We start from the raw sequence: 55,662 nt of genomic DNA on the forward strand, positions 1-55,662 counted from the left end.
ATGAATGCCCATTTAAAAGAAATATGGGAACAATGTTTAAACATAATAAAAGGTGAGACTACTGAAGTAAGCTTTAATACGTGGATCAAAAGTATTACTCCTATATCTATTGAAAATGATACATTTATGTTAACTGTACCAAATGACCTTACCAAAGGTATACTAAGTAACAAATATACTGACTTAATAATTAGGGCACTGCAAATGGTTACTTCAAAAAAATATAATGTTAAATTTTTAATTTCATCTGAATTAACAGAAGAATTTTTAACTTTAGATACAACAAATGAACAAAATATAAAAAGTTCAATAATAGTAACCGATGAGATGTCCACTATGTTAAACCCAAAATATACTTTTACCTCATTTGTTATAGGCAACAGTAATAGATTTGCCCATGCAGCTTCCCTTGCTGTAGCAGAATCACCTGCAAAAGCATATAATCCTTTATTTATATATGGAGGAGTAGGTTTAGGTAAAACCCACTTAATGCACGCTATAGGACATCATATATTGCATAATAATACCAACTGTAAAGTAGTGTATGTTTCTTCTGAAAAATTCACTAATGAATTAATAAATTCTATAAAGGATGACAAAAATGTTGAATTTAGAAACAAGTATAGAAACATAGATGTTTTACTTATAGATGATATTCAATTTATAGCTGGTAAAGAAAGAACCCAAGAAGAATTTTTTCATACTTTCAATGCACTATATGAAGCTAATAAACAAATAATTCTATCAAGCGATAGACCTCCAAAGGAAATACCTACACTGGAAGATAGACTTAGATCTAGATTCGAATGGGGGCTTATAGCTGATATCCAACCCCCTGACTTCGAAACAAGAATGGCTATATTAAAAAAGAAAGCTGACGTTGAAAAATTGAATATTCCAAACGAGGTAATGGCATACATAGCAACAAAAATCAAATCAAATATAAGGGAACTAGAAGGAGCTTTAATACGAATAGTTGCCTTTTCTTCACTTACAAACAAAGAAATAAGCATAGATTTGGCAACAGAAGCATTAAAAGATATAATATCAAGTGGTCAATCAAAACAAGTTACAATAGAATTAATACAGGATGTGGTGTCTAACTACTATAATTTAAAAGTATCTGATTTTAAATCATCAAGAAGAACTAGAAATGTGGCTTTTCCAAGACAAATAGCAATGTATTTATGTAGAAAACTCACAGATATGTCCTTACCTAAAATAGGAGAAGAATTTGGTGGGAGAGATCATACAACTGTAATACATGCTTATGAAAAGATATCCAATAATTTAAAAAAAGATGAAAGTCTTAAAAATGCTGTAAATGATTTAACAAAAAGATTAAATCAACAATAGTTATTAACAAACATTGTTGATAACTATGTTAATATTAAATTAAAAAGATACTACAATTATTATTTTTTTAAATAATGTGGATAATGTGGATAATGCAAATTTTATTCACATACTTATCCACACTTATTTTTTATTCTTTTTTCAATTATACCAACATTTTTAAGACTTATTAACATATCCACAGTCTCTACTACTACTACTACTAAATATAATTATCTATCTATATAGATAATCATAAAAAAGGAGGTACTTAGATGAAATTTCTATGTACAAAAAATAAATTACAAGAATCCATATTTACAGTTCAAAAAGCAATAACTGGTAAATCTAGTATGCCCGTGTTGAACGGTATACTTTTAGAAGCCTATGATAATACAGTGAAATTAACAGGTTCTGACATAGACTTAAGTATAATAACAACAATCCAAGCAGAAGTAGAAGAAGAAGGAGCTATAGTAATTGATTCAAGAATATTTGGAGATATTATACGAAAATTACCAAACGATAATATATATATATCTACAATTGAAAATAACTCTGTAGAAATATTGTGTCAAAAATCAAAATTTAATATTATTCACATGAATGCAGAAGATTTTCCTGAGATACCTAATATAAATGAAAATATATTTTTTTCTATACCCCAAAATACATTAAAAAATATGATAAAAGGTACCATATTTGCTACAGCACAAGATGAGGCAAGACCCATACTTACAGGTATTCTATTTGAAATTAAAAATAAAAAATTAAATTTAGTAGCTTTAGATGGATATAGGTTAGCTTTAAAATCCGAACTTCTAGATAATGAAAATGTAATAAATGCTGTTATTCCAGGAAAAACGTTAAATGAAGTTTCAAAAATTTTAGGAGATGATGATGAAAATGTAAATATAACTTTTACTCCAAATCATATATTATTTAATTTAATAAATACAAAGATTATATCCAGACTGTTACAAGGTGAATTTATAAAATATAATTCTATAATTCCAGAAGAGTATAGTCTTAGGGTAACAGCTAAAAAAAATGAATTATTAGATTGTATTGAAAGAGCTTCGTTAATGGCCAAAGATAGTAATACAAATTTAATAAAGCTAAAAATAGAACAAAATAACATGATTATAACTTCTAATTCTCAAATAGGAATGGTTAGGGAAGAGTTAAATATACTGCTAGAAGGAAATACACTCCAAATTGCATTTAATTCAAAGTACTTAATAGATGTACTTAGGATAATGGAAGATGAAGAAATTATAATGGAATTTTCAGGTAGTGTAAGCCCTTGTATCATAAAAAATAGCAAAAAAAATAATTGTATTTACCTAGTATTACCTGTAAGACTATTAAATAATTAAAAATAAATAAATTGGAGATAATGTAAGATGAATGAAATTAAAGTTAATACAGATATAATAAGGTTGGACTCTTTTTTAAAATGGTGTGGGGCAGTTTCACAAGGATGTGAAGCTAAAATATTCATAAAAGATGGTATGGTAAAAGTAAATGGAGAAGTAGAAACAAGGAGGGGAAGGAAGCTATTTAAAGGCTATATAGTTGAATTTGGAGGAAATACGTATAGAATTATATAAATTATTCTATATAAACATTAAGAATTTATTATTAATTGTCAATTATATATTTGTGATATAATTATAAATAGGTGTTTTTAATGTATATAAAGTATTTAAAATTAATTAATTTTAGAAATTACAGAAAATTAGATATAGAATTTAATAAAAATATAAATATATTCATAGGAGATAATGCACAGGGAAAGACAAATATATTAGAAAGTATATATTACTGCAGTATAGGTAAATCACCTAGAACAAATAGAGATAAAGAATTAATAAATTGGGATAATAAAGAGTCATATATAAAAGTCCATGTGTTAAAAAAGTCATTAGATAAAAAAATAGAAATAAAAATATTTAAAGAAGGAAAAAAAGGAATAAATATAAATTCTATAAAAATAAGTAAATTATCTGAGCTTATGGGAGTTCTTAATGTAGTTATGTTTTCACCAGAAGATTTAAAAATAATAAAAGAATCTCCTGTTTATAGAAGGAAATTTTTAGATATTGAACTTTGTAAATTCAGCAAAAAATATTATTATAGCTTGGTTCAGTATAATAAAGTATTAAGTCAGAGAAATATTATTCTTAAAAATTGGGATAAAAGTAATTATGTAGATATTCTTCAAGTATATGATAAACAATTATCAAAATATGGTGGAGTTATAATAAGACTTAGGAATAAGTATTTAAAAAAACTTAGTGAAAAAGGAAAAGTTATTCACAGTAACATAACTTCAGGAGTTGAAAATATAGAATTTAAATATATAACATGTTTAACAAGTTTTGATAAAATAGAAGATAACCTATTTGAAATTTTAGAATTTAATAGAAAAAAAGATATATATAAAGGTAGTACACTCTATGGACCCCATAGAGATGATTTTATTGTGAATATAAATGGAATTAACGCCAGAAATTTTGGTTCTCAAGGACAGCAAAGAACCTCAATTTTGACTATGAAATTTGCTTCCCTTGAAATAATAAAAGAAATTATAGGGGAATATCCTGTATTGCTTTTGGATGACGTTTTATCTGAATTGGATAAAAACAGGCAAAAATATATATTAAGTTCTATAAAGGAAATACAAACATTTATAACTTGTACTGGAATTGATGATATAAAAAAATATATAGTAGATGAAGCTCAACTATTTACTGTAAGAAAAGGTAAAGTTAGCAGAATTTAATTTTGAAAGGAGATTGTTTATGTTTCTACACTTAGGTGAAAATATAGTTGTTCCAATAAAAGATGTAATTGGTATATTTAATGTTGAAACTTCAACATATAGTTCTGATACAACTCAATTTTTAAGGATGGCTGAAGAAGATGGATTTATACAAAAAATTACAAAGGATAAACCTAAATCTTTTATTATTGCAGAAGTTAATAAAAAGAGTAAAATTTACTTGTCACCTATATCTTCATCCACATTAACTAAAAGATCGGAAATTCTATACTATGAACTTTAAGATAAGGTAAGGAGGATAGGTATGCCACAAGAAAAAAAACAGATTTATGATGAAAATCAAATACAAATATTAGAAGGATTGGAAGCAGTTAGAAAGAGACCAGGCATGTATATTGGAAGTACTAGTTTAAGAGGACTTCATCACTTGGTATATGAAATAGTAGATAATAGCATAGATGAAGCACTAGCAGGGTATTGCGATAAAATAGAGGTAGTTATACATAAGGATAACTCTATAACGGTTACAGATAATGGTAGAGGAATGCCGGTTGGTATACACCATAAAATAAAAAAACCTACAGTAGAAGTAATAATGACAATATTACATGCAGGAGGAAAGTTTGGCGGTGGTGGATATAAAGTTTCAGGCGGACTTCATGGGGTAGGAGCATCAGTAGTAAATGCTTTATCTGAAATTTGTGAAGTTGAAGTAAAAAGAGAAAAACACATATGGAAACAGGTATTTAAGAGAGGTAAGGTAGCTACAGGATTAGAAATAATAGGTGATAGTGAAGAACATGGAACAAAAATCTACTTTAAACCAGATAAGGAGATATTTGATGAAATAGATTTTGATTATGATGTGCTTTCTCAAAGACTTAGGGAATTGGCATTTTTAAATAAAGGTATAGCTATAACTTTAAAAGATGAAAGAAGTGATAAAGGAGAATTATTTCACTATGAAGGAGGAATAAAATCTTTTGTAACCTACCTCAATAGAAATAAACAAACAATTCATAGAGATCCGATATATGTAGAAGGTATTAAAGGTGATTACTCTGTAGAAATTGCTTTTCAATATAATAATGGATATTCTGAAAATATTTTTTCTTTTGCAAATAATATAGATACGGTAGAAGGAGGAACTCATCTAGCAGGTTTTAAATCTGCTTTAACAAGAGTTTTTAACGATTATGCAAAACAATTTAATATATTGAAAGAAAATGATAAAAATTTATCGGGAGAGGATATAAGAGAAGGTATCACTGCAGTTATATCTATAAAACTTGTAGATCCTCAATTTGAAGGTCAAACTAAGACAAAACTTGGAAATAGTGAAGTTAGGGGTATAGTTGATAATATAATGGCAGAATCTTTAAGTGATTTTTTACAAGAAAATCCTCAAGTTGCAAAAACTATAATTGATAAATCACTGGTTGCGTCACGTGCAAGAGAGGCAGCGAGAAAGGCAAGAGAGCTTACAAGACGTAAAACTGTACTTGAAAATACATCTCTTCCGGGAAAACTTGCAGATTGCTCGTCTAAAGATCCATCTGAATGTGAAATATATTTAGTTGAGGGAGATTCAGCAGGTGGATCAGCCAAACAGGGTAGGGATAGAAGATTTCAAGCTATACTTCCTCTGCGGGGCAAAATAATGAATGTAGAAAAGCAAAGACTTGATAAAATACTGGGATATGAAGAAATAAGAGCCATGATAACGGCATTTGGAGCAGGAATAGGAAAAGATTTTGATATTAGTAAGATAAGATACAATAAGATAATAATAATGACAGATGCAGATGTAGATGGTGCACACATAAGAACGTTACTTCTTACCTTTTTTTATAGGTATATGAAAGAGCTTGTTGAAAAATGTCATGTTTATATCGCTCAACCACCTCTATACAAAGTAGCTAAAAGTAAAAAAGACTATTATGCTTACTCCGATAAAGAATTGGAAATAGTACTTAATGAAATAGGAGGAAAAAATAGTAATGTAGATATACAGAGATATAAAGGACTTGGAGAAATGGATTCCGAACAGCTCTGGGATACTACTATGAATCCAGAAACAAGAACTTTAATACAAGTTAATGTGGAAGATACAATTGCTGCAGATGAAATTTTTACTATACTTATGGGTGACAAAGTAGAACCTCGTAAAGATTTTATAATAGAAAATGCTAAGAAAGTTGTTAACTTAGACATATAGTAGAGAGGTGTATTTGATGTTTGATGAAGGAAAAGTTTTACCAATAGATATAAGTCAGGAGATGAAAAAGAGTTATATAGATTATGCAATGAGCGTTATTGTCAGCCGTGCACTACCAGATGTACGTGATGGATTAAAACCAGTTCATAGAAGAATATTATATTCTATGTATGAACTTGGGCTTACTCCTGAAAAAGGCTATAGGAAATGTGCAAGAATTGTAGGAGATGTTTTAGGTAAATACCATCCACATGGAGATTCATCTGTTTACGATGCTCTTGTTAGAATGGCCCAGGACTTTTCTATTAGATATACTTTGGTTGATGGTCATGGAAATTTTGGTTCTGTAGATGGAGATAGTGCTGCAGCTATGAGGTATACAGAAGCCAAAATGAATAAAATAACTGTTGAGATGTTAAGGGGAATAAATAAAAATACAGTAGACTTTATTCCAAATTTTGATGGTGAAGAAAAGGAACCATCGGTTTTGCCTTCAAGATTTCCAAATTTACTTGTGAATGGTTCTGCGGGAATAGCAGTAGGTATGGCTACCAATATACCGCCACATAATCTTGTTGAAGTTATAAATGGAGTTATAATGATAATAGAGAATCCAGAAGTTACTATTCACGAACTTATGACATCTATAAAAGGGCCTGATTTTCCAACATCAGGAATAATAGTTGGTACATCTGGTATAAAAAGTGCTTATGAAACTGGAAGAGGAAAGATAATAGTAAGGGCTAAAACTGAAATTCAAGAAGAAAAAGGGAAAAATAGAATAGTAATAACTGAAATTCCATATCAGGTGAACAAATCCAAACTTATAGAAAATATGGCGGATTTGGTTAAAAATAAAAGAGTAGACGGTATATCGGATATTAGAGATGAGTCAGATAGAGATGGAATGAGAATTGTTGTAGAATTGAAAAGAGATGCCAATGCTAATATAACTTTAAATCAGTTGTATAAACATACAAGGATGCAGGATACTTTTGGAGTTATAATGCTCACACTTGTAGATAATGAGCCTAAAGTTTTAAATTTAAAACAGATGCTTGTGCATTATTTAAAATTTCAAGAAGAGATTTTAACCAGAAGGACTAAATTTGAATTGGATAAAGCAGAAGCGAGAGCTCATATTCTAGAAGGATTAAAAATAGCATTGGATTATATCGATGAAGTAATAAGTTTGATAAGATCGTCTAAAACTACAGAAATTGCACGAAATGGTTTAATAGATAAGTTTAATCTTTCTGAAAAACAGGCTCAGGCTATTTTGGAGATGAAACTTCAAAGACTTACAGGGCTTGAAAGAGAAAAAATTGAAAATGAGTATAATGAATTAATGAATATAATAAAACATCTTAAAGAAATATTAGAGAATAAATCAGTTCTATTAAATATGATTAAGGATGAACTGATTGAAATAAGAGATAAATATGGTGATGAAAGAAGAACTGAAATACAAATAAGTAATGATGATATAAATATTGAGGATCTTATTGAAGAGGAAGAAGTAGTTATAACTCTAACTCATGCAGGATATATAAAAAGAATTTCTGCAGATACTTATTCTTCACAGAGAAGAGGAGGAAAGGGCATACAAGCTATGACTACAAAGGAAGATGATTTTGTAGAGCATATATTTATTACTTCCACTCATAGTCATATTTTATTTTTCACCAATAAAGGCAAAGTATATAAATTAAAAGGTTACGAAATTCCTGATGCAGGTAGAACAGCTAAAGGTACTAATCTGGTTAACTTGTTGCCTTTAGATGGAGATGAGCAGATTCAAGCAGTTATATCTTTTAAAGAGATTGACGATGATAATTATTTTATAATGGCTACTAAGCAGGGATTAGTTAAAAAGACTGAAATAAAGCAATATGCATCTATAAGGAAAAGTGGATTAAATGCTATAAATTTAAGAGATGGAGATGAACTTATAGGTGTTAAAATGACTACAGGTGGTAGTGAAGTGATAATTTTTACGAAAAATGGATACGCTATAAGATTTAGTGAAAAAGATGTAAGACCTACTGGAAGGAATACCACAGGAGTTAAAGCTATAACTTTAAGGAAAAAAGATATTGCTGTTGCTATGGATATTGCAAGCAATGATGGAGATATTTTAGTAGTTAGTGAAAATGGGTTTGGAAAAAGAACTCCAGTAACTGAATATACTATCCATAGAAGAGGAGGAAAAGGAATTATAACTTATAGGTCTACAGAAAAGACAGGTTTAATAGTAGGTGCTAGAGTTGTAAAAGATGAGGATGAAATGATGCTTATAAATAGTAGCAATGTAGCTATAAGACTTAATGTATCTGATATTTCTACTACTAGTAGAAATGCTATGGGAGTTACTCTTATGCGTACAGAAGAGGAACAGAGAGTTGTGGCTATAGCTAAAATAAATTGTACTGAATAAGTAATAGATTTAATTGCTGAAAATTGTTTATCCCAATTCTGGAATTAACTAAGGTTCCCATCTTATTCAGAGTGGTGTATAAACACTGCTACGTATCTTTTAAGTTCTTCTGTTTAGATGGAGATATAGGCAAATTCCACCTGAACATAAGAATTACTTGATTTTAAATAAATCAAGGATGTCTTTTATTGTCTAAACTTCCCAGATATCCTTGATTTTAGATATTTCATTAAAAGAATTGAAAAATAAAAAAATTATTTGTCTATATATATATAAATATTTAAAAATGTATTGACGACATTAAATTTAAATGATAGAATGTAAAAGTCGTAAGGGATTGTAACAGTTTTTTCATTAAAGTTTGGGTGTATTTAGTAGTGTTTTAATAATGTTACAATGTTTGCGAAATAAAATGATCCTTGAAAATTAAACAGAATGAAGAACATAGGTAAACTTATTTATTAAGAATAAACCAGCAATTCTTTTGAGCTGCGAGAGCAGTAGAGGAAGTAATTTCGTAATTAAGTATATTTACTTAGTATTTTGCTGAAAGAGATATACTAAAATTACTAGTAGCGAGTACAGCGAGGAAAAGGCTGAATGAGGAGCGGAACTTACTTGTGTAATTGAGCACCGGAATGAGGCATTTGACGAAGCTGGGCGAAGCTAATAGTAATTTTCAACAGAGTCAAATAAAACTTTTAAAATAAGAGTTTGATCCTGGCTCAGGACGAACGCTGGCGGCGTGCCTAACACATGCAAGTCGAGCGAGGAAGCCCTTTCGGGGGTGGAATAGCGGCGGACGGGTGAGTAACACGTGGGTAACCTGCCTCAAAGAGGGGGATAGCCTCCCGAAAGGGAGATTAATACCGCATAGAAGGTAAAAACCGCATGGAGGATACCTTAAAGGAGAAATCCGCTTTGAGATGGGCCCGCGTCGCATTAGCTAGTTGGAGGGATAAAAGCCCCCCAAGGCGACGATGCGTAGCCGACCTGAGAGGGTGAACGGCCACATTGGAACTGAGAAACGGTCCAGACTCCTACGGGAGGCAGCAGTGGGGAATATTGCACAATGGGCGAAAGCCTGATGCAGCAACGCCGCGTGAGTGAAGAAGGTTTTCGGATCGTAAAGCTCTGTCATCCGGGACGATAATGACGGTACCGGAAGAGGAAGCCACGGCTAACTACGTGCCAGCAGCCGCGGTAATACGTAGGTGGCGAGCGTTGTCCGGAATTACTGGGCGTAAAGGGTGTGCAGGCGGATATTTAAGTGAGATGTGAAAGACCCGGGCTTAACCCGGGCAGTGCATTTCAAACTGGATATCTAGAGTGCAGGAGAGGAGAACGGAATTCCTAGTGTAGCGGTGAAATGCGTAGAGATTAGGAAGAACACCAGTGGCGAAGGCGGTTCTCTGGACTGTAACTGACGCTGAGGCACGAAAGCGTGGGTAGCAAACAGGATTAGATACCCTGGTAGTCCACGCCGTAAACGATGAGTACTAGGTGTAGGGGGTATCGACCCCTCCTGTGCCGCAGTAAACACAATAAGTACTCCGCCTGGGAAGTACGATCGCAAGATTAAAACTCAAAGGAATTGACGGGGACCCGCACAAGCAGCGGAGCATGTGGTTTAATTCGAAGCAACGCGAAGAACCTTACCTGGACTTGACATCCCCTGAATAACTTGTAATGGAGGAAGCCCTTTGGGGCAGGGAGACAGGTGGTGCATGGTTGTCGTCAGCTCGTGTCGTGAGATGTTAGGTTAAGTCCTGCAACGAGCGCAACCCCTGTTGTTAGTTGCCATCACAGAAAGGTGGGCACTCTAACAAGACTGCCGCGGTTAACGTGGAGGAAGGTGGGGATGACGTCAAATCATCATGCCCCTGATGTCCAGGGCGACACACGTGCTACAATGGGCAGAACAGAGAGAAGCAATACCGCGAGGAGGAGCAAATCTCAAAAACTGCTCCCAGTTCGGATTGCAGGCTGAAACCCGCCTGCATGAAGTTGGAGTTGCTAGTAATCGCGAATCAGCATGTCGCGGTGAATACGTTCCCGGGTCTTGTACACACCGCCCGTCACACCATGAGAGCTGGCAACACCCGAAGTCCGTAGTCTAACCAAGGAGGACGCGGCCGAAGGTGGGGTTAGTGATTGGGGTGAAGTCGTAACAAGGTAGCCGTAGGAGAACCTGCGGCTGGATCACCTCCTTTCTAAGGAGTCGAAAGGCAGGGAAGCTTGCCTTAAAAGCTGGGGAATATAGATAAGTAAGTTACCATTTATTCTGTTTAATTTTGAGGGATCATAGTCAGTTGACAATTAAGAGTTGACAATTGACAGTTAGATTCTCATTCCAATTGTACGGTGTAAGCAGTAATAGTAAATTGTGCACTGTGAATTGAAAGAATTTTGTCCTTTGAAAATTGCACAGTAAATAAAAGAAGTAAAGCTAAGGTTAGAAATAACCTTTGTAGTAGTAAGTATAATTAAAGTTATGCTTGCATTGTAATAAATAACTAAGGATAAAAAATTGGTAATAACGAGTACAGCAAGGAAAAGGCCGAATTAGGAGCAGAGTTTACTTATGTAAATGAGCACCGCAGTGAGGCATTTGATGCAGCTGTGCGAAGTTAATAGCAATTTTTTAATGAAACTCACTCAGCTAAGGCTGAGGAGTGCAATTTAGGAACCAAATCAAAGATTTGGACTAAATTATCAGGTCAAGCTACAAAGGGCGCATGGAGGATGCCTTGGCACCAGGAGCCGAAGAAGGACGTGATAAGCTGCGAAAAGCTCTGGGTAGGCGCAAATAGCCAGAGAACCAGAGATATCCGAATGGGGAAACCCACCTAAAAAACAATAGGTACTGCAGGGTGAATATATAGGTCTGCAGAGGGAAACCCGGGGAACTGAAACATCTAAGTACCCGGAGGAAGAGAAAGAAAAATCGATTTTCTAAGTAGCGGCGAGCGAAAGGGAAAGAGCCCAAACCGGAAACTTGTTTCCGGGGTAGAGGTCAGGTAAAAAAAATTGTGGAAGCTTAACTGAATACAACTGGAAAGATGAGCCGCAGAAGGTAAAAGCCCTGTAAGTGAAAAGCAGAAACGAAATAACCTGTACCGGAGTACCACGAGACACGAGAAACCTTGTGGGAAGCAGGGAGGACCACCTCCCAAGGCTAAATACTACCTGGTGACCGATAGAGGAGGAGTACCGTGAGGGAAAGGTGAAAAGAACCCCGGGAGGGGAGTGAAAGAGAACCTGAAACCGTGTGTCCACAAACAGTCGAAGTACGTTAAAGTACGACGGCGTGCTTTTTGTAGAACGAGCCAGCGAGTTACGGCATGCAGCAAGGTTAAATACTTAAGGTATGGAGCCGAAGGGAAACCGAGTCTGAAAAGGGCGGGGAGTTGTATGCTGTAGACCCGAAACCGGGTGACCTATCCATGGCCAGGTTGAAGCGGAAGTAAAATTCCGTGGAGGACCGAACCACGTTGGTGTTGAAAAACCATGGGATGAGCTGTGGATAGCGGAGAAATTCCAATCGAACTCGGAGATAGCTGGTTCTCCCCGAAATAGCTTTAGGGCTAGCGTCGGGAGTGAGTAATGGAGGTAGAGCACTGAATGGGGTAGGGGCTGACAACAGTTACCGAACCTTATCAAACTCCGAATGCCATATACTTGAATCCCGGCAGTCAGACTGCGAATGATAAGATCCGTAGTCAAAAGGGAAAAAGCCCAGACCACCAGCTAAGGTCCCGAAGTGTAAGTTAAGTGGAAAAGGATGTGTGATATCGAAGACAACTAGGATGTTGGCTTAGAAGCAGCCATACATTTAAAGAGTGCGTAATAGCTCACTAGTCAAGAGGTCATGCGCCGAAGATGTCCGGGGCTAAAACTTACCACCGAAGCTATGGGCCTGAAAGGGCGGTAGGGGAGCATGCTGCACAGGCAGAAGCCATACCGGAAGGAGTGGTGGACGGTGCAGGAGAGAGAATGCTGGCATAAGTAGCGAGAAATAAGTGAGAATCTTATTGGTCGAAAACCTAAGGGTTCCCGGGGAAGGTTCGTCCGCCCGGGGTAAGTCGGGACCTAAGCCGAGGCCGAGAGGCGTAGGCGATGGACAACCGGTTGAAATTCCGGTACCACATTTTTGCGAAAAAGAACAGAAGGGATGACGCAGAAGGATAGGATGTGCACACGAATGGATGTGTGTCCAAGGAGTGAGGGAGGAGATAGAGGAAAAACCATATGTCCGGTAATCCTGAGCTTTGAAGGGGAGTCCGCAAGGGCGAGTATCTGATTTCACACTGCCAAGAAAAGTCTCTATGGAGCAGGAATGTGCCCGTACCGCAAACCGACACAGGTAGGTGAGGAGAGAATCCTAAGACCATCGGAAGAATTGTTGTTAAGGAACTCGGCAAATTGACTCCGTAACTTAGGGAAAAGGAGTGCCACGGAAGTGGCCGCAGAGAAAAGGCCCAAGCAACTGTTTATCAAAAACACAGGTCTCTGCTAAAGCGAAAGCTGAAGTATAGGGGCTGACGCCTGCCCGGTGCTGGAAGGTTAAGGGGACTGCTCAGCGAAAGCGAAGGCAAGAACTTAAGCCCCAGTAAACGGCGGCCGTAACTATAACGGTCCTAAGGTAGCGAAATTCCTTGTCGGGTAAGTTCCGACCCGCACGAATGGCGTAATGATTTGGGCACTGTCTCAACAACAAATCCGGCGAAATTGAAGTGCAAGTGAAGATGCTTGCTACCCGCGATTGGACGGAAAGACCCCGTAGAGCTTTACTGCAGTTTATCACTGAATTTTGGTATTGCCTGTACAGGATAGGTGGGAGGCAGGGAAAGAAGTGCGCCAGCATTTGTGGAGCCAACGTTGGGATACCACCCTGGCAGTACTGAAATTCTAACCGGAGTGCATGAAACTGGACACGGGACAATGATAGGCGGGCAGTTTGACTGGGGCGGTCGCCTCCAAAAGAGTAACGGAGGCGTACAAAGGTTCCCTCAGAAGGGTTGGAAATTCTTCGGAGAGTGCAAAGGCAAAAGGGAGCTTGACTGCAACACAGACAGGTGGAGCAGGGACGAAAGTCGGGCTTAGTGATCCGGTGGTACCTCGTGGGAGGGCCATCGCTCAACGGATAAAAGCTACCTCGGGGATAACAGGCTGATCTCCCCCAAGAGTTCACATCGACGGGGAGGTTTGGCACCTCGATGTCGGCTCGTCGCATCCTGGGGCTGGAGTAGGTCCCAAGGGTTGGGCTGTTCGCCCATTAAAGCGGCACGCGAGCTGGGTTCAGAACGTCGTGAGACAGTTCGGTCCCTATCCGTCGCGGGCGTAGGAAATTTGAGGGGAGCTGTCCCTAGTACGAGAGGACCGGGATGGACTGACCGCTGGTGAACCAGTTGTTCCGCCAGGAGCACAGCTGGGTAGCTAAGTCGGGAAGGGATAAACGCTGAAAGCATCTAAGTGTGAAGCCCACCCCAAGACGAGATTTCCCATGGCGAAAGCCAGTAAGACCCCTCCGAGAAGAGGAGGAGATAGGTCAGGGGTGTAAGCATGGCAACATGTTAAGCTGACTGATACTAATAGGTCGAGGGCTTGACCAAATAATATTTACTGTGCAATTTTGAGGGGATAAAACTCCTGAACAAAAGAATAGAAATCTGGTGGCAATAACGTGGAGGCAACACCCCTTACCATTTCGAACAGGAAGGTTAAGTTCCACAGTGCCCATGGTACTGCAGGGGAGGCCCTGTGGGAGAGCAGGTCGCTGCCGGGTAAAAAATAAGGATCTTTAGCTCAGTTGGTTAGAGCAACCGGCTCATAACCGGTTGGTCCGGGGTTCGAGTCCCTGAAGGTCCACCATAAAAGAACTACATTTATTATGTAGTTCTTTTCTTTATATCTTAATTTTAGTCGATTTTATATACCAGTTACTCTGCATTTGAAAGGGAGATGAATACATATATTTTATAGGATAAAACAATTCTATTGGGCTATTACGTCTAAAGTAAATGAAAATGATATTAAATTTGTAAAAAATATTTTAAATATGCAGGAATTAAAATTATTTAATAAATTATCCATACAAGAACAGAAACATTCTATAAAGGTAGCATATGATATAAAATTTTTTTGTAAAGAAAATAATAAAATTAATATAGATTTATTACTAAAGGCAGCACTTCTTCATGACATAGGTAAAATATATAAGAAATTAAATTTAATGGATAAATCTGTAATTGTATTATTGAATAGCATATCTAAAGGCAAAATAAAAAAGTTCTTTAAAAATAAAAAAATAAATGTGTATTATAATCATGGTAGAATTGGAAGAGAATTATTAGAGAGGATAAAATGTGATGAACAATTACTTTATCTAATAGAACATCATCATAATTTTGAAATACATGATAATTTAGAACTGACTGTACTTAGGTTTTATGATAAAAAAAATTAAATTATTATAAACAGACCTCTCCTGAACCTAAGAATTACTTGATATAATCAAATGAATTGTTTATATATGGAAAAGTATTTAAGTTTTCATTGTATAATGTTAAAATATAAATAACATTATTATTTATATTTTAAAATTATAGTATTGGAGGTTATAATGGATTCAAAGAAAAGAAGAATATATATTAGAGAAATTCTTGAGAAAAGTGATACGCCTCAAAAAGGCCATATTTTATCCGAAAAGTTAGGTGTGACTAGACAGATAATAGTTAAGGATATAGCTATTTTAAGGGCTGAAGGTAAAGATATAATAGCAACTCCAGAAGGATATCTAATTCCAAAATCTGAAAAGAATCTAATAAAACAGGTAATAGCAGTTTCTCACAAAACTACTGAAATAGAAGATGAACTTAAAACTATAGTTAAGTTTGGTGGCAAAGTTCAAGATGTAATAGTAGAACATTCTATTTATGGAGAAATAAAAGCTATGCTTATGATAAAAACCCTATATGATGTAGAAAATTTTATGAATAAGGTAAGGGAACATAAGGCTGAACCTTTGCTTGTATTAACAGGGGGAGTTCATCTGCACACTATAGTGGCAGAAAATTATGATATACTTGAAAATATAAAAGGTGAATTAAAAGATAAAAATTATATAATCTATGATTAAATTATGTTGATTATGTTTATAAAAGAGGTGATGTTTATGAAAAAGAAAATAGTATGGAGCAGTCTAATAGTAATTTTATTTGTATGTATTTTATTTTTAAATAAAATTGTAAATTTTATAATCAATATAGAATGGTATAAAGAAGTGGGATATTTAACAGTTTACTTTACAAAGCTTATAGCTATGTGTAAGCTTATGATACCTTTATTTATAATAATTTTTATAGGCATAGCACTTTATTGGAGAAGTTTAAGATTAAGTATTATAAAGTATAGAAAGGTTTTCGAAGTAAATAATAATAAAGTTAAAAATGAAAAAAGAATATTTATTATTGTAAACTTAATTGTATCGTTTTTATTTTCTTATGCATTTGCAGCAACTTATTGGTATAGAATTTTACAGTTTAATAATTCAGTTCCTTTTAATGTTAAGGATCCAATTTTAAATTTAGATGTATCCTTTTATATATTTAAATTACCGCTTATACAATCATTACATAGTATGATTTTAAGTTTAATAGTTCTCTTAGGATTAATAACTCTTTTTACTTATTTTATATTAAGCGTTAAAGACAAAGTAATGTCAAGAAATTTTAAAAAAGGCTTTGATAAAATAGATATTCTAAATAGTGGAATAACCAGGTTTGCAGGAAAACAATTAGCAGTTTTAGCTGCACTTATAATGATTTGTGTATCAATAGGATATATTTTAAAATGTATTGGACTTGTATATAGCCAAAAAGGTGTAACTTTTGGTGCAGGTTATACAGACGTTCATGTAAGTTTATTATTATATAAGATAATAGCAGCAGCATCAATTATTTCAGCTGTAGTTATATTTATAAGTATACTTGTAAGTAAAGTTAAACCTATAATAGTATCCATAACTGTAATAGTATCCTTAATTTTAATTAAAAGTTTGTCTTATGCTGTAGTTCAAAATTTTATTGTAAAATCTAATCAAAAAACATTGGAGCAACCTTATATAAAATATAATATTGATTATACACGTAAAGCATTTAATATTGAAAATATTGATTCTAACCCTTTTCAAGTTAAAGATAATTTAACTTCACAGGATATAGATAACAATATGGATACAATAAATAATATAAGGATAAATTCTTTTGAGCCTACTTTAGAATTTTACAATCAGGTTCAAATAATAAGATATTATTATAAATTTAATAATATTGATGTGGATAGATATAATATAAATGGAAAATTTAATCAGATATTTATAGGTACCAGAGAAATAGATACTAAGGCTATAGATCCTAATACCTGGCAAAATAGACATCTTATATATACCCATGGCTATGGTATAGTAATGAATAAAGTTAATTCTGTAACTTCAGAAGGACAGCCTAATTTTGTCATAAAAGATATGCCGCCTCAAAACTCTACAGATATAAAGCTTAATAATGCAAGAATATATTTTGGTGAAAAAACTGATGATTATGCTATAGTTGATACCAAATTAAAGGAGTTTGATTATCCAAAAGGCAGTGAAAATGCAACTAATAATTATGATGGTAGTGCGGGAATAAAATTAGGTTTTATTAATAGAATATTATTTGCAATAAATCAAAAAGATATAAACTTTCTTTTATCTCGTGACATATTAAAAGAAAGTAAAATATTAATAAATAGGAGTATAAAGGATAGAGTAAGTAAAATCGCACCATTTTTAAATTATGATTCGGATCCTTATATAGTTATGAGTGGCGGTAAACTTTATTGGATATTAGATGGATATACAGTTTCAGATAGATATCCTTTTTCACAACCACAAAATAATTTAAATTATATAAGAAATTCTGTGAAAGTTATTGTAGATGCTGAAAATGGAAATGTTAATTTCTATATAATGGATAAAAGTGATCCTATAGTACAGAGTTATGCCAAGATATTTCCAGATTTATTTAAAGATATAAATAAATTACCATCGGATATAGTTCAACATTTTAAATATCCAAAAGATTTATTTAATATTCAATGCAGTGTACTTGGGAAATATCATGTAACAGATCCTGGGGTATTTTATAGTGGTGAAGATCTATGGGAAGTAGCTAAAAATCAAAAGCAAGTCAGTGGGGAAAAATATTCAATGGAATCCTCATATATGGTTATGAAACTTCCAAATGAGCAGAAAGATGAAATGATATTATTGCAGTATTTTAATATGAGAGATAAAGATAATATGGTAGCGTTATTTGGAGCTAGGATGGATGGGGAAAATTACGGGAAGATGGTTCTCTATAAATTTCCTGCAGAAAAAACTGTATATAGTCCTTATTTATTTAAACAAAAGCTAAATCAAGATACTACAATATCCAGTCAGTTATCTCTTTGGAATAAAGATGGTTCTCAAGTTCAATTTGGTGACACCATAATAGTTCCTATCAATCAATCTCTTGTTTATGTGGAGCCTATGTACTTAAGAGCTAGTGGAAAAGAAGGCATACCAGAGATGAAAAGAGTTATAGTATCTTATAGCGATAAAATGGTATTAGCTGAAAGTATAGATGATGCACTGCAGCAGATATTCAGTTATAAACAAAAATCTGAAGAAGAAAATTCCAATGAATCTCAAATAGAAACACCTTCTTCTGATATTAATGCAGAAAAGTTAAAAGAGGCAAAAAGTTTGTATGAACAGGCATTGGAAGCTCAGAAAAATGGAGATTGGTCAAAGTATGGAGAAAATATTAAAAAACTTGGTGATATAATAGATTCGTTACAAAAATAAAAGACGTAAAATTAAATAATCTTGTTTTTGTTGAAGGGAAGATTTAATATGGATTATGATGTACTTATATTGGGCGGTGGAATAGTAGGATGTGCAGTTTCATATGAACTTTCGAAATATAATTTAAATATAGCATTGATTGAAAAAGATTATGATATAGCAGATGATGTAGCTTTAATAGATTCTTCTATAGTTTATGATGGACTGGAATGTGAGGATACCCTATTAGCTAAACTAGAACTTATGGGGAATAAAATTATGCCAGAACTTGCCTCTAAGTTTAATATATTCTTTAAAAAAAAAGGATGTTTATTATTGGCAGATAGTAAAAAAGATGAAGAAAAATTAGTTAAGATGTATGATACAGCATTGAATAGGGGAATAGAAAATATATATTTATTGGATAATTCTAAAGATATATATAATCTAGAGCCAAGTTTAAATAAAAATATAAAAAAAGCTATTTATTCTAAAAATACAGCAGTTATTTCACCATATGATTTGGCAATTTCATATGGTGAGATTGCTTTTGATAATGGTGTGAATTTTAAATTAGGTGAGGAAGTTTTAGATATAAAAAACATATCTAAGGGATTTAGAGTAATAACCAATAAAAATAAATTTACTTGTAATATGGTTGTAAATACAACTCCAAGGGAAAGTTATAGTATAGATAGGGAAAATAAACTTAATAAAAAAAAGAAGTATTTAAAATATTTTCTGTTGGAAGAAAATTCGACTAAGGCATATAAAAATATCATATCTGTTATTAGAGAAAATGATGATAAAATATATACCATTCCTACTAAAGAAAATGGTATATTGATAGTTTTAAAGAATAATAGAAAAATAAGTAATGAAGAAGGATTAAAAAAAATTAAATATTTTATAAGAGATATATCAGAGAAAAATATTATACCATTTTATGAGTCTACATGTTATGATGATTTTTTAATTATAGATGATAGTTTAATAGATAAGGGCTATATTAAGATATTCGGAAAGCATTATGGTCAGGTTACTATGACTCCGGCAATTACAAATATAGTATGTGAAACTATAGTTAGCAATTTAAACTGTGTTTTAAAAAAGGATTTTATAGATAAAAGAAGAGAAGTTTATAAATTTAGAGATCTTTCAAATATAAATAGACAAAATATAATAAATTTAAATAAGAAATATGGAAAAATGATATGTTATTGTAAAAAAGTTACAGAAGGCGAAATTATAGATTCCATAAGAAGACCTCTTGGAGCTCGCACTATAGAAGGAATAAAACGAAGAACAAGTGCTACCTTTGGGAAATGTAAAGGATCTCAATGTCTTTGTAAGGTTGCATCAATTTTAGCTAGGGAGATAAATAAAGATATGACAGATATACTTAAAGATTCTAAAAATTCTAATATTATATTAGGGAGAATAAAAGAATTTGACGAGATGTAATTGGGAGGAGTTATAAATTGATTAAAGAAGTAATTTTTGGTGAGTGCAGTAAAAAGTCTGATGTTAATGTAAATATATATAACGACAACTTGAAAATTAACAATCATTTATGTAATAAAAAGGATAATCTCACAAAATTAAATATTGATAGTAAGTGTGATATATTTACTACTGTTGTTAGAATAAAAGGTTCAGATTGTAATGTAGTACCAGTGAAAAGTTCCAGACCTTTAAATAAGAGCTTATGGTTAGAGTGTTCAAAGGTTTTAAGTAGAATACACGTGGGAGCACCTATAAAACTAGGGGATATTATTTGTAAGAATATTTTGAATACTGGAGTTGATATAATTTGTACCAAAAGTATTGATAAAAGAAAGCAATAAATTTTTAGTTTTTACTTTATTATTTTCTACATGTTGGTTATAATAAATGATGGATATGTAGTTATATATTAATATTAGACTAATTTTATGTAATCTAAAAATAAAGTCAACTGATAAATAGAGTATTAGCTTTATATAATTATTTAGGGGAGTCAGTGTTTTGGTATAAGTTGATATAATGATATTGTTAATTTGTCTTTGAAATATTAATAAATTGTATTATATCGTTATAATCTTAAGAATAATCATTAATTGATTATTTATTAATTGGAGTGTCAACACGGAGTCTTTGGTCCTTGAGAGGTATAAGGCTCCATTTGTTTTTAATAGAAAAATAGAAATTATGCATAAGCCAAGGAGGATTAACTATGTTAGATTTAAAAAGGATAAGAAATAATCCAGAAGAAATAAAAAAACAACTTTTAAATAGGGGAGAAGATTTTGAACTATCAATTATTGATGAAGTAGTATCTTTAGATGAAAAAAGAAGAAAAATTTTAGTTGAAGTAGAAGCTTTAAAAAATAAAAGAAATCAAGATTCTGGGGAAATAGCTAAAATAAAAAGAACTGGTGGAAATGCAGATACTTTAGTTTTAGAAATGAAACAAGTTTCGGATGATATAAAAGAATATGATATTCAGTTATCAGAAATAAATGATAAAATAGAGTACATAATGCTTAGAATACCTAATATCCCTCATCCAGCAGTTCCAGAAGGAAAACTGGATGAGGATAATGTAGAAATTAGACGATGGATGGAACCTACTAAATTTGAATTTCAACCTAAAGCTCACTGGGATATAGGTACAAATCTTAATATACTTGACTTTGAAAGAGGAGGAAAAGTAGCAGGCTCTAGGTTTACTTTTTATAGGGGGTTAGGAGCACGACTTGAAAGAGCTGTTGTATCTTATTATTTAGATTTTCACACCGAAAAACACGGATATGAAGAGATATTACCACCTTATATGGTAAATAGAACCAGTATGATTGGTACAGGACAACTTCCAAAGTTTGAAGAAGATGCTTTTAGGGTAGCAAATAATGATTTTTTTTTAATTCCAACTGCAGAGGTTCCAGTAACTAATTTTTATAGAAATGAAATATTAAAAGGAGAAGATCTTCCAATAAAACATGTTGCATATAGTGCATGTTTTAGAGCCGAAGCAGGTTCAGCAGGAAGAGATACTAGAGGGATTATAAGGCAACATCAATTTAATAAGGTTGAGCTTGTTAAGTTTACAAAACCTGAACAATCTTATGATGAACTTGAGAAATTAACTAATGACGCAGAAGATGTACTTAAGGGATTAAAAATTCCATATAGAGTAGTTAAGATATGTAAGGGAGATCTTGGATTTACAGCTACACTTAAGTATGATATAGAGGTTTGGATGCCAAGTTATAATAGATATGTAGAAATATCAAGTTGTAGTAATTTCGAAGATTTTCAAGCAAGACGAGTTAATATTAAATATAAGGAAACTCCAAAGGATAAACCAAAATATATTCATACATTAAATGGTTCTGGAGTAGCTATAGGGAGAACTGTGGCAGCCATTTTAGAAAATTATCAACAAGATGATGGAAGTGTATTAATTCCTGAAGTATTAAAACCATATATGGGTGGAAGAGAAATGATAAAATAATTGTTGATAAAAATTCAATTTATCTGAATGCGGCAATTGGCTGACATCCCCAGCTTCTTCAAATTGGGGGATAAGCACTGTTATATGTGTGAATAAGTAATTCTAAGGTTTAGATGGAGGAAGGCATTCATTATGAGTAAATCTCATCTGAACCTTAGAATTACTTGATAACATAAAACTTTTTCAGTATTTTTATTGTAAAGTCTATTGACAGCTAAAAAACTTCATGTTATAGTAGTTAAGGTGAACTGAGGAAAATATTATGAATAAGAAACTAGTAAAAAGCTGGTATTATGGAAAGATGGTCGAGTTGGTTTAAGGCACCGGTCTTGAAAACCGGCGTACGGGTGACCGTACCAAGGGTTCGAATCCCTTTCTTTCCGCCATTAATATATTTAAAAGTAGGGCATGGAGAAATACTCAAGTGGCCAAAGAGGCGCCCCTGCTAAGGGCGTAGGTCGGGGTGACCGGCGCGAGGGTTCAAATCCCTCTTTCTCCGCCATAGGTTTTATTAAAATGCATTAAGCTTTATGAATGGCGTAAAATCAAGGCTTTAGAGAAATGACGTATCATTAAGAGTTATTAAAAGTTACTATAATTGTAGTACTAACTGTAGTAAAAATTGTAGTAAAATAAATGTAGTCAATCAAGGAAGTTATCCAGTAAACTGGTTGCTTCTTTTTTTCGTTCTTCAGATACATGGACATAAGTTTTTCGTGTAGTGTCTATGTCTATATGCCCAAGTAGAGCTTGAATTACATTTAAGTCACCACTTTGTTCGTAAAGTCTAGTAGCATATGTATGTCTTAAACTATGGAAGGTCAAATCACTGGATATATTTAATTTTTTATATACTTTTTTTACTGCTCTGAGTGGAGTCTTGTCATTTAAAAAATCTCCATTCTTATTGCAAAATACCAGGTCCATTTTTTTATATTTTTTAGGATTTTTAACTTTCTCTTTTAAAAATTCTTTGTGTTTAGATTTTAATAAACTAAATAATTTTTTAGGAATTGGTACATATCTTACTTCATCATTTTTGGTATCTGCAAGAGTTTTTACATAACCAGTAACTTCGTTATTTTCGTTATATATAGCTTGCTTGCTATAAGTTTCATTAACATATATCGTATCTTCTTTAAAATTGATCTTATGCCATTCAAGACCTAGAAGTTCACCCTCCCTTAATCCAGTAGATAAATCAAAATAAATCATGAGATTATAGCCCTCGTGTATATGCTCTAATAAATATTTTGTTAGTTTATTTTGCTCATCTATAGTTAAAAATTTCTTCTTTTTTATTTTCTTGATATGAGGGAGGACAACGGCATTGCATGGATTTTTAACAATATAATCCTGGTTAAGAGCTTCGGTTAGTGATGATTTGATTAATCTCACTATATATTTTATATTATTTGCTGAAGTATCAATGCAATTGATAAATTCTTGTATCTGGCTTGCCTTTAAATCTTTAAGTTTGCTATCTCCTATAGCTGATGTTTCAATATAGTTTTTATAGATTCCATAATATCTTTGGAATGACCTTGGCTTTAAACTATTCTTTTTATATTCAATTAACCAAATGTTAATCCACTGCTTTAGCGTCAATTCTTCTTTGGCAAAGTCAATTCTTTCAAAGTCTCTGGTGAACTTTCTTACTTTTTTAATTATTTCTTTTTCAGACATTGCATATAATACTTTCCTTTTTGGTTTTCCTGTTAAAGGGTTAATTCCCACAGTGAAAGATGCAGCCCACCTGCCGTCTTTTCTCTGGTATATAGATCCTTCTCCATTTTGTCTGCGCTTTTTCATTACATAAGTGCCTCCTTATTACAAACTGATGTTCTGATTAAAATTAAAAAATATATAGGAGTATTAGCTCCTATTTAATTTTTTTAATATGAATTATTATGTTTTAACAACTAGTTATATTATTTTTCTGGAAATTTATTCTGTTCGTCGTTTTCTTTGATGGATGATATATCTTTATATTTGCGTTCAAGCTTTCTTATATCTTCTTCTACTGGCAAGTCTTCAGGCATAGTACCTCCGAGATCTTCAATAGTTTGTCTAACTTTTTTACCAACATGATAGTGAGCTTTATTGGCATCATTTTTATTAATTATGTTTTCTCTTTTTAATTTTTCTTCTGCTTGTGTTGCACGAAATAGATTTGCAGCTAATTCTGTACTACCCATGTGATCTAATAATTGTTCAGATTTTTTTAATTTTTTATAGTTTTTTATTTCTTTACAATCCATTTCATTATAAAGCCCTTTATAACCATGATTTTGAAATATAGCATATTCAATTTTAGTTTTCACACCTGCATTATTGGCGGCAGTAGCTAAATTTTTATTATGCTTTTTAACTTCATGTCTCAGAGCTAATCTTCTTGTTTCATCCCTTTGTTTATCTGTAATTTCTTGTTTTCTAGTTTGTATTGCAAAATAAGTTTGACCTAATGCAACTGATTTTTTGCTAGGATCAGAATTTTGTACTATTAAATAACAGGCATAGCGAGTTAAACAATAATCCTCTACCTTTCTCTTTGAATTGCTCCCGATTGCTACCATTTTGTGTACTTGCGCAAAATGGTCTGATTCGTTCTCATGGCTATTTTCACAAGATTTAATAGCTTTCTTTATGACTGGTAAAAAATTTCTATAGCTTTGATACTCAAGTTCAACCATCAGTTCTCTGGCATACCAATATTCAGTGCCTTTTTTACTGATTTTTTTAATTTTTTCAAAAGGAGATTCAAAATTATTATTTTCTAAATCACTCATAAGACCATTCCCTTCTATAATTTAGTATAATCTGGGTTTAGTGGATTTATACTAAATTTAGTCTTTATTTAATCAATATATCTATTTAATACTTCAATCAATCTATCTGAATATGAGTATAAATCATCTAAAGAATTTAATTCGTATTTTGTATGAGTTTTATCTTCATTAGGTAATGTCAGTATTTTTTTTACGTTAAGAGATAACCTGCAGATCCACTTTCTTGTATTACCATCAAATAAGACTCCAAAATATGATTCAGTATCTTTATATGTAATATGTGATAAATCGATAGTATTTCTAAGAATTGATTTTATTATTGCGTATGCTTCAAGTTCTTCAACTGTAGTCAGAATTTCGTGTTTATCTTCAACAATATCATCTGTAACAGCAATTTCTTCTTTTGATGTATTATTAACTTCTGAATCTGTTCCTTTTAATGTTTCTCTGAATTTATTGCTCATGGTTTCATTTATAAATTGATTAAGCGATTTTTTAACTATTGGAATAAATTTTTCTATGATGGAGGAAGTTCTTCTGCCTTCGTAAATTTCACCTAATATATAATTAGCAAAATCTTCAGATGGTTTTTCCATTTGTTTTTTAAAAAAATCTTTTATAAGACTTGTATATTTTAATTCTGATGCTGAGTTAACAATTGCATCCACATCCAACTCATCTTTTGAAAAGCCTTCTAAGTATTTAATAGAACTATCTTTTAAATCAAATAAATCAATTTCAAAAAACGGTTTCTCATCCATTTTATTTGGTTCATCTAAATCAGTGAAAAATCTATATTTTATTCCATTTGTCAATACTCCAAATTTTGCTGATGATGTAGTGTAATATCTAAAAAGTTGTGATCCATGTTTATCGAGGTTATCATTGCATTCTTTTGCTTCTATAAGAATTGTAGGGGTACCATTTATAAGAATAGCATAATCAACCTTTTCGCCTTTTTTTACTCCATAATCAGCATCAAATTCAGGACAAAATTCAAGTGGGTTAAATACATCATACCCTAACATTTGGAAAAATGGTAATATTAATGATTGTTTAGTTGCCTCCTCTGTTTTTATTTGATTTACCAGCGTTTCGGCTCTATCTGATAGCGCTTGTATTTTTTCTTTGATTTCCATTTAACCTCATCCTTTCTCATATGTTACACATAATTACAAAATTTTCTCAAAAGTGTAAAAATAAAAACTCAAAATTATAAAATTGAGTAAGTCACTTAATGCTATATAATTTATTAGCTACATTATCGGCAGAAAGCTCCATATATGTACACTGCATGTCCAATCCTATTATGTATCCTATGTTAGGTATATCTTCAGTGATATGTTTTATTTCATGTAAAAAGACATGACATTGAGTTTCATAATTTATATTGCCGTTTAGTATGAGATGATAATTTTGCCGCCTGCTTAAGTAAACAAAACCTAATATGCTTGCCGGAATATTAAAGGCTATAGTGGTCTTTATATTAAATGCATTCATCACCTCATAGAAAGGAATATCTTTATTTAAAAGTGATCTTAACAAGGGCTTATCCAATATGTCCATAATATCATCCCCCAAACATTACACAATTTAGTCTCCAAAATTTTTATTGGATAAATCTTTTATAAAATCGTAAGCTTTTTCACCTTTAGTTGACGTTTTAGAAATATTTTTAATGGCTCTGTCATGCAGAGTGTAGTTCCTTTCTATTGTTTCATTTACTTCTGCAAATTTACGATCCATTTGCTCGGATAAATTTTTTTGCCACTCAACCAATAACTGTATATCTCCACCACGTTTTTCAAGCATTACAGAATTCTTTTTAACTCCTACCTCTACAGAGCTTAATCTACCTTCAACGGAATCCATTCTACTTTCAACTGAGCCTAATCTACTTTCAACAGAATCTATCTTTTCATTTACACCTTTAAATCCATTTTGCATTTCAGCATACATTTTAGTCATTAGATCAAATACCTTATCTTCTTCCATCTTAATTCCCCCTCTCAATATATTTTATATGTATGGATATATATTTATCCATCATTTCTGTCTTCCTCATCTTCGATTGCTTTTATAATCCGAATAATTTTTTTAATATCATTAGGAGACATATCTCTAGTTTGCTTAAATAGTAATTTTAAATCTTCTCTATCTTTTAGTGAATCCCAAAACTGCGCTAATTCCGGATCATCATTTATGGATTCAGCTATTTTATCGGCGGAGTCGGTTGTATTCTTAATATTAGTATTTCCTAGAAGATAATCTATTGAAACATCAAAAATAGATGATAACAATTTTAATGTTTCAGTATCTGGTTCCCGGCTACCATTTTCATATTTGCTTATGGTTTGCTGAGTTACTCCAAGTTTTTCAGCCAATTCAGATTGGCTCATATCATGTTTTTTTCTTAATAGTGATAAGCGCTTCATTTTTGCACCTCCTATCAATTTATATACTACTACTATATGGCGTAAAAATAAATATACAAAAAGGCGTAATTTTATATTGACATACACCTAAAAGGCGTATATAATAAAATTAATGAAACACCAAAAAGGCGTACAAACGAAGGGAGGCTTGCTTATATGAAAAGGCAAAATTTAATAGATGCACGAGGGAATAAAAGTCAATTAAATGTTTCAAAAATATTAGGTATTTCACAAAAATATTTAAGTAAAATAGAATTGGGTCAGAGAACACCAAGCGCACCACTTTTAGCAAAAATTTCATATTATTATCAACAACCGTTAGAAGCGTTGTTCCCAGATATTTTTTTAAATAAAAATACGCCAAAACGTCGTATAAATAATCAAAAACAGATCATTTAATGCCATAATCTAATTCTACCAGTAAAAGGAAGTGATTTGAATGGACAAAGAGTGCAGAAATATCTACCAAATAGCGAGGGAAAGTGCAGGCTTGACCCAAGAAAAAGCATCAGAACTAATGGACATATGTGTTGAAAGCTTAAGGGCTTATGAGGGGGGAAGAAGAATACCGCCGGACCGTATAGTTATCAAGATGATAGAAATTTATAATACACAGTATCTTGCATATCAACATCTGAAGACAAGTGCTGAAGTTGGTCAGAGATATCTACCAAATATAGAAATTAAAGATTTACCAGCATCAATATTAAAGCTACACACAGAAATTAAGGATTATATCGATCGTGAAGATCTACTTATGGAAATTGGTTCTGATGGAAAAGTGTCAGAAGGTGAAGCACGTGACTTCAAAAGAATTTGTAAAGAAGTTGACGATATACTTGAAGCAATTTATACATTTAAATTTTCTAAACAAAAATCTGAGTAAAAGAGAGGAGCGAAAGAGTTGGATGAGCTTATTCTCAAAGAACTTGAAGATATAAAAAACTTGGTAAGTAGGCAGACAGAACCTAAACAATTATTTGGTGTTATAGAATTTGCTGAATTGGCAGGTATGAAGCCAAGGAGGGTTAGGGAATTATGTAATGTCAAAGGTTTTCCATGTACTAGAGATGAAAGAAAAATATACGTTCACAGAGAGGCTTTTGACTGGATTAAAAAAAGACGGGAATTACCACAGGATAATTGAAAATAGGAGGGATGAAGTTGAGTAACTTGATAACAAAACAAGTAAATTTTCATGGAGACAATTTAATGGCTGCTAAAGATAAAAACACAGGAAAGATTTATACGGGAGTTAGTTATATTTGCAGAGGTATTGGATTAACTAAAGATCAAAAAGATAGACAAGTCAAGAATGTTCAATCAGATTTAGTTCTAAATAGAGGGTGCGTCAAATTTGGGGCAGGGGTATTTGACCTAAATAATCCAACGCTTGCAATGGATATAGACTTTTTACCTCTATGGTTAGCAAAAATTTCAATAACGCCTAAGAAGAACTTGAAATAAATAGAAAGGAGGGATAAGACTTGAGTAATATAATGCCCATGGAATTTAAGAATCAGAGAATTATGACTACTAAGGTTTTGGCTGAACAATATGGAACAAATGAACAAAACATAAGTAAAAACTTCACTAGAAATTCAGAAAGATTTGTAGAAGGTAAACATTATTTTAAATTGGAAGGTGAGGAATTAAAGGAATTTAAAGGGTATGTACTAAATGACGAAAGCCTAAAATTTGTATCTATTTTATATTTATGGACAGACAGGGGAGCAGCGAGACATGCAAAAATTTTAGATACTGACGAAGCATGGGATATATATGAGGAGTTAGAAGAAACTTATTTCAGGGTTAAGGAAAGTAAACCAACATGCATAGAAGATGTTTTGATTCAGTCACTTCAAGAAATGAAGGACATGCGCTTACAGATTGAGGAAGCCAAGAAACAAACAATTGAAGTAAAAGAAGAAGTGCAGGATATAAGAAATGTAATTACATTGAATCCACAAGCAGCGTGGCGCCGAGAGTGTAATAGGATTTTAAATGCTATAGGAAGAGAACTTGGAGATTATAAGGCTCCAAAGGATCAGGTGTATGAAGCTCTGAAAGTAAGGGGTAAATGCAGACCCAATGTATTGATCGTAAATCTTAAGAAAAGAGCTAAAGAAAATGGCATGGCTCCAAGTAAAATAGAAAAATTAAACATACTTGATGTGCTGGAAAATGAGCCAAGGCTTAAAGAAATATATGTAACTATAGTAAAGGAAATGGCCATTAAAAATGGAGTAAGGATAAGGGAGGAGGTTGCAATATAAATGACCAACTCAAGGAAAATTAAAATTGGTGTATTTGCAGGAGCACAGGTAACACGCAGGGAATTGGCTCAGGCTATTGTACAGGAGTTGTGTTACCCGCATGAAAATATTGATTACTACACTGATAATTTAGGGAGTCTACCCCTAGATGAATATTCAGAGGAATTGAAGAATATGGAACGACCATGTAGGAGGAGGAAAGTAAATGTTTGATGCCACTGAGGTAAAAGGATATAACAAGCTAAATAATGACGATAAGGAGCTTTTCAAAAGGTTTTGTAAAAAGTTTTATGATGCATGGGAATATCCAGAGAAGCATAAACCGGTAAAAGTGCAAAAAATGAAGGGGTATTTGAAGGTGACTTTGGTTGATGTTAGCTGGTTGCATATTACTAAGGATTGTGAGTGGTATTAGGTATGGAGAGGGAGAGGAGGAAGAGAGCGACAAGTGGTGAAGAAATTTACATTAACAATACCGGCAGAATTATTAAACCAAGTGAGAAAAAAGGCTAATAGAAAAGGAATGTCTGTGAATGAATACATTCTCTTAATAATTAGCCAAGGACTATGTATTTAGATATCCTTATTTTTTTCAATATGCTCTTTTATAAGCATTTCAATTTCTTTATTGACAGAACGACCATGATTTTCTGCTATAACACGAAGCTTCTGTAGTAATTCAATTGGAATTCTTAGAGTAAACTTTGACAATTGAGAAGCCATGAAGTATATACCTCCTTTGCCATCAATATGACACCATAACTATAACATATTTTAAAAACAAAATAAATACTTGACGGCATATTGACGGCATGATAATATAATTATAGGAGGTGACGGCTAAATGGTGGCAAAACAAAGAATCACAATAAGGATGCCTGAGAAGCTAAATTTGGAACTTTCTAATAAAGCAAAAGAAATAGGAATAAGTAAAAATTCATTAGTTCTGCAAATATTGTGGAAGAAAGTAAAGGAGGAAAAAGTATGAACAATAAAGCTATTAGGATGTTTGAAGGACAGGAAATAAAAGTAACGACAGATAAAGGAACTACACTGATAAATTTAGCTTGTACAGCTAGGGTATGCGGATTAACTAAAATAGCTAAAAGTGGCAACCAAACTGTTAGATGGACAGATAAAGGAGTTGCAGAAAAATTAAAAATTATTCATTCCACCAATGTGGAACGCCATATAAAGGAGGAAATAGTTTTCATTTTAGATGAAATAGAAAATGCAGATGATAGAAATTCTATTTATATATCAAGTTGGTTAAGTAAGAGATTGGCAATAGAGTGTCATAGTGACAAGGCTATGAAGTATAAAAACTTCTTAGTTACCTTGGATGAAGATTTTCAAAATGGAAAATTATTCACAAGGGATAATACTGAACTGGAACTTATAAACAAGCAGTTTAATCTTCTGATTAAGAAAACCACAGAACATGACAATGAATTAGAAGATCATAACAACAGAATACAGAAAATGGAAAATAACATGACAATAGACCATGCACAACAGGAAAAATTGAATAGATATGGCAGAGCTAAAGTAGTTGAAGTTTTAGGTGGTAAAGGTACTAATGCCTATGAAAAATTAAAAGGTAGGGCATTTTCAAAGTTCTGGAATGGGTATAAGAGGTGTTTTGGGGTTAGTAGTTATAAGGACACATCGGTTAAAGATATGGATAAAGCATATGCCTTTATAGATAGTTGGACACCAGATGAAGAATTTGGACTTGCTATACGTGGTGCCAATGCACAGATAAGTATAGTTAAATAAGGGTTTTGGAGAGGAGGAAGAACAGTGAAGGAAAATTGGTATGCACTTCTAATAGCTTCACAACGTCCAGTTGGTGTAGAACAGGCTTTTAGAATGATGAATGGGGATTCAATAGGAAGGAAGAAGAAATATTCCAAATTCACACAAGATGATATTGAATATATGAAAAATCTCAAAAGTGAAGGATACACATATAAGCAGATCGGAGAAGTATATGGCATATCAGAACATGCTGTACGTTTAAGAATTTATAGAAGAAAGCAGGTGGAAATAGCATGATAAAACAATTATTTCAAGATTCCGATATTCAAGTGACTGACCAAGAGTTCAAAGAAATAATGCAAATTACCACAGACGACATAAGGGAAAACAGGGTTAAGTTCGGTAAAAAGACAAGCCTGGAGCAGATGTTTATTATAGCAAAGAGAAGTTTAAAAGTGATGATGAGTGCTTGAAGGAGGCCAATAGATGAGAGATAAGAAGTTTGTGAAGCTGCAGAAGGAAAACAAAAATCTAAAAGCACTTTTAGAAGAAAGCTTTGATTTTATAGAATTCTACAGAGAAAGAGCAAGGTACTTGGAAGGTGTGTACAAGCAGTTGGATATTAAGAAGGATTAGGAGGTTGGAGTAGATGCAAAGAAAAATTGAATTCAGATGCTGGGATAAATGGACAAAACAAATGTTACCAGTGTTAAGTATAGATTGCAAGGAAACTTATTCTTCGGAAAGAGGAAATATCGTATTAATGCAGTACACAGGATTGAAAGACAAAAATGGTGTAGAAATTTATGAGGGCGATATAGTAACAGATGGCATAATTAATTACGTTGTTGCTTTTTATATGGGCTCATGGCGTTTAAAACGAAATATAAAGGGTGACACATGGTGGAAATCTTTATACAGATATATTACAAACTATAAGTATAAAGTTATTGGTAACATTTATGCTAACCCAGAGCTTTTAAAAGAAGGTGAGTAACATGGATGCACTTACAGAAAAGAAACTTAGAGAGTGCGAACTGGATAACAATGGAGAACTTTATGATCCGGTATCTGGGGAAACTTTTAAAGATATTGATGTGCTGACAGATGAAGAAGTAAAAATATTTGTGGAGGGATAGAATATGTGGATTAGATCACAAGACAAGAAAAGGCTTATAGATGCTGAGATGATAGAGATTTGTGATAATAGGATTTTTGTCAGTGAATTACCAAGTGAAATGATAACATCAGGTATTTGCGTTGGAAAGTATGGGAGTGAAGAGAGGGCTGTTGAGGTATTGGATGGGATACAGAATGCTTTAGACACATATATAAATGATAAAAATTTCAATTTAGCTCTTACTAACGCGCCTGACACAGCAACATCATTATATCCGATATTTCAAATGCCAGAGAAATAAAAAAAGAGCTCTTACAAAAAGAGCCAATGAATAATTAATCATTATCCCCATTCTAACGCAGAATGGGGGAAAAATCAAATATGGGAGAGAATGATATATGATTTCTTTATATATTATGTAGCAGTGTAATTTATGTGAGTAGTATTTATTACTTCTATAGAAAAAAGTAAATATGTAGGAGGTGCAAAAGTTGTACAAGGTATTGACCAAAACTAAAGATATGACAGAAATAGAATGGCTAAAGAGCAGGCAGCAAGGGATTGGAGGCTCTGATGCAGGGGCAATCCTTGGAGTGAATAATTATAAAACGCCCTTTGATGTATATATTGATAAAACTCAAGACATAGTTGAACCAAACGAACAAAGTGAAGCTGCTTATTGGGGTAATATTCTTGAAGATAATGTTGCAAGAGAATTTACCAAAAGGACAGGCAAAAAAGTAAGAAAGAGAAATGCAATTCTTCAAAATATAGAATATCCATTTATGATAGCCAATGTTGATAGAGAGGTAGTAGGAGAAAATTCAGTGCTTGAATGTAAAACTACGAGTGGATGGAATTCTAAAGAGTGGGTGGATGAAGAAATACCTGCCAATTATTTAGTTCAGGTAAATCATTATATGGCAGTGGCAGGATATGAAAAAGCGTATATATGTGTACTTATAGGAGGACAACGCTATTTATACAAAGAGATAGAAAGAGACGAGGAACTTATACAGATACTTATACAGGCAGAAAAAGACTTTTGGGAAAATCATATCCTTAAAAGGGTACCTCCGCCATTGGATGGTTCCAGTGCTGCAGAGAAATATCTAAAGGAAAGATTTAAGGATTCAGCTCAAGGAGTTGCTATAAATTTAAGTTCTGAATACAAAGATAAAATCAGTGATTATTTTGAACTTAAAAATACAATAAAAACCCTTGATCTGCAGGCAAAAGAAATTGAAAACAACATAAAGTTTGAACTAGGCGAGGCAGAGATTGGGTATGCTCCTGATTACGAGATTAATTGGAAGAGTGTAACCTCCAATAGGTTTGATAGCAAAAGGTTCAAAACGGAGCACCCTGAGCTATTTAAACAGTATTTAAATACTAGCTCATACAGAAAATTTAGTATTAAGGAGGCAGATGCGTAATGGGAAATCCAGCATTTAGAACACTTATAAATAGCTTTAATGCTCAATTGAAGACTATGAATAATGAAGATTTTAAATTATATGATCCAAGCGATTGTGAGTATTTTATAGATTCTATATATTATGACAGTGATAAAGATAAAATAATGTGCAAGTTTAAGGAGGATAAAGAACAATGGCAACAACAGAGAGTTTAAAAAAGCAATTAGTTAAAAATAAAAAGGATAATTCAAATACATCTGTAGGGGCAACCGTTAAAGGGATATTAAACAGTCCGGCCATAAAGAAAAGGTTTGAAGAAATTTTGAAACAAAAAGCACCGCAGTACATGAGTTCAATAATAAATTTAGTTAATGGAGATACGGACCTTCAGAAATGCCATCCAATGAGCGTTGTAGCAAGTGCTATGGTAGCAGCTACTTTAGATTTACCTGTGGATAAGAACCTAGGCTATGCGTGGGTAGTACCATATAAAAATAAAGCACAATTTCAATTGGGTTATAAGGGGTATATACAGTTAGCATTAAGAACCTCACAGTATAAACACATAAATGCAATAGCTGTGCATGAAGGAGAACTTATAAGTTGGAACCCATTAACCGAAGAATTAGAAATAAATTTTGAAAATAAAGAATCGGATGCAGTAATTGGATATGCAGGATATTTTGAATTAAACAATGGATTTAGAAAATCTGTCTATTGGACCAAAGAACAAATTGATAAACACAAAAATAAGTTTTCTAAAAGTGATTTTGGATGGAAAAACAATTATGATGCTATGGCTATAAAAACAGTTATAAGGAATATGCTGTCGAAGTGGGGAATACTTAGCATAGAAATGCAAAGTGCATATATTGCAGATCAAGCTCTAATAAAAGATGGCATTTTAAAGGGTGAGGATATTGAAAGTAATATTGATTATATAGATGACATTGAAGATGATATAGAAGCTGAAGATGCAGAGTATACAGAATTTGAAAGAGAAGATAATGAGAAAGATATATACAAAGGCACACCGTTTGAAGAAGGTGTGGAAAGCTAGAATTATTTTAGAGATTACAAAGCAGGACTGCCGGTACCGATCTGGCAGACTGCTTAAAATTCCGATATGTCCAGTAATTTATTTTAGTAGAAAAGGTGAGATTATGGCAGAGATTAAGTGGATTAAGATAACAACAACAATGTTTGATGATGAAAAAATTAAATTAATAGATGCAATGCCTGAACGTGACACTATATTTTACATATGGATGCGTCTTTTAGTGCAGGCCGGCAAGACAAACGCAGGAGGATATATATTCCTTACAGAGGATATACCTTACACTGATGAAATGCTATCAACAATCTTCAATAGGCCTCTTAATACTGTTAGGCTTGCCTTGGATACTCTAAAGAATTTTGGAATGATTGAAAGGTCTGAAAATAATGATTTAAAAATAACTAATTGGGACAAACACCAAAATGTTGATGAAATGGATAAAATAAGGGAACAAACGAGGAAAAGGGTTGCTAAATGTAGGGCTAAGAAAAAGATAGCTGAACCTAGTAACGAAGAAAATAAAAATAGTAACGCTACTGTAACGTTACGTAACGGAACAGAAAGAGAGAGAGAAGAAGATCTAGATAAAGATAATAAGAGAGAGAGAAGAGAGAAAAAAGATCTCTCTCTCGATAATAAAGCATTAGAACTTTGTAAATATTGGGAAGTTCTGAAACCAGGTGAAAATATAACTGCACACTTAGCAGCTTTAAAGATATTTATAAACACCTATGGCTATGACTGGTGCAAAGAAGCACTGCAAATTATGGTCAAGAACAAAAATAAATTTATTTTAAGCTACATGGAGAAGATTTTAAAAAATTGGCTTGTGGAAGGAAAAAGTGAGGAATGTGGAACTTCCAAGAAAGAAAAGAATGCTCCTAAACCGCCATCTTACAAGGTTGTAAATCAAGGGTGTTGCCCTGTTTGCGGAGGCAAGGGGGTAGTAAGACAAAACAATGAATGGGTGGAATGTCCTAAGTGCAGGGGAGGTTAGAAATTGAATAACGTGACAGCTTTGCCAAACAGTATTGAGGCTGAAAGGGGAGTTATAGGCACCATACTAAACAATAATCAGGCCATGGATATAGCTCTGGAATTAATTACGCCTGAAGATTTTTACAGAGAAAATCACAAGGTAATATTTAAAGCTCTAGTGAATTTGCATGAAAAAAATGCAGCTATGGACCTGTTGACAGTGAGTGAGCAGCTGAAAGACGGATTGAAAGAAATCGGGGGAATTACTTACCTGTCACAGCTTATGGGAGCCTACACTCCAACATCAAGCATAAAAGAATATGCCTTGATAGTGAAAGACAAAAGCAATAAAAGAAAAATAATAAAAATAGCCAATGAAATGATGCTGGATGCCTGCAATAACTCCAGTGTGGAGGATATTTTAAACAAAGCAGAAAGTAAGATTCTGGATATAAACAGCTATAAGGATTCAGAAATAGTCACTGCCAAAACAGTTGCCATGAACGCCTATGAAAAAATAGAAGAAAATTACAATAAGGGCGGGGGATTGGCAGGTTTAGCAACTGGTATAAAATCCATGGATAACATGACTGGAGGATTGGAACCAGGGGACTACGTGATACTTGCGGCAAGACCTAGCATGGGTAAAAGTGCCATGATGCTTGAAATATCGGAAAACGTGGCAAAACAGGGTAAGTCAGTGTTGGTATTCAGTCTCGAAATGACCAAAGAAAAGCTGATGAACAGGCTGTTTTCAAGCTTGACAAAAATACCACTTGAGAGAATAAAGACCGGGGAGTTAACTTCACCTGAGTGGAATAAGCTTGCAAATGCTGCTAATTTCATATGCCAGCAGAAATTATACTTTGATGATAAAGGCGGCCAAAGCGTAAATGAAATACGCTCTAAGTCCCGAAAAGCCAAGCTGCAATATGACCTGGATTTAATCGTAATAGACTATATTGGGAAAATACAGGGACAAGGCGAAAACAGGAATCAGGAATTGAGCAGGATATCAGATGCGCTTAAGAATTTAGCCAAAGAACTAAAAATACCCATTGTGGTTTTATGCCAGTTATCTCGTGCACCTGAGGCCAGATCGGATCATAGGCCAATGCTTTCGGATTTAAGAGAATCAGGGTCTATAGAACAGGATGCGGATATAGTTATTATGCTGTACAGGGATGAATACTACAATGCGGAAACTGAGGAAAAGAATATCATGGAAGCCATTGTAACTAAGAGCAGGGATGGGAAGACAGGAACTGTTAAATTGTATTGGGATGGTAATACCCAAAGGATTAGAGAACTGGATTATGTCCATGAGGGAAGTTATAACCCTGAAATATTTGGAAGAGGTGAGTAATAGATGGTGAATAGGTGGCAGATTTTTAATTACCTGAAGGGTGGAAACAACGAGATAAGCGTGAAAGACATAGAAAGGGCTCCAGTAGAAGAACTCAGAGAAGGCTTAATAGAGTTTATATTATACAAGCGTTTGATAACACGTGAGGAAAAAGAGAGGGCAATAAAATAACAAGGAGGAATCAATTGAGTATGAAATCAACAGGAATAGTTAGAAAAGTAGACCAGCTGGGTAGAGTAGTTCTACCGAAGGAGTTAAGAAAAAAATTGGATATGCCAGAGGGTGTACCGTTGGAAATGGTTGTAAATGGAGATGAAATTATTTTAAAAAAGTATAAGCCTGCTTGTATATTCTGCGGAGGAACAGAGGATGTTGTGAAGTGGAAAGGGAAAAAGGTGTGCCAGAGGTGCTTGGATAACCTTAAGACAAGTAGATTGAGGTGATAAAAATGGCAGTTGCATTCGAAAGGAAAAAAGAAACCCTTGACTTCGTAAGAGATAATTGGGAAATTATGCCCAAAAAAGATATGGCGAAGAAATTAGTAATAAGGACAAATGCTTTGAATATTTCAGCAAGAATGATGATAACGTAAAAATCAATTAATTAAAAAGGCGTCAAAAAAATTTAAAATTCCAAAATCCTTAGTAGAATCCTATTATTGTGAATGGAAAAATAAGTATATGGATTGTAATATAAAAGGATATAATCATAATCCGTGGCACAAGGATAAAAATGTGATGAGAGTTAGACAAAAGCAGAGGGTGAGGGCGTGAGAAGTAAATTAATAATCATAGAGAATGTCAGACCCATAAAATTTGGTAATCAGATAGGAATGAAGATGGATGAACTGGACAGAGGAACAATACCAGGAATATCTCAAAAAGAGAGGGCAGAAGGTAGAGAAACCAAAAGTAAAAAGGCAGAAATACAGGAATAAGGGTGTATGGCATGATGGAGTATATTTCAGGAGTCAGCTGGAGATGAAGAGGTACTGCCAGTTAAAACTTTTATTCTATGCTGGGGAAATTGCAGGATTTATATTGCAACCGGAGTTTATTATTCAGGAGGGCAAAGAAGAGAAAAGAGCTATAACTTATACTGCTGATTTTCTGGTTTTGAATAATGATGGTACCTACAGTGTTGAAGATACCAAAGGGTATGAAAGTCAGCAGTGGAGGAGAACGTACAAGCAGTTTAAATTGAGGTATCCAGATATTGATTTGAAAGTATTGAAAGAAGTGTGAGTATGGATAAGTCCAAGAAAATTCAAATAGATAGACTAGAAAAGAGCTTACAATGCCTAAAAGAAAAGCTATTAACAGATAGGCCAGAACAGTACAAGGCTATGGCTTCTGGATATATAAGACAAATTGAAGAATTGAGAAGGTGAACGTATTGAAACTAAAACTAATGGTACTTAGGAAGCTGATAGACAGTAAAGGTAATAAAATAGACAACCGTACAATGACCTGGGAGAATTGGAAAGATAAAGTTTTAGAAGAAGCAGGAGAGTTATGCAGAGCTCTCTCTTCTGGGAATAAGAAAGACATAATGGAAGAGGTGTTGGATGTTATTCAGGTGGGCATAGGAATTTTAGCGAAGTTGTTTAGAGAGAAAGTTGATATACCCCAAGGGCTTCATAGGCATAATAAAAAGCTTATAGATAGGGGTTGTGAGGCTTGTGGGGAGATTAGATTTAATGTTAGCAGGAAGTAGGTGGGGAAAATGAAATTATTAATTGGAAAAATTAAGAATGGTTGCAGTAAAGACTTGCAGGAACTAAGAGGAATTAAGCTAGTGGGATTTACAATAGACGAGGAAGATAAGAAATTACATGGAATCCATCCTATAAATTTAGGTGATATGGAAAAATTTTATAAGTTTAGTTTTGAAGGGCTTAAAAATGATATATCAGAGGATTATGACTACTGTATATGGTATTTGCTTGGGGAAGATTGTGAATTTGTATCCAGTATAAATCTAAATGAATTAGAAGATATAAGAGAATTTACCAAGGAAGATGATGAACTGTATGGAAAGAATCTTGAAGAGTTTAAGAAAATACACCACTTTTATGATATGGAGCAGCGAATCAAAGATGAAGAAAAAGCTGAAAATAAAGCCAACGAAGAGTTCCTGAAAGAAAAGAAACAGAAAATTGAGGTGCGTGTTCGTGGTGAGACTGAAACAATAGATGCTGTGATATATAAGGGTTTTGGCATACACAATCCATTGGGCATAGAAGATAGTTCTTTTAAAACCATAACAATTTTGGAAGGCGATAATAAAGGATTAGCCATGATACTTTATTGCAAAACCTCAAAGTGTGAAACTTTAATTGATGAGATGAGAGAATCTATAGGAGATAAGGCTGTTGCAAATGAAGATAGGGTTAAGTTAGCTGAAATAGTGAAGAAATATTAGAAGTTGATACGTACTTCAAATATTATATGATGAACCCAAACACTGGGGATTTGAGCATCCCCGGCACAAGGATTTATTATTGGAAAATGAAAATTAAAATGGAGATTAAAATAATACTTTAATAAACAGTATGTCCAAAATTAGATTTATTATACAGGGAATTTGAAGAAGGTGAGTAGATGGAACATTTAATAAAATTGGGTTATACGTTTATAGGAGTATGGGCTTTAATTAGCATAGTTGGGATAATAGGCTTTTATATAGTTGTTAGGAATTGCAAGAAGGAAAGTGCAAAGAGCTATAAGGAGTTTAAAAAGGAATGGGACAGGCATGGGAGGAGGTTAGAAAGATAATGGAAGTATTGATAGCAGAACGTAAACATATAGATTTAACCAAACACTGTAAAATAAGATATGTAGAGAGAGTGAAAGGAATAACTGGTGACTTTGCTGTTCAGGAATATATGATAGCCAATGATGAACGAATAATACAGGATGTAAATAAGATATTCACTTATTCCGATTTCCTGATAGAGGGTAAGATTGGTGAGGATAAGGTAGTCAGGAGATTTTATGTGAAGGATGATATACTCCTTGTTTTAAGTAAAGACGAGTCTGTGATTGTTACACTTATTAAAGTAGACTTTGGGTTCCCTAGGAAAACTAACAGGGGAATTGTTAAGGACCTTCTGGAGGAAATAAATTTACTGAAGGAAGATTTAGAGGAAAGTGAAAAATCTATAACCGATTATGTGAATGCTAGAAGTTTGGAAAGGGAAAGGTATTTCGATAAAATCCAACTGCTGCAGGAAGAAATTAATTCTCTTAGCTTAACCATAAAACAAATTGATGTTGATATAGAGAAGAAGAGGGAGAGTACCAAGGTTTCAAAACTTAAAATAAAGGAATATGTGAATATGATTTGCAATTCCAGGGCTTTTAAGGATGATTTGAAACAGATGGGTAAGTGAGAGATATAAGGAATAGACATAATTAAATAAGTTCATGGGAGGGAACTGTATGTTGGACAAAGAAACATTTAAAAGGACAGAAGGTAAGCTGTATGGCTATTTTAGAGATTTAAAAGAAATGGAAGCTTTGGAACTGGAATGCAAAGACCTTCAAGATCAGGAAGAGAGTATTCAATGGGATATAAAGCACTGTAATGTATATGTTGTTGCAGACAGCCACATGAGCCCTAGTTTTAGTGAAAAGGTACAGACAAGCCCTACAGGAGAAAGTACAGCAGAAAAAGGAATTGTTAGAGAAATTGAAAAGCTTGAGGATGAACTTGAGTATGTTGGAAGAAAGCTCCGTAAGAATATGGCCAGAATAAGGCAGTTAAAAAGAAATACAGCTCCGTTGAAGAAAGTACTGACAGTCCCTCCACTATCAGAAGAAATCATGCAATTCATTATTTATAAGTACAAGCTAAACAAGGGCGTCGGGTGGATAGCAACTGAAATGTATGGTGGTGTGAGAAGTACTGCCTACAGGTGGCGAGAGGACATACTGGAGGATATTGTGAAGTGGGAAAGGGTGTATAAAGTTGGATAGACATAATGTTGACAATATATATTATAATATAATTAGCTTTTTAATCGTGAAAGGAGAATTTTGATATGTATGATAGTGACATAAGATCATTTTTGTATAGAGATTTTTCAAAAGAACCAATGTATGTAAATGATACTAGCACTATCGTTGTGCCTGAAATGAGCATATTAAACGGCTATGTTAGGATAGACATAGCCGTAATCAATGGTTTATTTCATGGATATGAAATAAAAAGTGATATGGATACCTTGCAAAGGTTGCCTAGACAATCAGAATATTATAGTAAAGTTTTTGATAGAATGGTATTAGTAACAACCAAGAAATATGTGAATGAAGTAAAGAAAATAATACCCAAATGGTGGGGAATTAAATACTATAATGAAAATAAAGAGCTTAAAACTGTTAGAAAAGGACGTATTAATAACAAAGTAGATCCATTTTCAAGACTAACTATTTTATGGAAGGACGAACTTATAGAACTAATTGCTAGATATACAGACAAAAAATATAAGAGCAAAACAAAACGTGCTCTTATAGATATGATTTTAAAAGAAGTTCCAAATAATGAAATAATAGATTATACAAGGACTATAATTAAACTTAGATATAATTGGAGAGCTGTTTCAATATTACAGCTATGTGGTGAGCAGTAGAAATTGTAACCCAATCTCTGCTTCTACCAGGACCTTTTTTATTAATAGATTTGGTGTATATTTGATTATCTCCATATGAAAAGTCTTTTCCGTAGAAAAAATTGGAATTAACTATTTTAGCACACATGTCAAAAACTGAAACAATATAAGTATTTTTTATCCTGTCTTTTTTACCCTTTTGTACATAATAAAAATTATCAGTTGTATATTTTATTTTTGGCAGAATGCCATATTGAAGTTTTGAAAAGTCCATTTCTGTATCTGTAAATTTATTAACACCGTAGTCAGAATATATTAGTTTGTCCATTAAGTTTTTATATTCGGGGAGATTTAAAGCTTTATTAAATATACTAAATTCATATCTTTTATACGATTTTTCTTCACCTGCTTCTAAGGTACTTAAATTTTGGGGAAATGATGTAGATGAAATGATTATTTTGTTTATGTTATCATGATATTGTTCCAATTGGTGTAATACTTGATTTAATGCTACGTATTTTAAAGAAGCTGATTCCATATCTTGAACAAAAATTAAATCTAATATTATATCAATTTTTAAATTTGTTTCTTTTTTAAATATGTTTTTAAAAAATTCGGTATAGCTTAAAGAATCAAGAGGTTCAGGAATTGCTAATCTTATACATATTTCATCAAATTGGTCTTCTATAGAAGAAATGCTATTAAATAAATCATCAATATAAAATATAGGAATTATGTGCAGTGGTTTATTTCTTGAAGTTAATTTTTTATAAAAGTTAATATCTGTTTCCTCATAATGAGAAGTATCAATAAAAGCGTGCTCTAAGCCTGTTTCTTGTATTTGACTTAGCAAACTATTTGCATCTATTGCATCTACTAATTCAATTACAGGGAAAATTTTTTCAATCTGTTCTTTGCTCAACTTTTTGATAGAATCTTTTTCACCTGGCTTCCATTTTAATATAGGAACATATTTAATCATTTTTATCCCTCCTGTTTTTAATAAATATTATTAAACCAACTTTAAAGTATAAAATTTATTTATTTTAATAGTAGATTAAAATGTAAAATTATGCAATAGACAGCAAAAAAATCGTGAGACAAAAATGAGACAGATTTGAGACAAAAATAGGACAAAGTTGGGACAAAATTCATCTAAAAGTGTTATATACTATATATAGTCGATTATGGTTAAAATGAAAAATTGCAAACTGCATTGCAATAACTCATATACAAACTCTCCCTTAAAATAAACCTCTAGCCCCGAGGTTAAATGGGGCTGCCAATACGGGAAACCGTAAATAAAAATTATACTATATATGTGTGTATATCAGAAGGTAGGCACTGTTAAATCAGTGCTTATTTTGTATATTGTTTACAAATAGTTATTACATAGGACATTAGATTGTAACAAATACCATATATAATAAATATTATAACAGATTATAAATTAGTTCCCTACCATATGAAGATTTAACCCGGTGTCTGTGGTTGCAGGACACATTAAACTCAAATGCAACCGCCAGAAGTTCGTATACTACATAATAGTCTCCTTTAAAAATAATGTTATTAAAAGCAGGCACCTGTCATCTAGGGTGCTTATTTTGTACATAATTGAATAATATGGGTTTATTACCAGTGGATTAATATTTATATGATTTCACTCATTCTTTATACTAATTAAAAAAAGGAGTGAATTAGTATGTCTGAGATAGATAATATTCTATCACAAATAGAGTCTTTAAAAAGAAATCTTGACAATCTAATCACGCAGAAAGATAGTTTATTGGATCCAGAAATAATTATTGCAAGTCAAATGCTAGATTCAATGTTAAATAAATATAGTAAAATAATTAAAGAGAAAATGGATAAATAAAAAACAGGTGAGAGGTATGAAGATAAGAGAAACCTTGAAAGAAAAGCTTGACCAAGATAAAAAATTAAATAAAGATAAACTAAGGAGAGGCGAATACCTCTCCTTTTATGATATAGAAAAATTAATGAGGCATGATTGCTACAGGAGGGTCAAGGGTGCTGTTAGGAGGGTAAGGTGGAATGGTATATAATCCATCAATTCATGAATGCCCAAAGGATTGTGAAACCTGTGGAAAGACACCAGAAGATAAAGAAAGCTGTAAAGATGAGTTTATAAAATACTGTGGGGAATGCCCTAATAGGGAATGGAAAAGGGTATTTGTCTGTAGGTGTAAGAATACTATTTGTAAGTATGGTTTTGAATAGAAGGTGAGGTGAGAAAGATAATAAAAAATTTCCATTAAGTTCATATATTATAAATAGTTACAATATATTATAAGTTTATAGTATATAAATTTAAGAAGGGGGATTTATATTGAAAAAAGTAGCTATGAAAATAATATGGGTTATTATAGCCACCGCATTGGTACTTCCTTTTATATTAACACTAATAATTAGTTATCCCAAAATTATACATAATATGATGAAATAAAAAATATATTAACTGAAGTTTCATCCAAAACAAAACGAATAGGCAGGTGGTGACAATGTAACTATGGCTAAAACAAAATGGGATACCGTAAAAGATAAATTGATATTGGTTGAAGGTTGGGCTAGGGATGGGCTCACTGAGGGACAAATAGCAAAGAATTTGGGCATAAGTGAGAGCACATTAAATGGATATAAGAAAAAGTATCCGGAGTTTTTACAGTCCTTAAAAAAGGGAAAAGAGGTAATTGACTTTGAAGTGGAAAATGCACTTTTAAAAAGGGCATTGGGCTATGAATATACAGAAGTTACCAGAGAAAGAATGATAAGAAAAGACGAAAAAGGGAAGGTACTTACTGATATACATGGCTTCCCAACATATGATATGGTGGTTACTAAAACGGTTAAAAAGGAAGTTACACCGGATACCACGGCGCAAATATTCTGGCTCAAGAACAGGAAGCCTGAAGAATGGAGAAATAAGAGAGATGTTGAGCATAGTGGGGAGGTAACACAAAATATTAATAATAAAACGGATTTATCTAACTTAAGTGACGAGGAGTTGAACACACTTGAAAAAATCATTGGTAAGTCAACTTCCAACACTGAATGAAATAAGAATAGAAAAAGCTAAAAGACATCTGATTGATTTTACGCATTGGACTTTTCCTCAATACATAGTTAATGATCATCATAGAAGATATGCTAGTGCTCTTGATAAATTTGCAAAAGGTGAAATAAAAAATCTGATGGTATTTATGCCACCACAGCATGGCAAAAGTGAATTGTGTAGCAGAAGACTTCCAGCTAAACTTTTAGGAGACAACCCTAATTTAAGAATAGCTCTGGCATCTTATAATCATAATTTTGCAAGCAAATTCAATAGAGATGTTCAGAGAATTGTTGACAGTCAAGAATATAAGCTGTTATATCCCAAAACAAGAATTCCGTCTAAGGGTTTAAAAACTAATGGTACATGGCTTAGAAATTCAGAAGAATTTGAAGTTATAGATCATAGGGGCAGTTTTATTACTGTAGGTGTAGGTGGAGGTTTAACAGGTAGACCAGTAGATATAGGAATCATAGATGACCCTTATAAAGATCCTGCTGATGCATGGAGTCCCACAGTAAGACAAAATGTACAAGATTGGTATGACACAGTATTTAAAACTCGTTTGCATAATGATAGCCAACAACTTATAACCCTTACCAGATGGCACCAAGATGATTTAGCAGGAACGTTATTGAAAAGAGAATCAGAAGAATGGGATGTAGTTATTTTCCCAGCTATTAAGATAGGGCCTCCAACAGAAGAGGATCCAAGACAAGAAGGAGAAGCTTTATGGAAAAACAAACATAGCCTTAAAAAATTACTTTCTGTTAAAAAGCAAAACCCTTATATATTTGAATCCATGTATCAGCAAAATCCTAAGCCAGCAGAAGGGTTATTATTCCCTATAGAAAGCTTACACAAATTTACTATGGAAGACATTAAAAATAAACCTAGTGATGGAGTTATAGCAGGTATAGATTTGGCAGACAAGGGAGAAGATTTTTATTGTATGTTGGTTGCTTTAATTATAGAAGGCAAGATATATATTGTAGATTGTGTATTTACTCAACAACCAGTAGAAAAGACAGAACCTCTTACAATATCCTTGTTGAAGCAATATGATGTTTTTAAATGTAGGATAGAAAGTAATGGGGCCGGTGAAATGTATTGCAGAAGCTTAAAAACAAAATGCCTAGAGGAAGGAGCTGTTACTTCTTTTGATCCGGTATTTACAACGACCAATAAAGAGACGAGAATTTTATTATCAAGTGGGCAGATTAAAGAACATTTATACTTTAGGTCTGATTACGAATATGGGAGCCAATACGAAAAGTTTATGGACAACTTAACTAATTATACTATTCAGGGCAAAAACGAACACGATGATGCACCAGATGCAGCAGCTATGATTATAGATTTAATAATGAAGAGTGGACTTAAATTTTTATTGGAGTAATGTTAAGTAGAGTTTATATAACTCTTTTTTATTTTGCACGAAAGGAGGTTGAATATGAACAGCAGAAGACATAGAAAAAGAAAAAAATATAATATAGATGCTAAACCTAAAACAAATAATATAAAGCCTCCTAAGGGACTTGTTACAGATTCATTTTCAAATGTACTTGCCAGATTGGGCTATGGAACACCAAACCTGTTAGAAGGTACAGAATATCCTCTCACAAGGATTACACAGGATTATGGGCTTATGAATAGCTTGTATAGATCCAATTGGATAATAAGAAAGATTATAGATACTATCCCGGATGATATGTGTAAGAATTGGATACAGGTAACTACAGAACTTGAACCGGACCAAATAAGGCAATTACAAAAACTAGAGAGAAGAACCAAGTTAAAAGCCAAGATACTTGAAGGGCTTAAATGGGGGAGGCTTTATGGTGGTGCCGGTGGTTTGATAATAATAGATGGACATGAGAATATACTAGACCAGCCACTAGAATATGATGATATAATGCCAGATAGCTTCAAGGGACTATTTATAACAGATAGATGGAGTGGCATAACACCAAGTCAGAATATAGTTGAAGATATAAACAGTCCTGATTTTGGAACACCTGAATTTTATAATGTAGTTGCAGATGGAGGGAAAATAATAAGAGTACATCATAGCAGGGTTGTAAAATTCATAGGTAGAAAACTTCCGTATTGGGAGGAACTTGCAGAGCAGTATTGGGGAGCCAGTGAGGTTGAAATCGTGTTTGATGAACTTAAAAAGAGAGATAATACTAGCTGGAATATTGCTCAATTGATATTTTTAGCAGATTTAAGGGTATTAAAATTAGATGGAGTAAGGGAAATGCTTAGTATAGGAAATGATAAAGCCGCACAAAGAGCGTGGAAAGCTATAGAAGCACAGAATATGCTAATGAGCAATATGGGATTACAAATACTGAATTCAGGTGAAGAATTAGAAAGACACCCATATTCTTTTAGTGGATTGAATGACATATATCAATCTTTTATGTTAGATGTAGCTGGAGCCTGTGAAATACCTGTAACACGATTATTTGGGCGTTCTCCTGCTGGCATGGATGCAACCGGTGAAAGCGATATGCTAAATTACTACGACACTATAGAAGAAAAACAAGAATCTACATTGAGGCCAGTATTAGATCAATTATTGCCTGTATTATGCATGAGTGAATTTGGAGCTATGCCGGATGATTTGGATTATGACTTTAACCCTGTTCGAACACCGGATGGAAATGAATTGGCAGATTTATCTAGTAAAAATACTGCTGTTGTAATAAGTGCTTATACAAACGGATTAGTAAGTCAGAAAACAGCATTAAGAGAGCTTAAACAGCAAAGTAATGTAACTGGCCTGTTTAGCAATATATCTGATGAGGAAATAGAAAAAGCAGATGATTCGACTGTTGATGAAGGAGAATTGGAAGGATTGAATAATTATGGTAGCGAAAACAGCTCAGGACCTTTGGAAGCCGAAAAGATTAATAGAGAAGAGATATCAAAGAACATTAAAACGGGCAATGAAGATTCTTCAACAAAATTTAAATGGTTTAAGAAATCCAAGAGAAATACTTAGAGAAATTAAAAAGTTCTCCAATAGCCATGAATTCAAGAAATTCGCAGAAGCAGAAGCCTTAAAAATGGTTACTCATGTATTTGCAGATGCAGGCCGTACATGGAGACAGGCAGCAGCCAAAAATGGCAAAGGTAGTGAGATATACAAAGCTCTAAAGAAAGAGTTACAAGGACCAATAGGAGGGGCTATAAGTGCACAAGTAGAACAAAACGCTACTTTGATTAGAACATTACCTCAAGGCGTGGCAAGAGAAGTTACACAACATATTGCAGAGGAAACATTTAAAAGTAGGAGGCCAGAGGATTTAACAGAAGAAATTAAGGAATTGTTTAGTTATAAGGCTCAAATAAGAGCTCAAACTATTGCACGTACTGAAACAGCCAAGGCAAATACAGCTTTAACTCATGCTAGAAGCAAACAACTTGGCTTGAATTGGTATATATGGAGAACTGCCGAAGATGTAAGGGTTAGAAGTGCACATGCTTTAATGGATGATGTTATATGTTCCTGGGATAATCCTCCAAACCCTGAATTACTTAATCATGAGAAAAGAAATTATGGGAATTATAATCCAGGAGAGATATTTAACTGTAGATGTTTTCCAGCACCCATAGTAAATATAGACTTTGAAAAATTCCCTCACAAAGTATGCTACCAAGAAAAGATAATTACAATGACTAAGAAACAATTTTTAGAGATTATGTAAGGAGGAATGATGTATGCATAGAGTATGTTTTTGCGGTTGCTGTAGCGATAAAGGTGACGAATATATGTGCGAAGGAACATGTTCCAATTATACTTTAAAATCCTATGGTTACAAATTAAAAAAAGGTGAATGTGAAAAACCATATTTTAAAACAACAAATAAAAATGATCTAAAAGATAGTATATTAAATAGTACCAAAGTTAAATAAGCCTTAGAGGGCTTTTTATTTTGCCTGAAAGGTGGTGATTAATTGAAAGCGTATTTCGGAGTACCAATTTCACCTAATATTACAGAAACACCGGATGGGTTTTATATATGCAAGAATGTTCCCATAGCCCGTACTGGTTGGTATGAATATACGGATGAAGAGCTAGGTCTAGATGATAGAGACAAAATCTATAAAGTATATAGAAGTCCAGAAGAAGTTTTTAAACCTGCAGCAATAGCAAGCTTTAATGGTAAAGTTGTTACAAATGAGCATCCCTCAGAATGGGTAACACCAGACAATGCCAAAATCTATATGAAAGGAACAAGCCAGAATATAAGGCAATCCAAAGATGAACCCGATTTATTACTGGCAGATTTAATTATTTATGATGCAGATTTAATAAAAGCAATACAAGAAGGTAAAAGAGAAGTATCTTGTGGATATGACTGTAATTACGTAGACAACGGAGACAATACATATTCACAAACAGATATATGCGGTAACCATATAGCAGTTGTAGAAGCTGGTAGAGCAGGGAACCGTGTAGCAATAAAAGATTCAAAAAATAAAATTGAGGAAGGAGAAAAAAAGATGTCAAGTAAAATAAAACTACCAACCAAAAAGCACTCAAGAGTTACTGACATGTTAGCAGCTATAGGATTGAAGCATTTTGCTACAGATGCAGATGCAGAGGAGGTTCTGGACGCTGTAGATGCCATGGCAGAAGAAAAGAAGTGCAATGATGAGGAACCGCCTGTAGAAGAAAAGAAGGAGGAAGTAAAGGACCAGAGCCCAGAACTTGAATCCAAAATTGATAAAATATGTGGTTTGATTTGCCAGCAACTTGGTATAAAACCGCAGGAAGATGAAGCTCCTACAGGAATAGAGGCAAAGCTTGAAAAGTTAAATGATTCCATAAAAGCTTTGGCAGAAAAGAAAGGTGAAACCGAAGAAGATCCTGAAAAAGCCATTGATGAAGTTATCTCTAAATTGGAAGGTTCCAAGCAAGAAGATGAAGACCTCCCAAATGAAGAAGAAATAACAATTGAGCCGGAAGAAATAACAGATGAAGAACCAAAAGAAGAAGAAAAATCACCTGCAAAAGATGATTTCTATAAAGCTCAATTTTTAAAGCAGATGAAGCCTATAGTAGCTCAGATACAGGACAAGGCAGCTAAAAAGAAAGCTTGTGATGCACTTATTAATACAGTAAGGATGAAAGCACCACAAGATAAGAATAATTCTTATGCATCTATAGTTAAAGGCAGAAAGAAAAAAGCAGCAGACAAGCAGAAAATGAGTGATGCAGAATATCAGGAAAAAGTAGCGAACTTAGGAATGGAAATAGCTAAAAAGTTCAATCCACATTATAAGGAGGTAAAATAATATGCCAGGTGCAGCAATAGGTAAAATATTAGGTTTAGGTTATCCAGGAAATGTAGCTAGACAGGCTGATGCAATCATAACCCAGAGACCAGTTAAGGGAGATCCAATATCTTTTGGAGATCCAGTTATATTAAATTCAGATAACACTTACACAAAATTTGCAGCTGCCAATACAGCAGCACAATTTGCAGGTATAGCAGTAAGAGAAGTAAAACAGGCTACAGATTATTATCCAGTAGGAGGAAATTACAAAGAAAATGAGCCTTGTGACGTTATTTCAAGGGGAACAGTTACAATAGTTTGTAATGTAGGGACGCCTACAGCTGGCGGCTCTGTTTATCTTAGAATAACAGAAAACGCAACTATTCCAAATGGAGTTGTAGGAGGATTTGAAGCAGCAGCAGACGGAACAAATACAATTGAACTTACAAATGTTAAATTTACTACTGGTGATATAGATGCAGACAAGGTTGCAGAAGTTACTATACTTACTAAATTACAGCCTTAAAAGGAGGAATGAAAAGTGGAAACAATAGATACTTATAGCAATAAAACTTTGGCTTTACCCGGAGTTGGCAGAATGCCGACAACAGATTCGGCAATTGGTACAGGACTAGCCTTTCTGCGTGGCGAGTTAGAAAAAAGAGATCCTAGACTTTTAGAACCATTGGTAAATATAGATTGGCCTAGAGATATAGTTGCAAAAACAGGTGGCGGATGGAGTGAATTCTCTTCAAACACTTTTGTTGATTATGCTGGGACTGGCGGCTCAAACAAGGGCATAATTGGAGGGCAAACTAATAATATTCCTATTGTACAGGGCAATATTACAAAAGATATTTTTAAGGTATTTACATGGAGCAATATTCTTAAGGTACCCTTTGTAGATCAATCAAAAATGCAGACAATAGGACGTTCCCTTGACCAGATATATGATAAAGGACTGAGACTTAATTATAACAAGACAATAGATTTTCTGGTATATCAGGGTTGGGATAAAGAAGATATTTATGGCCTTGTAAATAATCCTCAAGTTACAGCTTCATTGGTAGACGCTGGCGCAAGTACTGAAACAAAATGGTCAAAGAAAACGGCAGATGAAATACTTCATGATATAAACCAGGTTATAAATGATACATGGGCGAATTCAGAGTATGATATTACAGGCATGGCAAACCATATATTAATACCACCTGCTCAATACACTGATATAGTATCAAGGAAGGTATCTGAAGCTGGCAATGTATCTATCCTTGAATATCTTTTGAAAAACAACATAGCAAATAATCAAGGAAGACAGCTTGCGATTGTACCATCAAGATGGTGTATAGGTGCTGGAACCGGTGGAACTGACAGAATGGTTGCATACGTAAACGATGATGATAGAGTTAACTTTGACTTACCTGTACCTTTGAGTAGAGGAATGAGTAGCCCTGATGTTAAAGAATTGAGTTATCTTACTGCATATGTAGCTCAAATATCACAGGTTAAAATACTTTACTATCAGTGCTTTAGATACAGAGACGGTATATAAGGGAGGTAATTTTATGTTAAGAATATTTACTAAGCAAGCTTTTGAATTTAGAGATTCAGAAGGTAAGATGGTGCAGGCAAAATATAATGAGTTTTCTGAATTACCTGATTGGGTTGAAAAAACCCCAACATATCAATTAGGTGTAAAAGATGGATTGATAGTGGCATATGGAAATAAGACAGTTTCAACAGAAACAAATAAACCTGCAGAGGAAAACAAACCAGCAGAAACAAATAAACAGGATGCTAAACCATCTACTAACACTAAAAAGTAGGTGATTTTTTATGCCTTATTTAAATGGAATTATAGGAGATGCTTCCAATTTATCATTTGGAAGCAATCCTCCTTATGCAATAGAAGATTTTTTGCAGGTATATCCTCAATTTGGAAATGATGCAAACAACAATTCTGTAATACCCACAGCTATAATACAAATGTATATAAATTTAGCTACTACCTGCATTAAAAAAGACAAATGGTTTGATGCCTGGGAAGTTGCTATGGGATGGTTTATTGCTCATTTTCTTACTTTGTATTTACAAGGAACAGCAGATCCTAATAGTGGGGCAGCAGGAGTATTACAAGCCGGTCAAACTAGAGGTTTAGATACGTCTGTAAGTGCCGGTGGTGTATCTGTAAGTACAGATTATGGGACAATAACACAGGATTTAAACGGATGGGCTGGGTGGAAGCTCACAATATATGGAACACAGCTTGCGAGTATGGCAAGAATTATCGGGATTGGTGGCAGTTACGCCTATTAGGAGGTAATTTGTATGCTTGATAAATTAATAGATGTTATGGTGACAAAAGATTTGACAAATGATTTACTACAATCCTTAAAAGAATTAAGCAATAAAAAAATATGTATAGGAGTACCGCAGGAGGATAACACCGAAAGAGGAGATGTAAAATATAATCTTACTCATAAAAGAAAAATAAAACAAGGTAGTAATTCAAGAACCAATCAAAGGATTACAAATGCACAATTATTATATATTCATTCTAACGGAGTAAGAAGTAATTCCATGATAAAAGCTATGCAACATGATATTGATTCAGGAACGCCATATTCAAGAGCATATGAGTTTTTTGTACATGAGCATGGTTCACCTTTATTTAGGATACCACCTAGGCCTGTGCTTGCACCTGCTATTGAAAATTCTAAAGATGTAATTGCTGAAGCTATGAAACAAGCTATGAAAAGTATACTAAACAATAGAGATGTTTCAACTCAGTTAGGCAAAGTAGGAATGCTAGGACAAAATATCTGTAGAAAATGGTTTACGGATCCTGAGAATAAGTGGGCATCAAACAGCCCTTTGACTATAAAACAAAAAAGAAAGAACAGTGATAAACCACTCATTGATACGGGAGCATTACGTAATAGTATTACTTATGTTATAAGGGATGATTCACAATGATTAATTTAAGTAGAGTAATAACAGATCCACGTATAGCACAAAAGCAGCCATTTACAGTATGGCGTAAATCTACTACATGGCAGGGCGGGAGACCAACCTCAACAGAACTTCCTATATCCATAGTTGGGATTATAACCCCTGCAAACCCCAGAGATTTACAACAGGTTCCAGAAGGTGATAGAGTCGGTGGAGAAATAACTATACTTACTATTCAACCTATATATATTACAAGAGCAGGAGATGAGCAGGGCATTTCAGATGAGGTTGAGTGGGACGGAGATAGATACCGTGTATTTAATGTATTCCCGTGGAAAGACTATGGATTTTATCATGGGATAGGAATTCGCAAGACAAGTAAGTAGGTGATTATATGGCAGATGTACAGGATACAGTACTTACATTAAAACAAATTGAAGATATATTCTTTGCAGAAACATGTAAAATGCTAGGATTAGATCCTACATTACCAGAGAATCAAGGCAAGGTGAGGTTTGCGTGGCCTACCGATGGATCTCCGGGATGGAGCATAGATGAAGATATAGTATTTTTAAGAATAACACCTCAGGATGATAGGATAGCTAGGATATTTGATACAGTTTTTAATACAGAGGATTCGGAGTATGCTTTAAAAGAAACGGGATATACAAGGGTTCATAAAGTGGATTGGTGTATCTATGGTCCTAATTCATATGACATTGCAGATAAAATAAGATTTAAAGTACTTAGCAGAGATTATTTGGAGAATTTTAAAGCCAATAATCTTTTTTTAATTACAGACGTAACAATGCCCGTTAGAATCCCCGAACTTTTTAATGGACAATGGTGGGAAAGGGTAGATTTTCAAGCTTCTTACAATGAATTGGTAGTACGCAGAAGCCAATTACCGTACATAATAGGTACGGATATAAGATTAATAACAAGCAGATAGAGAGATTAAATCTCTCTTTTTTTATTGCAAAAAAGGAGGTTAAACAATGACAACTTTACCTTTAAGTGATGTAGTAAATGTTTCTGTTAACGTTGGGCCTGTCAATTCTGTACGTACTAGTTTTAACTTAGGATTAATAGTAGGACAGTCTACAATTATATCCACCGATGAAAGAGTTAAAACTTATGCAAAAACAGCCGACATGATCGCTGACGGATGGACAGGAAATGAACCAGAATATTTAGCAGCACAAATATATTTTTCGCAGTCTCCACAGCCTGCAAAAGTAGCAATAGGCGTACAGATTGCACCAGAAACAGCAGTTGCTGCGGTAACAGCATGTAGAAATGCTAATGCCGAATGGTATGCATGTACTGTGTGCGGTGCAGCAAAAGCAGATATACAAGCCATTGCAGCTTATATAGATTCAGCAGATCCACCATCAGCATATTTTTACACAACTCATGATGAAGATGTATTGAACGGTGTGTCTGGAAATATTATGGACTTATTAAAGAAAAATAATGTTCACAGAACCTTAGGACAATATAGTACAGATTCTATTCAAACACAAGGATACGAAACAGGCGGAGCAGGAGCAGCAACGGATATTCACAGCGGAACAGATAATGAATTTAACATTGCTTTAGATGGAGATGCTACACCTAAGAACATAACTCTTACATTATCTAATTGCACAAGCGGGGAAACTACAGCAGCAGAAATTGAAAGACAAATACAAGCTTTAGGGGGAGATGTATATTCTAATGTTAAAGTAGAATATTCCGTAGATCATTATGTTATAACTTCTCCTAGCTATGGAGATGGAAGTCAGGTGAGAATTACAGCAGCAACAGAAAATGATATATCAGAAGAATTGAAGATAGGTGCCGCAAATGGAGCCGTAGATACAGATGGAGAAACTATTTATAAAGAATCTGTAGTAGCAATTATGGGTTATGCCATGGGAGCTAACACTCAAACCGCCAATAGTGCATATACTTTAGATGCTAAATCAGAAGTTGGAGTATCTACAGAGGATTTGACAAATACACAACTGACTAAAATCAAAGGTTATAACGGAAATGCTTATGTAAGTAGAGGAAGCGTCTATAGTTTATTTGAAAATGGAACTATGGCAGATGGGACTTTCTTTGATGAATTAATAAATTTAGATATGCTTTCAAATAATTTACAAATAGCAGTATTGAATATGTTTACAGGTAATTCTAAAATTCCACAAGATGATACTGGGATGCAAATGTTAGTTAATGCTTTAACTACACCACTTGAAAATGCTGTAAATATAGGATTTGTTACTCCGGGAATATGGAACTCAGAACCAATATTGGCCGTAAAAACCGGTGACATGTTAAGTGCAGGTTATAAAATATTATTTGATTCAGTTTCTAGCCAATCTCAAGCTGATAGAGATG

At 33.5% G+C, this 55,662-nt stretch carries 71 protein-coding genes, 3 tRNA genes and 3 rRNA genes (1 of these 77 only partly in view); 69 read left to right on the forward strand and 8 right to left on the reverse strand.

Annotation, left to right across the window (positions count from 1 at the left end):
- The 19 genes from dnaA (at position 1) to AB3K27_RS00095 (ending at position 22,647) form a co-directional block, all read left to right on the forward strand.
- Entirely contained in the window at positions 1 to 1,356 is a 1,356-nt protein-coding gene (gene dnaA, locus AB3K27_RS00005; protein WP_368489256.1) for a chromosomal replication initiator protein DnaA, read from the forward strand.
- Positions 1,357 to 1,610: 254 nt separating this feature from the next.
- Complete coding sequence (dnaN, locus tag AB3K27_RS00010; RefSeq protein ID WP_368489257.1) at positions 1,611 to 2,714, forward strand: DNA polymerase III subunit beta; 1,104 nt, start codon at positions 1,611 to 1,613, stop codon at positions 2,712 to 2,714.
- A 27-nt stretch (positions 2,715 to 2,741) separates the two neighbouring features.
- Positions 2,742 to 2,948 (forward strand): RNA-binding S4 domain-containing protein, encoded by a 207-nt coding sequence (locus AB3K27_RS00015; protein WP_368489258.1) that lies wholly within the window; start codon positions 2,742 to 2,744, stop codon positions 2,946 to 2,948.
- Positions 2,949 to 3,028: 80 nt separating this feature from the next.
- Positions 3,029 to 4,123: a DNA replication/repair protein RecF gene (gene recF / locus AB3K27_RS00020; RefSeq protein ID WP_368489259.1), complete on the forward strand. Its 1,095-nt coding sequence runs from the start codon at positions 3,029 to 3,031 to the stop codon at positions 4,121 to 4,123.
- A 19-nt stretch (positions 4,124 to 4,142) separates the two neighbouring features.
- Positions 4,143 to 4,406, forward strand: a complete 264-nt coding sequence (remB, locus tag AB3K27_RS00025) for an extracellular matrix regulator RemB (protein WP_368489260.1) — start codon at positions 4,143 to 4,145, stop codon at positions 4,404 to 4,406.
- A 21-nt stretch (positions 4,407 to 4,427) separates the two neighbouring features.
- A complete protein-coding gene (gene gyrB, locus AB3K27_RS00030; protein ID WP_368489261.1) occupies positions 4,428 to 6,341 on the forward strand; it encodes a DNA topoisomerase (ATP-hydrolyzing) subunit B in 1,914 nt (637 codons plus the stop codon).
- Between the two features lie 16 nt (positions 6,342 to 6,357).
- The gene (gene gyrA, locus AB3K27_RS00035) at positions 6,358 to 8,778 is read left to right on the forward strand and encodes a DNA gyrase subunit A (RefSeq protein ID WP_368489262.1); all 2,421 of its coding nucleotides are present in this window, start codon (positions 6,358 to 6,360) and stop codon (positions 8,776 to 8,778) included.
- 702 nt (positions 8,779 to 9,480) lie between these two features.
- Positions 9,481 to 10,991, forward strand: a 16S ribosomal RNA gene (locus AB3K27_RS00040).
- A gap of 505 nt (positions 10,992 to 11,496) precedes the next feature.
- Positions 11,497 to 14,393 (forward strand): 23S ribosomal RNA (locus AB3K27_RS00045).
- A gap of 56 nt (positions 14,394 to 14,449) precedes the next feature.
- Positions 14,450 to 14,566 (forward strand): 5S ribosomal RNA (gene rrf, locus AB3K27_RS00050).
- Together the 16S, 23S and 5S rRNA genes with 1 tRNA gene alongside form the textbook arrangement of a ribosomal RNA operon.
- Before the next feature lie 9 nt (positions 14,567 to 14,575).
- Positions 14,576 to 14,652, forward strand: a tRNA-Ile gene (locus tag AB3K27_RS00055).
- A 187-nt stretch (positions 14,653 to 14,839) separates the two neighbouring features.
- On the forward strand, positions 14,840 to 15,247 hold the full coding sequence (locus tag AB3K27_RS00060; protein WP_368489263.1) for an HD domain-containing protein: 408 nt from the start codon (positions 14,840 to 14,842) through the stop codon (positions 15,245 to 15,247).
- A 156-nt stretch (positions 15,248 to 15,403) separates the two neighbouring features.
- Positions 15,404 to 15,919 (forward strand): transcription repressor NadR, encoded by a 516-nt coding sequence (locus tag AB3K27_RS00065; protein ID WP_368489264.1) that lies wholly within the window; start codon positions 15,404 to 15,406, stop codon positions 15,917 to 15,919.
- 36 nt (positions 15,920 to 15,955) lie between these two features.
- Positions 15,956 to 18,670 carry a UPF0182 family protein gene (locus AB3K27_RS00070; protein ID WP_368489265.1) on the forward strand — a complete coding sequence of 905 codons (2,715 nt, stop codon included), beginning with the start codon at positions 15,956 to 15,958 and terminating at the stop codon, positions 18,668 to 18,670.
- 48 nt (positions 18,671 to 18,718) lie between these two features.
- The gene (locus AB3K27_RS00075) at positions 18,719 to 20,113 is read left to right on the forward strand and encodes an NAD(P)/FAD-dependent oxidoreductase (RefSeq protein ID WP_368489266.1); all 1,395 of its coding nucleotides are present in this window, start codon (positions 18,719 to 18,721) and stop codon (positions 20,111 to 20,113) included.
- A 17-nt stretch (positions 20,114 to 20,130) separates the two neighbouring features.
- The gene (locus AB3K27_RS00080; protein WP_368489267.1) at positions 20,131 to 20,496 is read left to right on the forward strand and encodes a DUF1667 domain-containing protein; all 366 of its coding nucleotides are present in this window, start codon (positions 20,131 to 20,133) and stop codon (positions 20,494 to 20,496) included.
- A gap of 368 nt (positions 20,497 to 20,864) precedes the next feature.
- Complete coding sequence (gene serS, locus AB3K27_RS00085; protein WP_368489268.1) at positions 20,865 to 22,145, forward strand: serine--tRNA ligase; 1,281 nt, start codon at positions 20,865 to 20,867, stop codon at positions 22,143 to 22,145.
- 295 nt (positions 22,146 to 22,440) lie between these two features.
- Positions 22,441 to 22,531 (forward strand) — tRNA-Ser (locus AB3K27_RS00090).
- A gap of 24 nt (positions 22,532 to 22,555) precedes the next feature.
- Positions 22,556 to 22,647, forward strand: a tRNA-Ser gene (locus AB3K27_RS00095).
- 140 nt (positions 22,648 to 22,787) lie between these two features.
- On the opposite strand, the gene AB3K27_RS00100 is transcribed toward AB3K27_RS00095, so the two are convergent.
- From AB3K27_RS00100 to AB3K27_RS00125, 6 genes are all read right to left on the reverse strand, one after another.
- A complete protein-coding gene (locus AB3K27_RS00100) occupies positions 22,788 to 23,957 on the reverse strand; it encodes a tyrosine-type recombinase/integrase (RefSeq protein ID WP_368489269.1) in 1,170 nt (389 codons plus the stop codon).
- Positions 23,958 to 24,076: 119 nt separating this feature from the next.
- Complete coding sequence (gene dinD, locus AB3K27_RS00105; protein WP_368489270.1) at positions 24,077 to 24,934, reverse strand: DNA damage-inducible protein D; 858 nt, start codon at positions 24,932 to 24,934, stop codon at positions 24,077 to 24,079.
- A 68-nt stretch (positions 24,935 to 25,002) separates the two neighbouring features.
- A complete protein-coding gene (locus AB3K27_RS00110; RefSeq protein ID WP_368489271.1) occupies positions 25,003 to 26,073 on the reverse strand; it encodes a type I restriction endonuclease in 1,071 nt (356 codons plus the stop codon).
- 91 nt (positions 26,074 to 26,164) lie between these two features.
- Positions 26,165 to 26,500, reverse strand: a complete 336-nt coding sequence (locus AB3K27_RS00115; protein ID WP_368489272.1) for a hypothetical protein — start codon at positions 26,498 to 26,500, stop codon at positions 26,165 to 26,167.
- A gap of 27 nt (positions 26,501 to 26,527) precedes the next feature.
- A complete protein-coding gene (locus AB3K27_RS00120; protein ID WP_368489273.1) occupies positions 26,528 to 26,929 on the reverse strand; it encodes a hypothetical protein in 402 nt (133 codons plus the stop codon).
- A gap of 44 nt (positions 26,930 to 26,973) precedes the next feature.
- The gene (locus AB3K27_RS00125) at positions 26,974 to 27,369 is read right to left on the reverse strand and encodes a helix-turn-helix domain-containing protein (RefSeq protein WP_368489274.1); all 396 of its coding nucleotides are present in this window, start codon (positions 27,367 to 27,369) and stop codon (positions 26,974 to 26,976) included.
- Positions 27,370 to 27,525: 156 nt separating this feature from the next.
- On the opposite strand from AB3K27_RS00125, the gene AB3K27_RS00130 reads away from it, so the two are divergent.
- The 8 genes from AB3K27_RS00130 to AB3K27_RS00165 all read left to right on the forward strand — a co-directional run bounded on the left by AB3K27_RS00130 (position 27,526) and on the right by AB3K27_RS00165 (position 30,222).
- Entirely contained in the window at positions 27,526 to 27,768 is a 243-nt protein-coding gene (locus AB3K27_RS00130) for a helix-turn-helix transcriptional regulator (RefSeq protein WP_368489275.1), read from the forward strand.
- Between the two features lie 40 nt (positions 27,769 to 27,808).
- Positions 27,809 to 28,255, forward strand: coding sequence for a helix-turn-helix domain-containing protein (locus AB3K27_RS00135; protein ID WP_368489276.1), 447 nt, complete (start codon positions 27,809 to 27,811; stop codon positions 28,253 to 28,255).
- 18 nt (positions 28,256 to 28,273) lie between these two features.
- A complete protein-coding gene (locus tag AB3K27_RS00140; protein ID WP_368489277.1) occupies positions 28,274 to 28,516 on the forward strand; it encodes a hypothetical protein in 243 nt (80 codons plus the stop codon).
- A 17-nt stretch (positions 28,517 to 28,533) separates the two neighbouring features.
- Positions 28,534 to 28,836 carry a phage antirepressor N-terminal domain-containing protein gene (locus AB3K27_RS00145; RefSeq protein ID WP_368489278.1) on the forward strand — a complete coding sequence of 101 codons (303 nt, stop codon included), beginning with the start codon at positions 28,534 to 28,536 and terminating at the stop codon, positions 28,834 to 28,836.
- A gap of 20 nt (positions 28,837 to 28,856) precedes the next feature.
- A complete protein-coding gene (locus AB3K27_RS00150; protein WP_368489279.1) occupies positions 28,857 to 29,645 on the forward strand; it encodes an ORF6N domain-containing protein in 789 nt (262 codons plus the stop codon).
- Complete coding sequence (locus AB3K27_RS00155; protein ID WP_368489280.1) at positions 29,646 to 29,858, forward strand: hypothetical protein; 213 nt, start codon at positions 29,646 to 29,648, stop codon at positions 29,856 to 29,858.
- The gene (locus AB3K27_RS00160) at positions 29,851 to 30,060 is read left to right on the forward strand and encodes a hypothetical protein (RefSeq protein WP_368489281.1); all 210 of its coding nucleotides are present in this window, start codon (positions 29,851 to 29,853) and stop codon (positions 30,058 to 30,060) included. The genes AB3K27_RS00155 and AB3K27_RS00160 overlap by 8 nt, the downstream gene beginning before the upstream one ends.
- An 81-nt stretch (positions 30,061 to 30,141) precedes the next feature.
- Complete coding sequence (locus tag AB3K27_RS00165) at positions 30,142 to 30,222, forward strand: hypothetical protein (protein ID WP_368491131.1); 81 nt, start codon at positions 30,142 to 30,144, stop codon at positions 30,220 to 30,222.
- Here AB3K27_RS00165 and AB3K27_RS00170 read toward each other — a convergent pair.
- A complete protein-coding gene (locus tag AB3K27_RS00170; RefSeq protein ID WP_368489282.1) occupies positions 30,219 to 30,368 on the reverse strand; it encodes an Arc family DNA-binding protein in 150 nt (49 codons plus the stop codon). The genes AB3K27_RS00165 and AB3K27_RS00170 overlap by 4 nt on opposite strands.
- Before the next feature lie 121 nt (positions 30,369 to 30,489).
- Here AB3K27_RS00170 and AB3K27_RS00175 point away from each other — a divergent pair, with 121 nt between their 5' ends.
- From AB3K27_RS00175 to AB3K27_RS00295, 25 genes are all read left to right on the forward strand, one after another.
- A complete protein-coding gene (locus tag AB3K27_RS00175; RefSeq protein ID WP_368489283.1) occupies positions 30,490 to 30,633 on the forward strand; it encodes a toxin-antitoxin system HicB family antitoxin in 144 nt (47 codons plus the stop codon).
- Entirely contained in the window at positions 30,630 to 31,424 is a 795-nt protein-coding gene (locus AB3K27_RS00180) for an ORF6C domain-containing protein (RefSeq protein ID WP_368489284.1), read from the forward strand. The genes AB3K27_RS00175 and AB3K27_RS00180 overlap by 4 nt, the downstream gene beginning before the upstream one ends.
- A gap of 24 nt (positions 31,425 to 31,448) precedes the next feature.
- Positions 31,449 to 31,703 (forward strand): hypothetical protein, encoded by a 255-nt coding sequence (locus tag AB3K27_RS00185; protein ID WP_368489285.1) that lies wholly within the window; start codon positions 31,449 to 31,451, stop codon positions 31,701 to 31,703.
- Positions 31,700 to 31,879, forward strand: coding sequence for a hypothetical protein (locus AB3K27_RS00190; protein WP_368489286.1), 180 nt, complete (start codon positions 31,700 to 31,702; stop codon positions 31,877 to 31,879). Before AB3K27_RS00185 ends, AB3K27_RS00190 begins: the two co-directional genes overlap by 4 nt.
- Positions 31,880 to 31,892: 13 nt before the next feature.
- Positions 31,893 to 32,042 carry a hypothetical protein gene (locus tag AB3K27_RS00195; RefSeq protein ID WP_368489287.1) on the forward strand — a complete coding sequence of 50 codons (150 nt, stop codon included), beginning with the start codon at positions 31,893 to 31,895 and terminating at the stop codon, positions 32,040 to 32,042.
- A 13-nt stretch (positions 32,043 to 32,055) separates the two neighbouring features.
- Positions 32,056 to 32,403 carry a YopX family protein gene (locus AB3K27_RS00200; RefSeq protein WP_368489288.1) on the forward strand — a complete coding sequence of 116 codons (348 nt, stop codon included), beginning with the start codon at positions 32,056 to 32,058 and terminating at the stop codon, positions 32,401 to 32,403.
- A 1-nt stretch (position 32,404) separates the two neighbouring features.
- Complete coding sequence (locus tag AB3K27_RS00205) at positions 32,405 to 32,545, forward strand: hypothetical protein (protein WP_368489289.1); 141 nt, start codon at positions 32,405 to 32,407, stop codon at positions 32,543 to 32,545.
- A gap of 3 nt (positions 32,546 to 32,548) precedes the next feature.
- On the forward strand, positions 32,549 to 32,827 hold the full coding sequence (locus AB3K27_RS00210; RefSeq protein WP_368489290.1) for a hypothetical protein: 279 nt from the start codon (positions 32,549 to 32,551) through the stop codon (positions 32,825 to 32,827).
- 190 nt (positions 32,828 to 33,017) lie between these two features.
- The gene (locus tag AB3K27_RS00215; RefSeq protein ID WP_368489291.1) at positions 33,018 to 33,962 is read left to right on the forward strand and encodes a YqaJ viral recombinase family protein; all 945 of its coding nucleotides are present in this window, start codon (positions 33,018 to 33,020) and stop codon (positions 33,960 to 33,962) included.
- Complete coding sequence (locus AB3K27_RS00220; protein ID WP_368489292.1) at positions 33,962 to 34,159, forward strand: hypothetical protein; 198 nt, start codon at positions 33,962 to 33,964, stop codon at positions 34,157 to 34,159. The genes AB3K27_RS00215 and AB3K27_RS00220 overlap by 1 nt, the downstream gene beginning before the upstream one ends.
- Positions 34,138 to 35,004, forward strand: coding sequence for a recombinase RecT (locus AB3K27_RS00225; RefSeq protein WP_368489293.1), 867 nt, complete (start codon positions 34,138 to 34,140; stop codon positions 35,002 to 35,004). The genes AB3K27_RS00220 and AB3K27_RS00225 overlap by 22 nt, the downstream gene beginning before the upstream one ends.
- Before the next feature lie 103 nt (positions 35,005 to 35,107).
- Entirely contained in the window at positions 35,108 to 35,998 is an 891-nt protein-coding gene (locus tag AB3K27_RS00230) for a phage replisome organizer N-terminal domain-containing protein (RefSeq protein WP_368491132.1), read from the forward strand.
- A 12-nt stretch (positions 35,999 to 36,010) separates the two neighbouring features.
- Positions 36,011 to 37,345, forward strand: coding sequence for a replicative DNA helicase (gene dnaB, locus AB3K27_RS00235; RefSeq protein WP_368491133.1), 1,335 nt, complete (start codon positions 36,011 to 36,013; stop codon positions 37,343 to 37,345).
- Positions 37,346 to 37,348: 3 nt separating this feature from the next.
- Complete coding sequence (locus tag AB3K27_RS00240; RefSeq protein WP_368489294.1) at positions 37,349 to 37,516, forward strand: hypothetical protein; 168 nt, start codon at positions 37,349 to 37,351, stop codon at positions 37,514 to 37,516.
- Between the two features lie 20 nt (positions 37,517 to 37,536).
- Positions 37,537 to 37,788 (forward strand): AbrB/MazE/SpoVT family DNA-binding domain-containing protein, encoded by a 252-nt coding sequence (locus AB3K27_RS00245; RefSeq protein ID WP_368491134.1) that lies wholly within the window; start codon positions 37,537 to 37,539, stop codon positions 37,786 to 37,788.
- A gap of 5 nt (positions 37,789 to 37,793) precedes the next feature.
- On the forward strand, positions 37,794 to 37,937 hold the full coding sequence (locus AB3K27_RS00250) for a hypothetical protein (protein WP_368489295.1): 144 nt from the start codon (positions 37,794 to 37,796) through the stop codon (positions 37,935 to 37,937).
- Between the two features lie 177 nt (positions 37,938 to 38,114).
- Complete coding sequence (locus tag AB3K27_RS00255; protein ID WP_368491305.1) at positions 38,115 to 38,282, forward strand: hypothetical protein; 168 nt, start codon at positions 38,115 to 38,117, stop codon at positions 38,280 to 38,282.
- Between the two features lie 37 nt (positions 38,283 to 38,319).
- A complete protein-coding gene (locus AB3K27_RS00260) occupies positions 38,320 to 38,589 on the forward strand; it encodes a DUF1064 domain-containing protein (protein ID WP_368491135.1) in 270 nt (89 codons plus the stop codon).
- A 2-nt stretch (positions 38,590 to 38,591) separates the two neighbouring features.
- Positions 38,592 to 38,735, forward strand: coding sequence for a hypothetical protein (locus AB3K27_RS00265; protein WP_368489296.1), 144 nt, complete (start codon positions 38,592 to 38,594; stop codon positions 38,733 to 38,735).
- The gene (locus AB3K27_RS00270) at positions 38,732 to 39,061 is read left to right on the forward strand and encodes a MazG-like family protein (protein WP_368489297.1); all 330 of its coding nucleotides are present in this window, start codon (positions 38,732 to 38,734) and stop codon (positions 39,059 to 39,061) included. The genes AB3K27_RS00265 and AB3K27_RS00270 overlap by 4 nt, the downstream gene beginning before the upstream one ends.
- A gap of 9 nt (positions 39,062 to 39,070) precedes the next feature.
- Positions 39,071 to 39,769, forward strand: a complete 699-nt coding sequence (locus tag AB3K27_RS00275; RefSeq protein WP_368489298.1) for a hypothetical protein — start codon at positions 39,071 to 39,073, stop codon at positions 39,767 to 39,769.
- A gap of 179 nt (positions 39,770 to 39,948) precedes the next feature.
- A complete protein-coding gene (locus tag AB3K27_RS00280; protein ID WP_368489299.1) occupies positions 39,949 to 40,122 on the forward strand; it encodes a hypothetical protein in 174 nt (57 codons plus the stop codon).
- Positions 40,089 to 40,739, forward strand: a complete 651-nt coding sequence (locus AB3K27_RS00285) for a hypothetical protein (RefSeq protein ID WP_368489300.1) — start codon at positions 40,089 to 40,091, stop codon at positions 40,737 to 40,739. Before AB3K27_RS00280 ends, AB3K27_RS00285 begins: the two co-directional genes overlap by 34 nt.
- Positions 40,740 to 40,788: 49 nt before the next feature.
- Positions 40,789 to 41,325 (forward strand): transcriptional regulator, encoded by a 537-nt coding sequence (locus tag AB3K27_RS00290; protein ID WP_368489301.1) that lies wholly within the window; start codon positions 40,789 to 40,791, stop codon positions 41,323 to 41,325.
- A gap of 65 nt (positions 41,326 to 41,390) precedes the next feature.
- Positions 41,391 to 41,978, forward strand: coding sequence for a sce7726 family protein (locus AB3K27_RS00295; RefSeq protein ID WP_368489302.1), 588 nt, complete (start codon positions 41,391 to 41,393; stop codon positions 41,976 to 41,978).
- On the opposite strand, the gene AB3K27_RS00300 is transcribed toward AB3K27_RS00295, so the two are convergent.
- Positions 41,926 to 42,939 carry a hypothetical protein gene (locus AB3K27_RS00300; protein WP_368489303.1) on the reverse strand — a complete coding sequence of 338 codons (1,014 nt, stop codon included), beginning with the start codon at positions 42,937 to 42,939 and terminating at the stop codon, positions 41,926 to 41,928. The genes AB3K27_RS00295 and AB3K27_RS00300 overlap by 53 nt on opposite strands.
- 720 nt (positions 42,940 to 43,659) lie before the next feature.
- On the opposite strand from AB3K27_RS00300, the gene AB3K27_RS00305 reads away from it, so the two are divergent.
- The 17 genes from AB3K27_RS00305 to AB3K27_RS00385 form a co-directional block, all read left to right on the forward strand.
- Entirely contained in the window at positions 43,660 to 43,833 is a 174-nt protein-coding gene (locus AB3K27_RS00305) for an aspartyl-phosphate phosphatase Spo0E family protein (RefSeq protein ID WP_368488338.1), read from the forward strand.
- Between the two features lie 16 nt (positions 43,834 to 43,849).
- Positions 43,850 to 44,023 (forward strand): hypothetical protein, encoded by a 174-nt coding sequence (locus AB3K27_RS00310; RefSeq protein ID WP_368488337.1) that lies wholly within the window; start codon positions 43,850 to 43,852, stop codon positions 44,021 to 44,023.
- Positions 44,013 to 44,198, forward strand: a complete 186-nt coding sequence (locus tag AB3K27_RS00315) for a hypothetical protein (RefSeq protein WP_368488336.1) — start codon at positions 44,013 to 44,015, stop codon at positions 44,196 to 44,198. Before AB3K27_RS00310 ends, AB3K27_RS00315 begins: the two co-directional genes overlap by 11 nt.
- Before the next feature lie 289 nt (positions 44,199 to 44,487).
- A complete protein-coding gene (locus tag AB3K27_RS00320; RefSeq protein WP_368489304.1) occupies positions 44,488 to 45,033 on the forward strand; it encodes a transposase in 546 nt (181 codons plus the stop codon).
- Entirely contained in the window at positions 44,993 to 46,429 is a 1,437-nt protein-coding gene (gene terL / locus AB3K27_RS00325; RefSeq protein ID WP_368489305.1) for a phage terminase large subunit, read from the forward strand. The genes AB3K27_RS00320 and terL overlap by 41 nt, the downstream gene beginning before the upstream one ends.
- 54 nt (positions 46,430 to 46,483) lie before the next feature.
- Positions 46,484 to 48,040, forward strand: coding sequence for a DUF1073 domain-containing protein (locus AB3K27_RS00330; RefSeq protein WP_368489306.1), 1,557 nt, complete (start codon positions 46,484 to 46,486; stop codon positions 48,038 to 48,040).
- Complete coding sequence (locus AB3K27_RS00335) at positions 47,985 to 48,746, forward strand: phage minor head protein (protein WP_368489307.1); 762 nt, start codon at positions 47,985 to 47,987, stop codon at positions 48,744 to 48,746. The genes AB3K27_RS00330 and AB3K27_RS00335 overlap by 56 nt, the downstream gene beginning before the upstream one ends.
- Positions 48,747 to 48,759: 13 nt before the next feature.
- Entirely contained in the window at positions 48,760 to 48,954 is a 195-nt protein-coding gene (locus AB3K27_RS00340) for a hypothetical protein (protein ID WP_368489308.1), read from the forward strand.
- 42 nt (positions 48,955 to 48,996) lie between these two features.
- The gene (locus AB3K27_RS00345; RefSeq protein WP_368489309.1) at positions 48,997 to 50,340 is read left to right on the forward strand and encodes a DUF2213 domain-containing protein; all 1,344 of its coding nucleotides are present in this window, start codon (positions 48,997 to 48,999) and stop codon (positions 50,338 to 50,340) included.
- Between the two features lies 1 nt (position 50,341).
- Positions 50,342 to 50,848, forward strand: coding sequence for a hypothetical protein (locus AB3K27_RS00350; protein WP_368489310.1), 507 nt, complete (start codon positions 50,342 to 50,344; stop codon positions 50,846 to 50,848).
- 15 nt (positions 50,849 to 50,863) lie between these two features.
- Positions 50,864 to 51,874, forward strand: a complete 1,011-nt coding sequence (locus tag AB3K27_RS00355) for a DUF2184 domain-containing protein (RefSeq protein ID WP_368489311.1) — start codon at positions 50,864 to 50,866, stop codon at positions 51,872 to 51,874.
- Positions 51,875 to 51,887: 13 nt separating this feature from the next.
- Positions 51,888 to 52,148 carry a hypothetical protein gene (locus AB3K27_RS00360; protein WP_368489312.1) on the forward strand — a complete coding sequence of 87 codons (261 nt, stop codon included), beginning with the start codon at positions 51,888 to 51,890 and terminating at the stop codon, positions 52,146 to 52,148.
- Between the two features lie 10 nt (positions 52,149 to 52,158).
- Positions 52,159 to 52,638 (forward strand): DUF4054 domain-containing protein, encoded by a 480-nt coding sequence (locus tag AB3K27_RS00365; protein ID WP_368489313.1) that lies wholly within the window; start codon positions 52,159 to 52,161, stop codon positions 52,636 to 52,638.
- Between the two features lie 12 nt (positions 52,639 to 52,650).
- Positions 52,651 to 53,298, forward strand: coding sequence for a hypothetical protein (locus tag AB3K27_RS00370; protein ID WP_368489314.1), 648 nt, complete (start codon positions 52,651 to 52,653; stop codon positions 53,296 to 53,298).
- Positions 53,295 to 53,660, forward strand: coding sequence for a hypothetical protein (locus AB3K27_RS00375; protein WP_368489315.1), 366 nt, complete (start codon positions 53,295 to 53,297; stop codon positions 53,658 to 53,660). The genes AB3K27_RS00370 and AB3K27_RS00375 overlap by 4 nt, the downstream gene beginning before the upstream one ends.
- 8 nt (positions 53,661 to 53,668) lie before the next feature.
- A complete protein-coding gene (locus AB3K27_RS00380; protein WP_368489316.1) occupies positions 53,669 to 54,226 on the forward strand; it encodes a hypothetical protein in 558 nt (185 codons plus the stop codon).
- Positions 54,227 to 54,272: 46 nt separating this feature from the next.
- Positions 54,273 to 55,662: the 5' portion of a DUF3383 family protein gene (locus tag AB3K27_RS00385; RefSeq protein ID WP_368489317.1), read on the forward strand. It continues 86 nt past the right edge of the window; the window shows 1,390 of its 1,476 coding nt (coding positions 1-1,390); its start codon is at positions 54,273 to 54,275; the stop codon falls past the right edge of the window.

It is taken from the genome of Clostridium sp. BJN0013 (assembly GCF_040939125.1).
Taxonomy (GTDB): Bacteria; Bacillota; Clostridia; order Clostridiales; family Clostridiaceae; genus Clostridium_B.

What these genes read in the sequence shown, in the direction of transcription:
- AB3K27_RS00290 (WP_368489301.1), top strand. Translation starts at nt 40,789, where the DNA reads ATGTTGGACAAAGAAACATTTAAAAGGACAGAAGGTAAGCTGTATGGC.
- AB3K27_RS00110 (WP_368489271.1), bottom strand. Translation starts at nt 26,073, where the DNA reads ATGGAAATCAAAGAAAAAATACAAGCGCTATCAGATAGAGCCGAAACG.
- AB3K27_RS00220 (WP_368489292.1), top strand. Translation starts at nt 33,962, where the DNA reads ATGGGAAATCCAGCATTTAGAACACTTATAAATAGCTTTAATGCTCAA.
- AB3K27_RS00155 (WP_368489280.1), top strand. Translation starts at nt 29,646, where the DNA reads ATGACCAACTCAAGGAAAATTAAAATTGGTGTATTTGCAGGAGCACAG.
- AB3K27_RS00310 (WP_368488337.1), top strand. Translation starts at nt 43,850, where the DNA reads ATGAAGATAAGAGAAACCTTGAAAGAAAAGCTTGACCAAGATAAAAAA.
- AB3K27_RS00380 (WP_368489316.1), top strand. Translation starts at nt 53,669, where the DNA reads ATGGCAGATGTACAGGATACAGTACTTACATTAAAACAAATTGAAGAT.
- AB3K27_RS00115 (WP_368489272.1), bottom strand. Translation starts at nt 26,500, where the DNA reads ATGGACATATTGGATAAGCCCTTGTTAAGATCACTTTTAAATAAAGAT.
- AB3K27_RS00365 (WP_368489313.1), top strand. Translation starts at nt 52,159, where the DNA reads ATGCCTTATTTAAATGGAATTATAGGAGATGCTTCCAATTTATCATTT.
- gyrB (WP_368489261.1), top strand. Translation starts at nt 4,428, where the DNA reads ATGCCACAAGAAAAAAAACAGATTTATGATGAAAATCAAATACAAATA.
- AB3K27_RS00360 (WP_368489312.1), top strand. Translation starts at nt 51,888, where the DNA reads ATGTTAAGAATATTTACTAAGCAAGCTTTTGAATTTAGAGATTCAGAA.
- dnaA (WP_368489256.1), top strand. Translation starts at nt 1, where the DNA reads ATGAATGCCCATTTAAAAGAAATATGGGAACAATGTTTAAACATAATA.
- AB3K27_RS00015 (WP_368489258.1), top strand. Translation starts at nt 2,742, where the DNA reads ATGAATGAAATTAAAGTTAATACAGATATAATAAGGTTGGACTCTTTT.
- AB3K27_RS00370 (WP_368489314.1), top strand. Translation starts at nt 52,651, where the DNA reads ATGCTTGATAAATTAATAGATGTTATGGTGACAAAAGATTTGACAAAT.
- AB3K27_RS00125 (WP_368489274.1), bottom strand. Translation starts at nt 27,369, where the DNA reads ATGAAGCGCTTATCACTATTAAGAAAAAAACATGATATGAGCCAATCT.
- gyrA (WP_368489262.1), top strand. Translation starts at nt 6,358, where the DNA reads ATGTTTGATGAAGGAAAAGTTTTACCAATAGATATAAGTCAGGAGATG.
- remB (WP_368489260.1), top strand. Translation starts at nt 4,143, where the DNA reads ATGTTTCTACACTTAGGTGAAAATATAGTTGTTCCAATAAAAGATGTA.
- recF (WP_368489259.1), top strand. Translation starts at nt 3,029, where the DNA reads ATGTATATAAAGTATTTAAAATTAATTAATTTTAGAAATTACAGAAAA.
- AB3K27_RS00340 (WP_368489308.1), top strand. Translation starts at nt 48,760, where the DNA reads ATGCATAGAGTATGTTTTTGCGGTTGCTGTAGCGATAAAGGTGACGAA.
- AB3K27_RS00240 (WP_368489294.1), top strand. Translation starts at nt 37,349, where the DNA reads ATGGTGAATAGGTGGCAGATTTTTAATTACCTGAAGGGTGGAAACAAC.
- AB3K27_RS00065 (WP_368489264.1), top strand. Translation starts at nt 15,404, where the DNA reads ATGGATTCAAAGAAAAGAAGAATATATATTAGAGAAATTCTTGAGAAA.
- AB3K27_RS00175 (WP_368489283.1), top strand. Translation starts at nt 30,490, where the DNA reads ATGGTGGCAAAACAAAGAATCACAATAAGGATGCCTGAGAAGCTAAAT.
- AB3K27_RS00170 (WP_368489282.1), bottom strand. Translation starts at nt 30,368, where the DNA reads ATGGCTTCTCAATTGTCAAAGTTTACTCTAAGAATTCCAATTGAATTA.
- AB3K27_RS00330 (WP_368489306.1), top strand. Translation starts at nt 46,484, where the DNA reads ATGAACAGCAGAAGACATAGAAAAAGAAAAAAATATAATATAGATGCT.
- AB3K27_RS00280 (WP_368489299.1), top strand. Translation starts at nt 39,949, where the DNA reads ATGGAACATTTAATAAAATTGGGTTATACGTTTATAGGAGTATGGGCT.
- AB3K27_RS00225 (WP_368489293.1), top strand. Translation starts at nt 34,138, where the DNA reads ATGGCAACAACAGAGAGTTTAAAAAAGCAATTAGTTAAAAATAAAAAG.
- AB3K27_RS00295 (WP_368489302.1), top strand. Translation starts at nt 41,391, where the DNA reads ATGTATGATAGTGACATAAGATCATTTTTGTATAGAGATTTTTCAAAA.
- AB3K27_RS00315 (WP_368488336.1), top strand. Translation starts at nt 44,013, where the DNA reads ATGGTATATAATCCATCAATTCATGAATGCCCAAAGGATTGTGAAACC.
- AB3K27_RS00205 (WP_368489289.1), top strand. Translation starts at nt 32,405, where the DNA reads ATGGATGCACTTACAGAAAAGAAACTTAGAGAGTGCGAACTGGATAAC.
- AB3K27_RS00250 (WP_368489295.1), top strand. Translation starts at nt 37,794, where the DNA reads ATGGCAGTTGCATTCGAAAGGAAAAAAGAAACCCTTGACTTCGTAAGA.
- AB3K27_RS00230 (WP_368491132.1), top strand. Translation starts at nt 35,108, where the DNA reads ATGGCAGAGATTAAGTGGATTAAGATAACAACAACAATGTTTGATGAT.
- AB3K27_RS00210 (WP_368489290.1), top strand. Translation starts at nt 32,549, where the DNA reads ATGTGGATTAGATCACAAGACAAGAAAAGGCTTATAGATGCTGAGATG.
- AB3K27_RS00100 (WP_368489269.1), bottom strand. Translation starts at nt 23,957, where the DNA reads ATGAAAAAGCGCAGACAAAATGGAGAAGGATCTATATACCAGAGAAAA.
- AB3K27_RS00075 (WP_368489266.1), top strand. Translation starts at nt 18,719, where the DNA reads ATGGATTATGATGTACTTATATTGGGCGGTGGAATAGTAGGATGTGCA.
- AB3K27_RS00200 (WP_368489288.1), top strand. Translation starts at nt 32,056, where the DNA reads ATGCAAAGAAAAATTGAATTCAGATGCTGGGATAAATGGACAAAACAA.
- AB3K27_RS00265 (WP_368489296.1), top strand. Translation starts at nt 38,592, where the DNA reads ATGGATAAGTCCAAGAAAATTCAAATAGATAGACTAGAAAAGAGCTTA.
- AB3K27_RS00285 (WP_368489300.1), top strand. Translation starts at nt 40,089, where the DNA reads ATGGGACAGGCATGGGAGGAGGTTAGAAAGATAATGGAAGTATTGATA.
- dinD (WP_368489270.1), bottom strand. Translation starts at nt 24,934, where the DNA reads ATGAGTGATTTAGAAAATAATAATTTTGAATCTCCTTTTGAAAAAATT.
- AB3K27_RS00135 (WP_368489276.1), top strand. Translation starts at nt 27,809, where the DNA reads ATGGACAAAGAGTGCAGAAATATCTACCAAATAGCGAGGGAAAGTGCA.
- AB3K27_RS00320 (WP_368489304.1), top strand. Translation starts at nt 44,488, where the DNA reads ATGGCTAAAACAAAATGGGATACCGTAAAAGATAAATTGATATTGGTT.
- AB3K27_RS00060 (WP_368489263.1), top strand. Translation starts at nt 14,840, where the DNA reads ATGCAGGAATTAAAATTATTTAATAAATTATCCATACAAGAACAGAAA.
- AB3K27_RS00350 (WP_368489310.1), top strand. Translation starts at nt 50,342, where the DNA reads ATGCCAGGTGCAGCAATAGGTAAAATATTAGGTTTAGGTTATCCAGGA.
- AB3K27_RS00130 (WP_368489275.1), top strand. Translation starts at nt 27,526, where the DNA reads ATGAAAAGGCAAAATTTAATAGATGCACGAGGGAATAAAAGTCAATTA.
- AB3K27_RS00305 (WP_368488338.1), top strand. Translation starts at nt 43,660, where the DNA reads ATGTCTGAGATAGATAATATTCTATCACAAATAGAGTCTTTAAAAAGA.
- AB3K27_RS00070 (WP_368489265.1), top strand. Translation starts at nt 15,956, where the DNA reads ATGAAAAAGAAAATAGTATGGAGCAGTCTAATAGTAATTTTATTTGTA.
- AB3K27_RS00335 (WP_368489307.1), top strand. Translation starts at nt 47,985, where the DNA reads ATGAAGATTCTTCAACAAAATTTAAATGGTTTAAGAAATCCAAGAGAA.
- AB3K27_RS00300 (WP_368489303.1), bottom strand. Translation starts at nt 42,939, where the DNA reads ATGATTAAATATGTTCCTATATTAAAATGGAAGCCAGGTGAAAAAGAT.
- AB3K27_RS00190 (WP_368489286.1), top strand. Translation starts at nt 31,700, where the DNA reads ATGATAAAACAATTATTTCAAGATTCCGATATTCAAGTGACTGACCAA.
- AB3K27_RS00180 (WP_368489284.1), top strand. Translation starts at nt 30,630, where the DNA reads ATGAACAATAAAGCTATTAGGATGTTTGAAGGACAGGAAATAAAAGTA.
- AB3K27_RS00245 (WP_368491134.1), top strand. Translation starts at nt 37,537, where the DNA reads ATGAAATCAACAGGAATAGTTAGAAAAGTAGACCAGCTGGGTAGAGTA.
- AB3K27_RS00120 (WP_368489273.1), bottom strand. Translation starts at nt 26,929, where the DNA reads ATGGAAGAAGATAAGGTATTTGATCTAATGACTAAAATGTATGCTGAA.
- dnaN (WP_368489257.1), top strand. Translation starts at nt 1,611, where the DNA reads ATGAAATTTCTATGTACAAAAAATAAATTACAAGAATCCATATTTACA.
- AB3K27_RS00160 (WP_368489281.1), top strand. Translation starts at nt 29,851, where the DNA reads ATGTTTGATGCCACTGAGGTAAAAGGATATAACAAGCTAAATAATGAC.
- AB3K27_RS00375 (WP_368489315.1), top strand. Translation starts at nt 53,295, where the DNA reads ATGATTAATTTAAGTAGAGTAATAACAGATCCACGTATAGCACAAAAG.
- AB3K27_RS00275 (WP_368489298.1), top strand. Translation starts at nt 39,071, where the DNA reads ATGAAATTATTAATTGGAAAAATTAAGAATGGTTGCAGTAAAGACTTG.
- AB3K27_RS00195 (WP_368489287.1), top strand. Translation starts at nt 31,893, where the DNA reads ATGAGAGATAAGAAGTTTGTGAAGCTGCAGAAGGAAAACAAAAATCTA.
- serS (WP_368489268.1), top strand. Translation starts at nt 20,865, where the DNA reads ATGTTAGATTTAAAAAGGATAAGAAATAATCCAGAAGAAATAAAAAAA.